This window comes from Amycolatopsis sp. NPDC052450, from assembly GCF_044547565.1.
GTDB lineage: Bacteria > Actinomycetota > Actinomycetes > Mycobacteriales > Pseudonocardiaceae > Amycolatopsis.
On the sequence record NZ_JBIUAQ010000027.1, the window covers coordinates 57,540 to 114,458 of the forward strand.

Sequence of the window (56,919 nt, forward strand, 5' to 3'; positions counted from 1 at the left end):
GTGTACCGGTGGTGCCGGTCCCCCCGGACTCCGGTCCCGCGGAGCTGTCCCACATGATCCGCGACTCGGGTGCGACGGCCTGGTCGGGCGACCTCCCGCAGTGCGTCGATCTGCCGACGATCACTCCCGGCCGAACCCCGATCGCGCCGCGAGCCGTCGATCCGGAGCGAACGGCGATGCTCGTATACACCTCCGGGACGACAGGTGCGCCGAAGGGCGTCCAGCTGTCCGGCGCCGCGATCGCCGCCGGACTGGATGGCCTGTTCACCGCATGGGACTGGACTCCGGACGACACCGTCGTACACGGTCTGCCACTGTTCCACGTCCATGGCCTCGTTCTGGGTGTGCTCGGCTCGCTGCGGCGGGGATCCCGTGTCGTGCACACGGTGGCCCCGCGGCCCGAGCGGTACGCAGCTACCGGCGGCACCATGTACTTCGGCGTCCCGACCGTGTGGAACCGGATAGCGCAGGACCCTCGGTCGGCGCATGCCCTGCGCAAGGCCCGGCTGCTGGTATCCGGGAGCGCGCCCTTGCCGTCCCCCTTGTTCGAAGCCATCGCGGAACTGACCGGGCAGTCGCCGGTCGAGCGTTACGGCATGACCGAAACCATGATCACGGTGAGCGCGCGGGCGTCCGGCGAACGGCGCGCCGGCTGGGTCGGACTACCGATTCCCGGTGCCGAGACTCGTTTGATGTCACCTTCGGAGGACGACGCGGGTCCGGTCCCGGACGACGGCCGAACCGTCGGCGCGCTCCAGGTCCGCGGCCCGATGCTGTTCAGCGGCTACCTCGGCCGACCGGACGCCACCGCGGAAGCCTGGACCGATGACGGCTGGTTCCGTACCGGCGACCTGGCCGTACGCGATCCCGGTGGCTTCCACCGGATCGTCGGACGCGAGTCCACCGACCTGATCAAGTCCGGCGGGTACCGCATCGGGGCGGGCGAGATCGAGGCAGCACTGATGGACCACCCCTCGGTCGTCGACGTCGCGGTGGTCGGAGTCCCGGACCCCGACCTCGGCCAGAAGATCATCGCCTTCGTGATCAGTCCCGATCGTGACGGCCAAGCCCTCATCGATCACGTCGCCCACCGCCTGTCCCGGCATAAACGGCCACGCGAGGTCGTGTTCCTCGACGAACTACCGCGCAACCAGATGGGCAAAGTGGTGAAACAGCGGCTGAGCCTGCCAGTATCGCGACGCCGTAGGCAATGAGCAATCGGGCCGGCTGACCGGACTTCCGGGTGATCTGACGGACGTCTTCGCAAATGCTGTGGTGTATGTGCAGCGGTCCGGTCCGTGCGAACCCGGTGAGCCGGCCTCAGCCGCCGCGGTGTGTCGCCGCCGCTTCCCGCGCGATGTCGGCGTAGCGGGGAAAGATGGTTGGCATGGCCTCGCCGTGGTCCTGTTCGTACAGCGCCGCCCAGCATCGGGCGACGAGCTCGCGGGCCTGGGCTCCAGCCCAGGGCCGGGGCAGGAATTGAGGTGGCAGCAGCGGGTCGGGTTCCATAGCGCGGGTGAGTTCGGCCGCCAGTTCGACGGCCGTCGTGACGAGCTCGGCAGAGGAGAGCTCGACGGGACCGGTGAGTCGTCCGAGGCGGGACTCGGCTATGCGGCCGAGGCGGTGATACCGGTCCGCGATTTCTCGCTGAGGCCAAAGACGACGGGCGAGTTCGACCGGGTCTCGGGTATCGCCCTTGCGCAGATCCGTTGTGCTCAGAAGGGAAAGCGTGTCCAGGACGCCGAGCCTGCCCGCTGCCTCTTCGACGTAGGGCTCCCAGGCATTGGCGCTGACGTACAGTCCATTTTGGAGGGAAGCGCCGCCGAGGTGTACAAGAGTGTCGCGCAGGGCGTCCCGGGCCTTGCGCGCGGATTCGGGCACCGCGAAGGCGGCCAAATGCCAGACTCCGTCCCAGGGCTCGAGCCCGGCGTCCTGACGGAACGCGTGGCGCAGAAACTCCGCGGTGGGGCCGAACGCGTCCGTGGTGTCCGCGGTGGCGTGCAGCAGCGCCTTGCGGCCGCGGCCCTGGTGCGTGAAAGCGCCCTCGGCCACGAGACGTTTGATGCACAGCCGTACCTGCTGATCGCTCATACCGAGGGTCGCGGCGACGGTGTACAGCTCGTCCGCGTCGACCGTGCCGTCCTCCCGGACGAGCGCGTGCACGAGCATGCGAGTGGGAACCTCGACGTGATCGGTCACTGTGCCGGCAATCCTTTCGGCGCGACGCCGCGGCACATGGTCGTCACCGCACCGAATCCCAGCAGCCTACGCAGATAGGGCGTGCGTGTGGTTCTTACCGTCGCGAAGCCGAGCCGTTCATACAGGGCCTTGGCACGCGGGTTGGTGTCGATCACGTCCAGCCTGATCTCCCGGCAGCCCCGCTCGGCCGCGATGGCGGCCAATTCCTCGACGAGCAGACTGCCGATACCGTGGCCGCGAGAGCCTGGATCCACGGCGATGCCGGCCACCACAAGCCGCCCTCGTTTCGGGCGGTTTTCGAACAGGGCGAGTAGCGCAAGCCGGTACAGCCCGCGTATCCACCCATAGGTGCGCAGCACGGCGATGACCGCCCCCTTGGCGGGTTTCTGGCCGCCGAGCTGATACTCCGCGAAAGCGACCAGCTCTCCTCCGGCGAACGCGCACACCGCGCGATCGGTGTCAAGGCGGGCGGCGAGGAAGGGCACCGCCTTATCCGGCGGGTTCAGCGCCGGGCCGAGTTTGCGGCCGAAGGCGCCCCAGCACAGCTCGGCCGCCCGCCGCTCGGCTCCGGCGGGAACGCTCCGCCGCAGCGTCACCGGCCCGCTGCCGGTGTCCGTCTCCTCCGCCGCCATGCCATGGCCCCTTTCTCACCGCACCCGAAAACTATCACTTGATCACCGGTCGTACACGTATCGATAGGTTCATGCTACGGTGCGCTAGCTATCGCATACAAGTCGGTCGTTTCAATTTCGATAGATTGGTGAACGGGTGCGCAGGCGCAAGTGGCTCTGGGTGTCGTTGGTGTCGGTGATGCTGCTGATGGTCGGCGCCGGTGGCTGGATCATCTACCAGAACGATTACGACCTCGCCGAGGAGCGGGTGACGATCACCGGCGGAGCGCAACCATTGAATGGGGTCCTCGCCCGACCGGCCGAAGGAAAGGGCCCGCACGGTCTGGTCGTGTTCGTCCACGGGGACGGGCCGGCCAACGCCACCCACGACACCTTCTACCGGCCGATCTGGGAGGCAATGGCCAAGGCCGGCTACGCGACCCTGTCGTGGGACAAGCCCGGCATCGACAGTGCGCCCGGCAACTGGCTGAACCAGAGCATGCAGGACCGCGCCGACGAGACCCTCACCGCGATCGCCTGGGCCAAGACCCAGCCTGGCATCGACCCTCAGCGGATCGGCCTGTGGGGCGCCAGCCAGGCGGGCTGGGTCATGCCCAAAGCCGCCCGGCAGTCGCCCGACGTCCGCTTCATCATCGCCGTGGGGCCCGCGATCAACTGGCTCCGGCAAGGGCGCTACGACCTGCTCGCCGGAATGCGAGACCGCAACGCACCAGCCGAAGAGGTCGCCGCCGCGGTCGCCAAGAGCGACGCGAACCTGCGTGCCCTGCAAAACAGCGAGACCTTCGAGCAGTACCGGGCCGCGGGCGGCGATGTCACCGGCCTGTCCCCGGACCGCTGGGCCTTCAACCGCCGCAACCACACCTCCGACGCGTCCGAAGACCTGGCCGCCGTCCGAGTACCGGTGCTGCTGATCCTCGGCGGGCGCGACATCCACGTCGACAGCGACGACACCGAGGCCGGGTACCGGAAATTCGTCACCGGGCCGGGCCGGCTCGAGGTCAAGCGCTACGCGGACGCCACCCACAACATCGTCCCCAAGGACATCGAGGACTCGGAACTCAAGAGCACATTCCTCGCGATCGCCGCGCCGCGCTCACTGTTCGCCGCGGGCTACCTCGACGATCAGCAAAAGTTCCTGACATCGATCGGCAGGCCCTGACAACGCGATGAATCCACCGGAATCGCCGAGTGCGCGGATCAGATCGTGGTGACCACTTCCTTCAGGGACGATCGTTGACCCATGCCTTGACCTTGCCCGTCGACCGATACCGGATGACGAGGTGGCTGTAGTTGACGTAGTTCGGATCGGTCTTCGCGAGGTCCCATGGGCCCGGCCGGTCCGAGGCGATCCTTCCGCCGGCCTGGACGGTTTTCCCGTTGGAGCCGGCTCCGGCTGGGGTGTCGTCGACGAGACTGATGCCGTCGAGGGTGACAGTCCGGCCGAAGGCGGAGGAGATCCTCAGATAGCGGTGCCCGTTGACGGGGACGTGCAGTTCCCCCCACTCGTCCCCCGTGGCCTCACCGACGTCGCTGCTCATGTCTTCGTCCTCTCCGTTCGTGGGGATAGGTAAAGGGTTGGCCGCGTGATGGCGCATCCAGGCGCTGTCGATCCCGACAGGGTCGGGTTTCCTGCCGACGGGCACGCAGACGTCCTTGTGCCCGGCGTACCGGTCGGTGCCTCGGGACATGTAGCGCAAGACCGCACCGGTCAGCCTCGGGTAGCAGTCCAGCTGCGCCGGTGTCCAGACGCCCGTTCCGGCGCTTTCCGCTTCGATACCGAGGAATTCGTCGTTGAGGTCGATGAACCCGGCCCAGCGGGAAGCGCCGGCGTGGTACGCGCATCCGGCCGCGATCACGTAGATCGTGCCGTTGCGGCCGAGACCGTAGTTGGCGAGCGGGCCGGCAAGGTCGGAACGGCCGTTGGTGACGATGCCGAGGCTCGGGTAGTCGCCGGGCGCGGCCGCCGAAGTAGCGGTGTGGTGGCCCACGACGCCTTCGACGCGACGCATGCCGCCGTGGCCGCGGGCGCGCCAGCCCGCGATCTCGACGACGGGGTAGCCGGTGCTGCGTGCCGCATCAGCGAGCCAGGGAACGTACATCCGTCAGTCCTCCAGCTCGTCGTAAGCGCCGGCAACCGCTTCGGTGTCCGGCGCGTCCGGAGCTGCGATCCGTCTGACGAGCGCCGCCCGGGCTTCGGCCACCGTCTTCGGCGGCAGCCTGCCGGAATCCCACCCCTCGGCGTCCCATTCCTCCGGCGTCCGGATCGGAGGCGCGTCCGGGTCGCCGGGAAGGTGGAAGACCGCGCCCTCGAGGAGCTCGGCCGCGCGGCTCCACTCGGATTCCCGCGCGTCGGTGTACGCGAGCCGCTGCAGATCGTCTTGTGGCGATTTCATCTGCGGTTCCTTCTCCTGTCAGAGGGTCGGGAGAAAGCGGATGGTCGGCACCGGTGGCGGACAGCTCGCGACGACGTCCTCATCCGACGACACAACGCTCATCCTGTTTTCATTCAGCCATTCACGCAGGGCCGTTTCGCCGGAGGCGGTTTGCCGCACCGGTGTCAGCTCGTCGGCTTTTCCTTGACCGGTGCTTGACTTTCTCATTATCCAGAGAGGTGAGGCCGGTCGCAACGCCTCCTGACCAGCTCCCCCACGGCATTACTCACGTTCTTTTCGAAATCCAGTGTTCTCCAGGTGGATTTCTCGGAAATCGGATCCGGGCGGCTCCGCAGATCGCCGGAAACAACACCGTCGCCGCGATGACGAATTGATCGTGAGCGCAGCCTGAGTAGAACGGCTGCGGGCGCACCGCCGAGCAGAGTGCGGTAATTCCGAGCGGGATCACAACCTGGTCGCCGATCGCGTGGTGACGCCACGGTGACGGGTGGATCGCGCGGGGACAACGCGTCGAGTGCGATCGTTTTGGTGCGCTCCAGCCAGCCGACAAGAGAGGCCGCGTCGGATGCCTGTACCCGTGAAGACGCGCACAGTCGCGCCCGCGGCGCCGACGACCGCGTTGTCGCCTGAGGTGGATGTCGCACGCCCGCGGATCCCCTCGGGCGGCACGGCGATGGTCCCTGGTTCCGCGAGTGTTCTGGCAGCGCGGCTACAACTCGGGAACGCGGCCGCCTCCGCGCTGAAGAACGTGCCGCGCGGCGCGGAGCCAGGGCCGTGGGCGGGCCGGCTGTTGCTGGCAGGCCAGGAGCTGGTCGGCAACCAGGCGGTCGCTTCCCAGGCAGCCGCCACTCCCGCGAAAGCACCGCGAACACCGGTCAGGAAACCGAAGCCCACTCCTCCGAAAACGAAGGCACCACCCGCGCCGGCCCCTGACCCGAAGGCGCTGAAGGGCAAGGAGAAGGCGGAGCCAAGGGACAAGGAAGCGAAGAAGAACGAGACGGGTCCCCGGTCACCAGGAGCAGACCCGAAGTTCCAAGCGCTGAAACAGGACGTCCGCGCGAAGAAACGGCGGATCGGATCGAGTCACCCGCCTGCGGCGTCGGAGGCAGGCGCGGCACAGGACGCGTCGGTGCCGCCTGCCGACGACCGGGAAGCGCGTGGCAAGGCGGCGCACGCCGAGGACATGAACGCCGCGCAGCCCAAGGAGTTCGACAAGGCCGCGTTCGTGAAGGCGGTTCAGGACGCGATCGCGAAGCGGGCGCCCAAGAACCTCGACGAGGCGGACAAGTTCGGCGACTCCGGCAAGGCCGACGAGGTCAAGGCGGAAGTCAAGGGCGAGGTCGACACGGGCAAGGAGGACTCGGCACGGGACATCGCGGACACGACCGCGGCCACGCCCGAACCGGCACCGGACGCGAAGGCGGTCGTGCCCCTCGCGCCGGACAAGATGCCGGCCAAACCGGGTGCCCCGAACGCCGCGCAGGCGGCACCCGGCACGCTGCCGCCGTCGGTGACGGACATGTCGGCGGGGCCGGCGAAGATCGAGGGGCAACTGGACGCGGCGGGCGTGACCGAGCAGCAGCTGTCGTTCAAGAACGCACGCGAACCCGGATTCGACAAAGCGGTCAAGGACAAGAAGGCGATGGACGCCCATTCCGCCACCGCCCCCGGCGAGTTGCGTGCGGGCGAGGCGCGGGAGGTCAACAAGGTCAAAGCTTCGGCGGCGGTCAAGGGCGCGGCCGCCATGAACGCCATTCACACGCGGCGCAAGCGCACCGGCGACGACCTCACCACCGGCAAAACCGGCTACAAGGAGCAGGACCAGGACAAACGGACCCAGGTCACGGCGCTCCTGCAGAAAGTCTTCGACAAGACCAAGTGCGATGTCGAGAAGATCCTCTCCGAGCTGGACAAGACCGTCGACGAGCAGTTCGGCACCGAGGAGAAGCGTGCCAGGGACAGGTTCACCCAAGAGCACACCGACGGCATGCGCGAGTACAAACGCAAGCGCTACAGCGGACTTCTCGGGAAGGGCCGCTGGGTCAAGGATCTGTTCGCCGACCTCCCCGAAGAAGCGAACCAGATCTACATCCGTGCGAAGGACAACTACCTGACCGCGATGAACGGTGTCATCAACAACATCGCCGACACCGTCGAACGCGAACTGCGCAAGGCCAAGGACCGGATCGCCGACGGCCGCAAGGAACTCAAGGACGCCGTAGAGAAGCTCCCCAAGGACCTGCGGGCGATCGGCCGCGAGGCGGCGGGCGAGTTCGACGGCCAGTTCGACGAGCTCAAGGACTCGGTCAACGACAAGGGCACCGCGCTCGTCGACACTCTCGCCACGAAGTACACCGACGCGGTCAAGGCTGTCGACGAGGAGATCGCGGCGGAGAAGGAGAAGAACAAGGGCCTGGTGTCGAAGGCGGCCAGCGCGATCGCCGGCGCCATCAACACCATCAAGGAACTCGGACGGCTGTTGCTGGGCGTCCTGCGCAAGGCGGCGACCGCGATCGGCGCGATCCTCAAGGACCCGATCGGCTTCCTCGGCAACCTGGTCACCGGCGTGGGCGGCGGCCTGAAGCTGTTCATGAAGAACGCGGGACGGCACCTGCAGCAGGGTGTGCTGGCGTGGCTGCTCGGCACCGGTGTCGCCGCGGGTCTTCAGCTGCCGACCACGTTCGACGTGCTGGGCATCCTGGTGCTGATCGCCGGTCTGCTCGGGCTGTCGTGGCCCAACCTCCGCGAGCGACTGGCCCGCAAGGTCGATCCGCGCGCCATGACCGCGGCCGAAGCGGGCGCCGACGCGATCCCGATCGTCGTGGCGGCCAAGAAACGCGGCATCCCGGGGTTGTGGTCCGATCTGAAGTCCCGTGTCGGGGACCTGAAGAAGGACCTGATCGGCAAGCTGGTGTCCTACCTGCTGCCGACCATCATCATCGCCGGCATCACGTGGATCGTGTCGCTGTTCAATCCCGCGTCGGCGTTCATCCGCGCCTGCAAGATGATCATCGACATCATCCGGTTCATCGTCACCCAGGGCCGCCAGATCATCGAGTTCGTCAACACGGTCCTCGACGCGGTGATCGCGATCGCCCGCGGCGGCACCGGCGGCGTCCCCGCACTGGTGGAACGCGCGCTGGCCAAGTCGATCCCGGTCCTGATCGGCGCGCTGGCCGCGATCCTCGGCATCGGCGGCATCGCGGGCAAGGTCAAGCAGATCTTCCAGCAGCTCGCCCGTCCGGTGAACCGGGCCATCGACTGGGTGATCGACAAGATCACGGGCCTGCTGAAGAAGCTGTGGGCCAAGCTCAAGGCGAAGTCCGGCAAGCGGAAGAAGCCCAGGCCTGATCGGGACCGCGACCCGCGCAGGCCACGCCGCCACCCCGACCGGCGCGGGCCCGAACGACGGCCCGGCCGCCGTAAGACCCCGCGCCGCGACAAGCGTTCGGACAAGGCCAAGGCACGCGCGCTCGACGCCGCGATCCGCGACGCGACGCGCCTGTTGCGGGCGGAGGAGGCGACGCCGAAGTTCGTGCAGGCTGGGCTTCCTGACATCAAACGGCGGCACCGGCTCACCTCGATCAAGCTGAGGAAGCGCGGCGAGGACGACTACTCGATCCGGGTATCCATCAACCCGTCGGAGGAGACACCGCAGGTCGAACTGACGCTCGACGACTTCCCTTACGAGCTTATGAAGGCCGAGGGCGCGTTCACGATCAAGCGGCGCGAGGGCTCCTTTGTGCAGCTGAACCCGAACATCATCCCGATGGAAGGGCTCGACCAACGCACCGGCTTCGTCGTCACCATCGCGACGATCCCACCAGAGGTACAGAAGAAGCCGGACATGGCCGTGCGATACCTCACGAAGGCGTGGGCGGCAGGCACCGAGGACATGCCCTCGGCCCGGATCGCCGTCGTAATCGGCATCAACTCCCTCGAACGTCTCGACGCGAACAAGGGCAAGGGCGCCATCACCTCGGCCATCGCGGCCATCGACAAGAGGCCCGACCTCCTGATGGCGCTCTTCGGGTTCGTCTGGACCCCCAAGTGGTTCAACAAGAAGACGCAGAAGCCGGCCCGTTTCTCCGAGGTGCGCAGGAAGTACAACAAGCTGAAGAGAGAGAAGCCCGCGCTGGCACAGCAGGCGGAGAAGCAGGAAGCGGGAACGGAGCTGCGGGACAAGGAAGCCCTGCCGTACGGCCTGTTCCGCCAGGAAGTGCTCGCGTCCCCCTACGTCGAGCGGGCGGCCCGCGCCCTCGCGAAGGTCAACGAGGTCGTGCACATCATGGGACAGGACGCCGACACCGGTGTGGTCGCCAAGAACATGATGGGAGTGGCAGCCGCATACGCACAGATCCTCGAAGACGTGGAGCACCACCCGACGATGGTGATCGGCGGCTACCGCTTCGGCGGGTTCAAGTGGAAGCGGGGCGACGCCAGGCGCAAGCGGCAGCTCACTCTTTGGTCCAACGAGGTGGACCGCGCGATCCGGGTCGCGATCGGGCAGTTGCACCCCCGGATGCTCTACCCGACCGAACCGAACATGCTGATCAAGGCGCTGGACAGGAGCCACCTCGATGGCATCTTCGACGAAGCCCGAGTCAAGGGGCTGCTCAAGGTTCAGGGATCGCTGTACGGCATCGGCCACGCCGAGGGCCGGTTCCTGCGCAACAAGCTGATCGAGGTCTTCGGCGCCACGTTCACCATCGAGTTCTTTCCCGAGACGAGCACGGTGACGAGCGCGGCACCCGGGGACATCAGCCGCGGCCTCGAACGGACTCCGGCCGACGTCGAAGCGGCCTCACGGCGACGGATGCGTGACTACGTGGACGGCCAGGTGATCGAGCGCAAGGTCCGGGTCGCTCACCGCGCCTACGCGCTGATAGTCCAATCGCAGACCATGGCCAGCGCCATGAACCTCGCGCGGGAGCTAACCCTGGCCAACCCCGTACTTCGGGCACTGGACAAACGTGCCAGAAACGAATTCCAGAGCAAGTTACGAAAGGCCATCTTCAACCACGTCGAGGACGCCGTCCTGCTCATGACCGACAAGCCACGCCTCACGGCCGGCAGCCCGGAGGTCCAGCGGATTCTGAACAAGCTCCACGCGGAAGCGGATAGGATCGCGGGCACCGCGGTCGAGGAGGGAAGTCCGCGGGAGATGACCGACACGATCCGGCTGGCGGAGGAGATCGCAGACCGGATCATCAACGCGATGACCGCCAACGAGCTCAAGAGCCTGTGGGACCGGCTGCATCGCCTGCTCGACCGGATCACGGGCGAGCAGAACCAGGGCGGAGGCGGTGGGTCATAACCGAAGAACAGCTCGACAAGCTCCGCGTGGACGCGGCTCGCGGCGACTATCCCTCGATGGCTCGCCTGGCCCTTGCTCTCTACGAGGCCGGACACAGCCCGCGCGAGGTCATTCGCGAATGTTACGGCGTCGGGTTCCCGAGCGAGTTCTTCATCGTCGCCGACGCGGCGCCGAAGCTGATGTTTCAGTACACCGTGCGGCCATGGATGCTTGCCCGGCCACTTGACCGTGGCGGGCCACTCCAGACCGACGCTCCGATGGACAGTCTCGACGGGAAGGTCCTGGCCCGCGATCCGGACCTCGTGCCACTGGGCTGGTGCCTCGGCGAGGACGAAGGCACAGACGACGAGCAAGGTCTCGCCAACCAAATCCTCTGCTATCGGCGCAGCGAACTCGAGGTCGGCCGGTCGACCATCTTCGGCATCGACTTCTCGGCTGATCAGGAGGATCCGATCACGCCCCGCGGTGACTCGCTTCTGGCCGCACTCCTCAAGCACCACGTGGCGAACGCAGACTGGGTGAGATGGGAAAGGCGCCGGACAGCCGGCCACAGCGGTGGCGGACTGGACGACGAGGATGTCCAGGTTGCGAACCAGTACGTCACGATCATCGAGGAACTGCTGCGCCAGGTCGCCTGACCGGGCGCCTCATCGCCCCGGAGTGCTTTCCTTCTTCGGTACAGCCATCGGGATGGTCCGGATCGCCGCCCCGGCGACCGCTGCGTTCCCCACCCGGTCCTGGCCAGCGGCGAACGTCGATGCCACGTGGGAAGGGACCGTCTTCGACTGTGAGTCCATCGCGGTCTTCGCGGCCTGGGCGTTGCCCACCACCGCCGGCACGAGCACCAGCGGCTTCTTGCCGCGGTCCGACGCGGCGGCGATGCGGAGTTCCCGCGCGGTCACCGGGACGGCCGGTTGGTGTTGCGGGGGTAGCAGTTCGGTCATCGGCGATCACCCCGTGCCCCGTTGTCGGCGAGTAGTTCGGCATACGACCCCAGCTCCGATGGGCGGAAGAGTCTCGCCTCGCGCTGGAACTGGCGGGAGATGCCCTTCACGACGTGACGCATGCTGATCTCCGGGCTGTCGCTGTCGGCGGCGGTCAGTGCGGCCGCTCGTGCCACCGAAGTGATGCCCGCGCCCGTCATGTCGAGGCGGCAGAGCGCTTCCAGGTTGATGTCGGCCGACAGCGGGGCCTCCGGCGGGAACGCCTGCTGCCAGAGGCGGCGGCGTTCGGCGACGCCGGGCCTCGGGAAGTGGACGACGAACTGGAAGCGGCGGGTGAACGCGGAATCGATGTTCTCCTTGAGGTTGCTGGTCAGTATCACCAGACCGTCGCTCGCTTCCAGGCGTTGCAGCAGGTAGCCGACTTCCAGGTTGGCGTAGCGGTCGGTGCCGTGCTTCACGTCGCCGCGTTTGCCGAACAGGGCGTCCGCCTCGTCGAACAGCAGTACCGCGTGGCTGTCCTCGGCCTGTCGGAACACCGCCTCCATGTTCTTTTCCGTCTCCCCCACCCATTTCGACACCACCTGCGCCAGATCCACCTTCAACAGCTCCAGCCCCAGCATGCCGGTGATCACCTCGGCCGTCATCGTCTTCCCGGTGCCGGGTTCGCCGGTGAACAGCGCCTTGATGCCGCCGTGCGTGGTGCGGCGGGCGAAGCCCCACGACTCGGCGATCCGTGGCCACGCGCGCGCCGCCGACGCGATCTCGGTGATCTGGTGTGTCTGCACCGCCGGGAGGACCAGGTCCTCGCGGGTGCGGCGCGGGATCACCGACTGGACGGCGCTGCTGGTGCGGCCGCGGGTGACGGTGGCGATCGCCGGTTCGACGTGCGCCGCGATCCGGTCGTCGCCGGTGAGCTGGGCGTCGACGTCGGCGACCGCCGCGACGGCGCGGAGTTCACCGGCGGTCATGCGGTAGCGCGCCGCGTAGTCGGCGACGGTGTCCGGGTCGAGCAACGGGAACGCGTTTCGCCACATCTCCTGCCGTTCCGGAAAGCCTGGGGCCGGGATGGTCAGTTCGGCATACGTGCGCGCGGCCAGCAACGCCGGCGGCCGCCACGGGTTGACGCCGGTCAGGCACACCGGCACGCGAGACCTCAGCAGGGCGTCCTCCTGGTGGACGGGATCGTCGGTTCCGAGCCACAGGATCGCGTTCAGTGCCGCCGCCGTACGAAGGTCGGCGGCCGGGTCGGAGGTCATGCGCCGCAACGGCCTTCCCGCCGCGCGCGCCAGCGCCTGTGCGGCGTCGAGCTGACTGTCCGGTGGGCAGCCCCACAGGCCGACCAGGTCGACGTCGCCCGCGCCCAGCGCCTCACCAAGCCGCATCAGGCGGTCCGACGACAGGTACGGGGGTGGTACCCGCGAGTCCGGTCGCGGCACCTCGCCCGGGTCGTGGCCCAGTAGTCCGACGTCGCCGCCCCAGCCCATCAGGAACTCGAAGACGCCCTCCCCCAGCGCCAGTTCCTGCGGCTCGCCCCGCAGCAGACCGGACCGGCGCAGCGTTCCCGACGCGCCGAGTCTCCGGCGCAGCGCCAGCCGGGACGCCGGCGTCCTGGCGCCAACGGTGACCAGCAGTTCCACGCTCGGGGCGCGGCGGTTCAGGTTGTCGACGATGTAGGCGTAGATCCGCTCGTACGCCACGTCCAGTTCCGGGATCGCCACCAGCAGCAGCGCGTCCTGGTCCTGCCGGGTCAGGCCGAACCGCGTGGCGAGCGCGTCCAGCGGCAGGGTGGCCCCGCGCGCCGCGGCGAGACGGCGCAGGTGCTGCTCGGACTCCGAGTCCCCGTCAAGCGCCTCCGGCGGCTCGGTCATCGCCTCGGTGAACGCGTCGACCCGGCCCAGCAGCGCGCCGACCTGGTCGTCGGTGACGCAGAACGGGGTCAGGTCGGGACGGGTGAGCGCGGCGGCCTCGCGCGTCTGGCCGTCGACGGCCGCCCGCAGCGCCTGGTGCAGATCCGCCAAGCGGACGCGAAGGTGTTCGATCGCCAGTCCCCCCATGTCAGCCCCCGGAAAAGGTCAGGGTCCGGCCATCGAGCCAGACCACGTCGTGGACGTCGGTGAGCGCGCCATGCCGCAGCAGGTCCGCGTGACGGCGGCCCAGCGGGAGCCGGACCTGCACCGCGCCGGCGCCGTATCGGACGGTCGCCTCGAGGTCGGCGAAGCGCGTGAGCGCCGCCACCGGATCGGTCGTTTCCCTGTCCCGCCACAGCATCCAGCCGATCATGCCCAAAGCGACGGACGCGGCCAGCGCCACGCCGCGGTCCAGTGTGTCACCGTTGTCACGGAGCACTGCCCGGCGCGCGGTGAACAGCTCGCCCGCCAGTTCGGCGACGCGATCGGCGTACGCGGGCAGTGCGGCGGCGAGCCCCGGGCCCGCGCCACCCGATGTCCATAGTGGACTCCGCCAGGGCAGACGGGTCACCGGGTCACCGCGCAGCGGGCGCACGTCGGTCACGAACGCCACGCCGGCCGACACGAGGTCCCGCAGGCAGTCCACCGGCAGCGGGCTGTCGCATACGGCCACCGCCGGACGGCCGCAAGCCACCCAGTGCGGCAGCAGGCCCGCGACGTCCCGCGTCCACGCGATCGGGAACATGCCCCGCGCGTCGACCAGCAGCAGGCCGCCGTCCACTCCCGCGATCACGAGCGGCTCGGCCGGGTCGTGACCGCGGCACACACTCAGCGCCAGCACACCGTCCAGTACCGGCAGCGCCTGACGCACCCGCCGGGCGAAGACCCCCAGATCGGGTACGGACTCGAGTCCCGCGAACGCGGCGGCGGTGGCGTGGTCCGCCGGCGTCCGGCGCCAGCCGCGTTCCGGGGTGCCGAGCACTTTGTAGGCCAGTGCCGCGGCGAACAGCGGCGCCTCGCCGAGCAGGTCCGCCCCGGCGAGCGCGGGCCCGAGCGCGTCGAGGTAACCGGTCCGGGCCAGCGGGCCGGCGAGCAGGAACGGCAGCGCGCCGCACACCCGCGTCTCCCCCGCCGTCACCGAGCCGGGAAGTGCGACGGCGACGGTCGTGGGCAAGTCGGTGTCCGAGCGGTCGGCCGTCGTCCCCGGATCCGGCTCGGCCGGCGAACGCAGGAGTCGCCGGAGCTCGGCCCGCGTCGGCTCCAGTGCCTCCGGTGGCTCCGGCGCGACCGCTGTTCGTCGCGCCAGCTCCGCGACGATCGCCTCGAAGACCGTGCCGTCCGTCTCTCGCTGCCCGTCCTCCAGCAGGGCGGCGGCCGCGTAGGCGACGAACACCGGATCCGGAAGCAAGGCCAGCAAAGGCGCCAGTTCCTCGCGTTCGGCGAGTTCGGCGAACAGTGCCGCCACGTCGCGGACCGGAACCGTTGCCACGGCGGGCTCATCCTCCAGTCCCGTGGACCCGGCGGGCTCGATCACGGCAGGCTGGACGGCGACGCCGGTGCGTGCGGAGACGAAAGCCGGTCTGTCGTGGCTCCGCCCGCCCAGCCGGACGGTGACGCGGACGGGCTCGGTGATCTCCACGTCCGGACCGTCTTCGGCCAGGTGCTCCGCGAACTGCTCGGCCAGCAGCTCCGGCAACGCCTCCATCGCCTGCCGCACGAGGCTCCGCGGGTCGGGTCCCCAGCTCCACCCACCGCGCCGGACCACGTGCACCACACACCGGTGCACGATGATGCCGTCCGCGATGGGGGTGGTCACGGTTTCGTCACCGCCTCCAGCCGTCCCGCCCAGCCGGCGACCAGCACCAGCACGCCGTGCGGTCCACTGTCGACGGACACCGGCAGCGTGACGGACTTCTGGCCCTCGGCGATCGCCCCCGCCAGCACCCTGGTCTCCGCTCCGTCCGACACCAGCGCCATCACCGGAGTGTCGCGCGTGTTGTCGGCGGACGGCACCGTGACGGTGAGCCCGACGGCGTCGAAGGCGAACTTGTCGATCCACGGCCTGAGCTGCCGCAGGGCCGGCTTCGCCACCATCACCGAGCCAGGGCCCTCGACTTGCTCTACTCCGAAGGCCAACGGGTCGGTGAACGCGCCGGGTTCGTCGTCGGCCGCGAGAGCCGTGAGTTGCCGGTCGCGGAGCGTGAGAACCGCCGTCTTCCCGGCGCCGAGCGTCACGCGCAGCGGCAGCGCCGGGCCGATGAGCGCGCTCACCTCGACAGGCGCCGGCGTACCGGTCACGCCGACCGCGCCGACGACGTGGCCGGTGTCGGGCACGTACACCACGGAAAGCGTCATGTCAGCCACCTCCGTTCGTGGCCGCGACCGTCGCCAGTACGAGGAAGTCGACCGCGCCGGGCTGGTCGAACACCTCGGGCGGGCTCGCCGTGGGGTCGAAGAGACGCATCCTGCACCGCACCCGGCGCTCTATGTCCACTGTGGACTCCGCCGGGACCTGCAGTGCGGTTTCGGTCGCCGAGGGCGGAATCCTCGGGGTCACGTACACGTGCACGAGCACGCGGCCGTCGGCGACTTCCTCCGGGCTCACCCCCGACGGCAACGGCAGCAGCATCCCGTCGGTGGCCGTGCCGGAGGTGGCGAGTACGCTCCCGGCCGAGATACGACCGGAGAAGCTGCCCTCGACGGTCAGGTTCCCGTTCGCGGCGACCGTCATCAGCGGGCTGACCGCACCGTTTCCCTGGTACAGCCCGAAGACCAGGCTCGGCGGGTCTTCACCGGAGAGCACCAGCGCGGGTTGTCCTTCTTGGACGGACGGCCGGGTCCGCAAGGTGAGTTCGCCGGACCGGGCGGATACGGTGTCCGCCTGGACGCCCGCGTACCGCACCTCGACACCGCGTGCGGCCGGCCGCACGTCGGTGAAATGACCGTCGGTCCACTGGACGAAGCCGAGGAGGACCAGCCATCGGGACGGCGGGTCGGCAGGCGGGTCGTCCACCGCCGGTGGACGCTGCTCGGCGACAAGCAGCTCGTCACCCAGTCTGCCGAAGAGGATCTGGTGGGACTCCTCCACCCTGGTCGGCTCGCCGTTCACGCCGCACGACGCGAGCCCCCCGGTGCGCGGTGTCCGTTCCGCCGCGGTGAGGAACACCGGATAAGGCTCGGTGGTGGGCTGATCGGCACCGTTCACGGCGGCGAAGTCGGCTTCGGCCAGCACGACCGGTGCCGGGACGACGATCTCCCTGCCGGTCCCGTCGATCGCCATCCCGGCACCGACGGTCACCTCGACGAAGCGCGCGCCGCCTGCCGGATCGGTCCGGTTCTCCTCGGTCAGGCCGAGTCCGTCGGCGATGCCCCAGTCGTGCAGGAGGCGGGCGTGCCGCGCGGCGGCGGCACGCGCGTGTTCCACTGTCGCCGCGAGGTCCGCGGCGCCGAGCACCTGGCCTTCGTGGAACGCGGGGCGCACGGGGACGGTCATGCCGAATCACCCGGCTTGGGCTTCTGCGTCCGGCTCGACGACGACCGCGGCCGCCGGGCCGCAGGCTTCGTTGTCTCCGTCTGCTCCGCTGTCTCTTCATCGGGTGTGCTTTCCAGTTCCTCCAGGCGTTCGCCGAGCCGTTCCGGCAGCCGCTCGCGCACCTCGCCGACCTGGTCGCGCGCGGTGTCCAGCTGCGCGTGCAGGGTCTCGACGACGTCGCTCAGTTCCCGGACCTGCGCCCGCAGCGCGCTCAGCTCGTGCAGGCTGTCGGTGACCTCGCTCGGCACCGTGTAGACCTGTTCGTGCAACTCCTTCGGCGGGGTCTCACCCGGCGCGGGCCGGAGCAGGATCTTCCACATCTCCTCGAGATCGCCGGTTCGCCGCCACTCGTCGAGCAACCCCGGCACGTAGGGTCGCGGCACCGGGTCACCGGTCGGCAACTCCGGTGGCCGGTAGACGGCGACGGGCGCGCAGCACAGGCGATCGGCGAGTTCGCGCAGCGGATAGAGCTTCGGCAGCCATTCCCCGTACGCCGAGCCGCCCGGCAGCACCTGTTCGCGGGTCGCGGAGCACACCCGCACGACATCGCAGTCGTCCAGTTCCAAGTGGGCGAGCAGCACGTCGGTGTCGGTGCAGTCGGTGCAGGGCGGGTTGAGCGACGCGCACGCCGCGTCGGTGACGAACCTGGTCAGCGCGGCGGTCAGCTTCGCCGCGGCCTCCTCGATCTGCGCCAGCTCGGTACTGGTGAGCCGCCGGTCGCTGTCCGGTCCCGGCGCGGGCAGCAGTTGCGGGAGCGGGGTGGCACGCACCAGATCGCGCAGCGTGCAGTCCGCGACCCCCGGTGCCCGTTCCAACCGGCCAAGGAGCCACTCGCGGATCCGGACGAGGTCCTCGCGGAACTCGACCTGCAACGCGTCGCTGATGGGGGTGCCCTGCGCGATCAGGCGGATCTCCAGCGGCGCGTCCGTGCCGGGCGGGTCCGGGACGACGTGGGCGTTGGTCTCGGTGATCACGGCGACCCCGATGGAGCGCCGCATCTCGTCGCGCCACACCTGCGCCGGATCGGCGCCTGCCAGTCGTGTGCAGACGGTGCCGAGCACCTTGCGGGCCGCGGCGATGTCGCCGAGTTGCTCGCCGAATTCCCGCAGGATCTTCTCCCGGCCTGCGGCGTCGTGAGTGTCGAACCGGGCGATGGCGCTCGCCAGCGCCCGGACCTGCTCGGTCATCGCGGCCGCGGCGTCGGGCGCCGGGACGCCTTCCCCGCTCTGCCGCAGCAGGTCGAGACTGGTCCGGTACCGCTGCGCGTCGGCGGGGCCGAACCGGATCGGCCGCGTGCCGAGCGCCCGCGCGGTGACCATCGCGTCCAGGTACAGCTCGAACCTCGTGCTCCTGGCCCGGACCGGCTGGTATTTCGGGAGCGGGCCGATGCTCGCGAGCAGCCGCGTTCCCGGGTTGTAGCGGTGATCCCCGGTGTCGTCGCCTTTGACGACGAACCGGAGTCCCTCCCGGATGCGGGACGGCAGGCAACCGGGACTCGGGCACGGTTCCTCGGTGGCGTAGGGAGCGACCGGATCGACCGGCGTCTCCTCGTACCGGACGTAGAGCCCGTAGCGGCGCTCCCCGTCGTCGCAGCCGTCCCCGCAGTCGACGCCGAGAGAACTGACCCGCTGTTCCCGCACGAGCGCGGCCACGTCGACCTTCTCCTTGCAGGACAACACGATGTCGTTGCCGCAGCAGTCGAGCGCGTGGCCGGCGTGGACGGTGACGGTGCCGCCGCCACAGGGGTCGCAGCCGACCTCGAAGCCGCAGACGACCCCCGGCCCGTACACCGTCCTGTTGTGCAACCGCGTTTTCCCGGTCGTGTACTCGACCAGCAGGCCCAGGTCGTCCTCGGTGAGCAGCTGGCCCGCGAAGAACCGCGGGCGCACGAACGCGGATGGCCGCCGGGACGCGCCGCCGCACCCGCAGCCACAGTCGGCCTTCGTCGATGTTGTCATGAACGCTCCTCCGTGACGAAGAACCAGCTCTCGAAGACGTCGCCGCCCGCGCCGGTGCCCGAGGTCCACGGGCCGATGCCGGACGGCGGCAGGACACAGCCGCCGCGCGTCTCGGTTTCGGCCTCGTCGTCCGCTTCCTCGCGCCCCCGTCCGAGGTACGGGACCTTGCCGCCGACGTTGGTCCCGTCGACGGGACGGCAGCAGCGGTCGAGGATGAACGCCGCGCGGACGGTGACCATCACGCGGTCGCCGTCCTGCAGTGTCTCGCGGGTGGTCTGGCGGAAGCGGAGCTGCTGGGTGTACTCCTCGGCGGTCTCGCCGGGTTCCTCGAACTTCCCGCCCATGAACCAGGTGTCGGCGTTGCGGCCCGCGCCGCCCTCGATCACCTGGATGTCCATTACCCCGGGTTTCAGGGTGTCGACCCGGATGTCGCCGGAGAACCGGACGACCAGCCCGCCGGTGTCCTTCTGCGTGCCGAGCAGTTCCTTGGCTTCGTCGATCGTGTAGGTGTGGCCGTGGATCCAGTTGACGCCGGTGATCACGGTCGGCACCCGCGTGCCGAACGGGCGGCGGATGTTCTGGTGGATCTGACGAGGGCGGAGCGGCTCGTGCCGGCGGAGACCGTCGATCCTGGCCAGCCACAACACCTTGTACGTACAGCGGGAACAGCAGGTCTCGCAGCGCTCGTCCTTCGGCGGCCGTTTGCTCGTGACCCGCACGACGTGGCTCTCGTCCGTCCAGCCGAACTCGCAGTCGGAACTGTCCGCGCAGCTGCTGTTGTAGACGGTCCTGGTCGGCTCGACGGCCCGCTCGTGGTACTCGACGCCGATCCACACGGTGTCGGTGTCGCGTTCGTCCTCGGGCAGCGCCTCCCACAGGTCGATCACGCAGCCGCCGCGGACGACCACCTCGTTACCGTCGCAGTCGACGCCGAGCCCTGGCGTGATGCGGACCTTCGCCTTGCGGTGCTGGGAATCCGCTCCGTCCGCTGCGTCCGCTGCGTCTTCTTCGGACTCCGGTGGCCCATCGGCCTCGGTCGCGGGTTCGTCGTGACGGGTCACCGGTTCCACGTACAGCCCGCACACCACGCCGTAGCCGAGCAGGCATCGCATGCGCAGCTTCAGCTTTTCGCGGAAGTACGCCTGTTCCCGCTGGAAGTCCCGCGCGGACAGCAGCTGCCCGTGGAAGTACCGCAGCCGCCGCAGTGGCGGGACGTCGAACTCCGTCGTTTCGGTCGCTACTTCGGTCATGCCCGTGTCCTCTCAGTGTCCATTGGTGAACCCGCGTCCGCGATCGACGTCGGCAGGACGCTGCCTGGTCTTCCACGCCCGCGTTGGCGGGTAAGGCGTCCTGCCACCGCGATAGCGGGGCCTTCGGCCGGGGCGGTTCACGCGTCTGCTCCTGTACGCGGGTCCATCTCAGCTCCGCCTGCCTCTCAGGAAACCTGTGTGTGGATGCCGACAGCGGAGGCAAGGCCCACGGTCACCCCGTGCCGGGCGCCTCGCGGGCCCGGTCGCAGCACGCCGTCGTGGTTGAGCCGCGTACCGCCCAGAACGGGCGCGGGCAGCGGGACGAACGCCGTGTCGACCCCGACCGCCGAGCGGGTGCCGACCACGAACCCCGTACCGCCGGTGCGGACCGACGCGCTGGTGTGCGCCGGTGCCTGGCGGGTCACGACGCGCCGCACCGCGTCTTCGTCGGCCCGGCCCGACGGCAGCAGCACGCGGAAGCGGTGCGCGTGTTCGGTGAGCGGATCGGTGTCCGGATCGCCGAACGCCCGCAGCGGCGCCGCGCCGAGTGCGGAGCCACCGATCCGGAACCGGCTCGCGGACCGGCCGAACAGCCGCACCGAACCGAGTCCCGGCGCTCCCTCGGGAGTGGCGGTCGCGCGGACGTGCGCCCAGCGGCGGTCGTCGGCGAGTTCGTCGAGCACCGGTTCGACGCCGAACACGATCCGCACGGCCTCGGCGATCGCCCACGGCGTGCCGCGGCGGCGGTACAACTCGGGTGCCGCGGTGATCAGCTCGCGCCGGACGGCGGCGTCCCAGCCGGATTCGAAGGTCAGCCCGAGCAACCCGGCCAGCCAGGGCAGCGCGCGGTCCGGGACTCCTGCCGGGTCGAGCAGCGCGGGATAACGCTCGATGGCCTCGTCGATCTCGGCGAGCGTCGCGTCGAACAACGACAGGAACCGCTCGGTGAAGTCGTCCGCGGCCGGGTCCTGCCGGAACGCGGCAGGCAACAGGTCCGCGCTGGTCGTCCTCGGGAAGTCGAGCCGGATCCGGTGCAGGACCGGGGTCGCGGAACCGTCACCGGACAGTCGGACGCGGGCGGTGAGGAACCGGCCGGGTGGCTGGTCGACGAGGAAGTCGGTGACGCCCGCCGGAGCGCTCTGCCAGTCACTTTCCGCGAACCGGCCGTCCTCGGAGACCACGATCGCGACGGTGACCGCCGTGCCCGCGGGGACGTCCGCGGTCACCCGGATCCGGTGCCACCGGCAGCGGGAGAGGCCGCTGTCGATCAGGTCGGTGACGAACTCGCCGTCCCGGGCGTACCGGCCGGTCGAAGGCGGTGGTTCCGGGCGAGGTACGCCGAGCCAGGTGTAACAGGTGGTGACGGCGCCGTCCGGTCCGTTCTCACGCAGGCAGAACCCGTCGTCGTCCGCGGCCACCAGATCGCTCGGCGGCAGCGCGGCCGCGAGTTCATCCAATGTGGACTCATCGCGGTTTCGGTAAATCCTGAGCTGCCCGCCGTCGTCGGTGAGCAGCCAGATCGTCCGTCCCGGTCCGGTGCGCAGGCCGATGATCGTGCCGCGGACCCGGGTCCGGAGGACGCCGCGCGGCGTGCCGTCGGAACCGAAGCGCCACAAGCGGGTACTGCCTTCCCGTACCACCAGCACCTCGTCACCCGGCGCAGGCGCGGCGAGACGCGCGCCATCGAGGTGGATCACGCCGGCGAGATGGTCGCCTTCGTTGCGCCACACGTACACCCGGCCGGAGTCGACGACGACCAGCCGGTGCCCGCGCGTGGCGACGGCGACCGGTTCCCGTAGCAGCCGGGGGTCGCACCACGGTTCCCACACCGGCCGCCAGCCGCCGGTGCACGTGTCGCGGCGCAGCAGCCGCCGGCCCGCGATCAGGAACCACGAGCACGGCAGGCAACCGGGCGCGAGGCGGGGGTCGGGAAACCACGGCAGGAGCTCGGCCCTGGTCGGCCCGTCCGGATCCGCGCCGCTGTTGGCGAGCCGGACCCCGTTCTCGTCGGTGAACCCGATCAGGTCCCGTACCTCGTGCTGGTCCCACCCGACGATGTCGTCGAGGAGCCGGAACGTCGCGGCGGCCGGTGCGCAGGTCATGGCAGGCTCCCTTCCTCGACCGGGATGAGCAGCGGACGCTCCGGCCAGACGAGCGCGGTCGGCGGGATCGCAACGTCCGCGCAGGGCGGGTACCGCAGCCCGTCCCTGGCGAGGGAAAGCCCGGAGACGGCCTGTACGCCGTCGACGGCCAGGATCCGTCGCACGAGCGCGGTGTGCCGCACCGCGCCGCCGAACGGCCAGCCCGCGCCGTTCTCCCCGCCCCGCAAGGGATCCAGATACGTGATGACCGCGTCCGAAGCGCGGGCGAGGATGGCCGCGCGTTCCTGGTCCGGGTCCAGCACGAGCCGGGCCGCGACGGCGATCCGCCGGTATCGCGCGGGTGCGGCGACGACCGTGATCCCGGCGGGCGCGACCGCGCGGGTGAGGAAGACGGCGACCGCACGCAGGGTCTCGGCGGTCGGCTCGGGCGGGGTGTCCCCCGCCTCGGCGGCCGGTGGCACGACCAGCACGCCGACCACGCCGGGGATCGGTTTGCCCGCGAAGTCCGGGTGCAGCCCCGGAACCCCGTGCGCGCGGCCGACCGACGCGCCGGGCGCACGGGCGGCGAGCAGGCCGTAGTCGGCGGGTGCGACGGCCCGGCCGCGCGCACGCAGTTCCCCGGCGCCGCGCCGGATCGCGTCCGCGTCGGTCTCGGCGTCCGTGCCGCCGGTGGCGGGGAACGGGTTGGTGACGCGGGTGACGAACGGCAAGGCGGTGACGACGCTGTTCACCGCGCCCGCGGGAACGGAGCCCACCTCACCACCGCCGACGCGGTACCGGACGGCGCGGACGTTGCGGAACCCCGGTGGTACCGCCGCGCCGATGACGCCGTCGCCGAAGGTGACCTCACCGGTCGCGTAGTCCACGACGAACACCCGGTCGTCCGGGCCGAAACCGGCGAGGCTCGGCACTTCCCGCCAGACGGTCGCGGACGCCCCGGCCGTGGCGCCGAAGACGTCGGTACCCCTGTCGCCGGTACTGCTGTCTTCGTCGACCTCGATCACCATGCTGCCCGCGAGGATCGGCACCTGGCTGAGCCGCATCCGCCGCCGCACGGGGGTGGCCGGGTCCTGGATCGGTTCGAGGGGTTCGTTCCGGAACGTACCGGCGGCGGTGGCGCCGACGACGTTGAGGCGCAGCCCGGACAGCACCGGAGCGGGCGACGGGAAGGCGCCGTGCGCGATCCGCAGCCGCAGCCACCGCAGCGGCAGTCCAAGCCGGGCCGTGGGCGGGTTGCCGGGCGCCCAGGTTCGAGGCACCCGCAGCCGGACGGTCCCGCTCGACCGCAGCCCGCCGGTCTCGTCGCGGTCCACTTCGGCGGGGACGAAACGCCCGCCGTCGAGCACATCCCACCGCAACAGGGGTGCGGGCGGGAGGGGCAGTGGCACGAGGCCGCCCGCCGCGATCGGGGTGGCGGGCACGGCGGCGACCACGAACCCGAGCGAAAGCGACGGGAACGGGGCGGTGGTCCCGGTCAGCCCAAGCCACAACGCGTTGCCGGGGGCGGGATCCCGGCCGAACGGCTCGAACGCGCGGCTCGGCCCCGCCGGTCCGAGCGGGATCGGTTCGAGGGTTCCGCCCCGCTGCACGGCGATCGCGCCGAGAGTGGCGGGAGTGGCGTACAGATCCTGGCCGGTCTCGTAGACCACCCGGCCGCCGGGCCGGGAAGCGGCGGCCTGGAACCCGGCCGGGACGAGCACGGACGCGCCGTCGGGCGGGGTGACGGTGAACTCCAGCAGGGTGGCCGCCACGGTCGCGGGCGCGCGCCGTACCCCGGCGGTGTTCAACTCCTCGACGAGCACCTTCTCCGGCAGGCGGTTGACGCGGGCCAGCGCGGGTTCGGCCTGGATGCCGAACAGGCGGACGAGCGCGACGCCGGCGTCCTGCCGGTCGGGGTCTGTCCAGTCCGGTGTGTAGCCGGGGAGTCGGTCACGCACGGCGGCGCGGACGGCTTCCCTGGTGGCGTCGACGAGTTCGGGCCGCCCACCGGCGGGGCCTGGCACGATCCGTGCCTCGTCCGCCGGATCGCCGGTGGCTTCCCGGTCCCACCACACGACGTCGGTCATGTGAGCCCCTCCCCCGGTTCGGTCCGGAACACGACGCGGATCCGGATCTCCCGCGGAACGGGGAGTTCACCGGGCTCGAGCGGTACATCGAGGCACACCTCGGCGGGCTCCTCGCCGTCGAGGGCGATGGCGACGCCCGCCACGTCCGCGAGGTCGCCGAGCGCCTCCTGCACGGTCCGCGTCAGCGCGGAGGGCCGCAGCGCCTCGCCGAACGGCCATCCCGTGCCGTCGTCACCGCCGGTGAGCGGGTCGAGGTACCCGCGCAGGGCTTCACCGGCCACAGTGGACACCCGCGCGCGGACGGCCGGCTCGCCGGAGAGATCGACGCGGAGCCGGACCTCGCGGTACGCGGGCGCGCGCACGAACACTTCGGAGGTGATGAGCCTGGCACGATCGAGCCGGTCGGCGACCTCGCAGAGCATGCCGGGATCCGGCCGGGGAGCGACGGTGCCCCGCGGCACCGACGGGACAATGTGGACGGTCGTAGCGCCGGGGACGCGCACGCAGGGGAAGCCGGGATGCTCGCCGATCGACGCGTACGCCCGGCCGACCGCGACACCGGGAGTCGTCGTGGCGAGGGTGACGTAGTCGTCGGCGGTGACCGCGCGCGTCACTTCGCCCAGCACGCTCGCCGCGCGTTCCCGTGCCTGTACCACGGTTTCCGGATCGGCGCCGTCCGCCGCCCGCACCAGGTTGGCTCCGGCGAGGGCGCCGTCGAATTCGTCGACCGGCAGCCAGTTCCCGGTGAGACCGCCGTTGCCGGCGCGCCCGCCGCCCACGGTGTACTCGACAGACACGGCCTCCACGGACACGTCTTCCGGCGCGGTGACCGGGATACGGCCGGTGAGCCCGTCACCGAACACGAGCGCGCCCGCCGGGCGGTCGACGACGTAGACCTCGTCGCGGGAGGAGCCGAACACGAAGTCCCGCACGGGCCGCCAGTCCTCTCCCCCGATCCGCAGTTTCGCGGCGAGGAGGCTCTCGGCCGCGCCGGGCAGCACGAGCCGCTGACCGGGCAGTTTGAGCCACGCCCGGATCTGGCCGTCGAGATCGGTGCCGCTCACGGAGCGCCGTTCGAGGTGACGTGCGGCGGACACGTTGACCGCGAGCCCGAGCAGCAGCGGTGCCGAGGAGTAGGTCGCGGCGCGGGTGGACACGGTGACGCCGCGGTCCGCGGTGGTCCATCCGGCCGGTGGTTCGAGCCGGACCACGCCGGACCGCCGCAGCCCGCCGGTACCGTCCACAACGGACTCGAAGGAGCCGGTGACGCCGGTGCCGGGGTTGAACCACAACCACGTCAGAGCGGCGGGCGGGCGCACGTCGGCCACCGCGTGCGGCGACCACGACGGCGCGGCGGGCGCGTCCAGTTCGACCAGCAGCGTCAGCGGGCCGGGCGCCGGACGCGTACCGGTGAGCGGCAGCGTGAACCGGACGGAGGCGGCGGCGCCATCGGTGCCGAGCAACGGCACGCCGCGACGGGCGCGCAGGTCGGCGGTGCGGTCGCGGTCGGTTTCCACTCGTACGTCGTCACCGCTGACGCCGAACACGGCGACGTCGTCGTCGAGAGTGAACACGATCTGCCCGGCCGGATCGCGCGACATCCTGGTGCCGGCGGGCACGACGGGTACCGGAGTACCCGGCCGCCCGGCGGTCAGCCGCAGCACGGTGGCGGCGGACCGCGCGGGGTGCGGCTGGTCGACGCCGAGCAGGCCGAGGATCGCGACGACAAGTTCGTCCGGCACCTGGTCGAGCCAGTAGAGGCGTTGTTCCAACAGGTACGCGAACAGTTCGAGCAGGGTGACACCCGGATCGACGGGTGCGTGCAGCGTCCAGGCGCCATCCGATTCGGCGGGAATGCGACGGCGGATGGCCGTCATCATCTCGGCCCAGGTCAGATCGTCGAGTTTCGGCGCGGGCAAGGTCATGGGGTGCTCCCGGTGAGACCGGGATAGAACGGGAACACGAGGTTCTGTTTGGTGTTGGTGCGCCGGATCCGGTATTCCACCGAGACGGTGACGCGGGCTTCGTCGGCCGGGTCCGCCTCGGCGCGGACGCTGTCGAGTTCGACCCTCGGCTCGAAGGTGCGGACCGCGGTCGAGATCGAGTTCTCCAGCTCGCGCAGGTTCTGCACGCTGCCCGGCGCGAACACGGATTCCTGCGCCCGGGTCCCGAAGTCCGGCCGCATCACGCGCTCGCCGGTGGCGGTGAGCAGGAGTGCGCGCAGGCAGTGCTCGATGCTCTCCTCGCCGACGGCGTAGGACAGCCGCCCGGCTTCGTCGGGCAGGATCGGGAACCGCCATCCGGTACCGAGGAAGGGTTCGGTCATTCCACTGTCACCTTCGAGGAGAGGACGGCAGGCGAGAGCGGCAGCACCGGCGGTGTGGTCGGCGCGGTGGGCCCGGTCGCGGTGTGGGTGTGAGTGTCGAACGCGGTTTTGAACGCGTCGCCGAGGACCGCCCGCTGGGTGGCGCCGCCGCCGAGGTCGACGCTGTCCGCCTCGATGACCACTTTCTTGGCGGACAGCTTGATCTCGCCGGTCGCGGTGACCGTGACGCTCCCGCCCTCGGCGGTGGTGATCCGGATTTCCTTGGCGCCGTCGTCGAACAGGACCTCGTGCCCCGCCTTGGTGCGGATCGTCTTCTGGTCGCGTCCCCCGTCGCGGGCGGCCGGCGGTTTGTCGACGCCGTTGTAGAGGCCGCCGAGGACGATCGGGAACCGCATGTCGCCGTGCACGAACGCGACGAGCACCTCGTCGTCCTTCTCCGGCACGAACACCGACCCGTACCCGCCACCCGCGTAGAGCTGGCTGACCCGGCACCACTCCGAGATGGTGGCGCCGCCGTCGAACCACGGGAACTTCACCTTCACCCGGCCTTCGTCATCGCCGTCGTTCTCCACGACGATCGCCTCGACGAGGCCGTAGTAGCGGCGGTCGGTGCTGCGTGCGCGCGGCACGGTCCTCGTCATGGGGCGTCTCCCTGGAAGATCCGGCGGCCGGTGAAGGTGGTGAAGAACCCGCTGGTGCCCAGCGTGTGCTCGACCCGTTTGACGAAGTAGGTGCCGGAGAACCGCTGCCCGAGGCCGAAGATCTCCAGGTTGTCGCCGGGCCGCAGTTCCGGCAGGCCCGCCACCCTGCCGGTGGCGGTGATGAATTCGTAGGACCGTTCGCGCAGCAGGCTGATCGCGAGTTCGCGGGCCTCGTCCTCACTGGTGATCGGGGCGTCGACGACCACTTCCTGCCTTCCGCCCGCCGCGCTGTCGGCCGCCTGCGGCCCGCTCTCGCCGTCGGCGGACGCCTGGCCGGCAGGCAGGTTCTCGACCGTGGCGGTGAACGCGATCTGTTGTTTGGTGCGGGGATCCCAGCCGCGCACGGTGAGCTTGCTGACCTGTTTCGACACCGTGAGGGTCGGGGTGAAATCGAGCAGGTTGGGCACGAGGCCCTCGGGCAGCGCGGTCGGCCCGGTGGACAGGCCCGGCTGATAGGCGAGGCGGAACAGCCGGATGGGCCTGCCGTCGCGGCCGTCGGTGGGCCTGATGAAGTACAGGATCTCCTCGCCGGTCGCGGGATCAGGCAGGATGAAGCAGTCGAAGTCGACCCGTTTCGCCCGCTCCATCAGGAATTCGGCGTCGGACTGGTTCTTCTGCACCACGCGGTCGTGGACCGGCCCCTCCTCGGTGGTGACGATCCGCAGTTTGTTGCGCCGCGCCACGGCGGTGGCGATCTGCCAGTCGGCCTGGCCGCGGTAGATCTTGTCGACCGACGCGTCCGGCTTGCTCTCCTTGAGCCGCAGCATGCCGTCCACGCCGCTGACCGACACCGTCGGCGACGCGCCGTCCGGGAACTTCGGGGCGAGCGTGCTGATGGTGCCGGTCGCGACGGTCATCAGCTTGTCCGCGTAGCCGAGCCGCACGGCGACGCGGGAACCGAGCTTGAACTCGCGCGAGTCGCTGTGCTTGAACCGCAGGTTGACGTCGTCCCAGTTGTTCAGCTCGAGGTCGAAGCCGGACATCTCCTCGATGTCGCGGTGCACCTTGATGTCGAGGACGTCGTTCTTGGTGGACGGGTCGGCCTCGACCCCTTCGATGACCACCACGAATTCGGGGGCGTAACGGTCTGGGTCGGCGATCTCGGGCTCGGTGGCCGTCGGCACGGTCATGGCCAGCCCCTCACATCAGCCGGGGCACGGTCAGCACGCGCCCCGGCCGCAGGTCGCGGGGATCGGTGATCCCGTTGGCGCGGGCGAGGGCCCGCCATTCGTCCGGCCGCCGGTAGACGGCCGCGGAGATACTCGTGAGCGTGTCGCCCGCCCGCACGACGTAGCTCTTCTCGACGGTCGGCGAGGAGCGCGGGTTGTCCGCGACCTGTTGCGCGGCCGGCCGGAACTCCTTGAGCATGAGGTCGAGCTGAGCGCGCAGGGGCACGCCGTCGGAGCCGAAGAGGACGTAGTTCACGTCGAGTTTCTCGACCACGCCGGTGAACACGGCCTCGTCCCAGACGAACTGGACGACCGGCGGCGCGTGTTCCCTGCTGTCGGGCCGCAGCAGATTCCGGATTGCGTCCACATAGGACGTACGAACGTTGTCGAGCGTGTCGGACGTGTCGACAAGGGCCTGCACGGTGAGGGTTTCGCTGCCGCCACGGACGTATTGCAGTGGCGGGGTTTCCAGGCCGGGGATGGTGATCTCGGCGAACGTGTTGCTCTTGCTGAGCTTGTAGTCGGTCGGACTGAACCTGAGCGGGATGCGGCGCTGCCGTTCGTCGGTGATCACCGGACGGATGATCTCGAGCCGGGCCCGCGCGCCCAGCCCCGCGAACGAAACCGGCGTGATGCTCATGACTCCCCTTGATCGCCGAGTTTGCGATCGTTCGCGGCGCGGTCGGCCCGTGCGCGTTCCTGCTCGTACAACCGTGACCACGCCTGGATGTGCTTGTTGAACAGGCGGGTGAACACGGCCCCGTCGTCACCGTCTACTTGGAACCGGACTTCGAGGTTGTGGATGACCAGGTTCTTCGGCACGTTCACTCCTACAGGATGTTCGTGAGGCCCTCGTGGGCGATCTCCAGTGACTCGATGGCGACCGCGTTCTGCTCGCCGTGCAGGTCCGGACCGCTCCACTTGGCGGCGAGCCCACCGTGGAACGCCCACGCCATCGCGGGTGCGCCGTCGGCGCCGAGCAGGATCACCGCGCCGTCCCGGCGGGCGCCGAGCGAGTCCGCCAGCCCGGTCTGGTACCAGGTCCACAGCACGCGGTCGCGGACGACACCGCGTTTCAAGGTGATCCGGTTCCAGGTGTTGCGCAGCGGCAGCTGGCGCACCGAGTCGTTGCGGCCACCCTCGGCGTAGCTGACCACTTCCAGCGTCCCGCCGAGCCCGGTGACCTCCTGGAACCCGCCCGCCGCGACGAGTGGCAGCAGCAACGCCTGCGCCGGCGGCAGGTAGGCGTCGCCGGGGTCGAGGGTGACGACGAACCGGTACTTCACCAGCGGCTCGGTCGCCGCCCGCACGACGTCGACGGGGGTGGTCATGCCTCGACCACCTCCAGCCCGCGATCCTGGCCGAGCACGAGGCGCAGCCGAATGAACTCCATGGGCACGGCGGGCGCGACCTCGATCTCGCAGACGACCTGGCCTGGATCCTGCTCCGGCGGGTTGTTCGTCTCGTCGCACACGACCCGGAACGCCTGCTCGGGCCGAGCACCCGCCAGTGCGCCGGAGCGGAAGGTCTCCAGCAGTACCGAAGTGAGCGAGCGGACCAAGGTCAGGCGCAGTTCCGGCGAGTTCACGTCGAACACGAGCGGGCTCGCGACCCGCCGGATCGCCCGCACCAGCAGGTGCAGGACGCGGCGGTGCGCGATGTACCGGCGTCGCGGGTCGCCGGACAGCGTGCGCCCGCCCCACACCACGAGACCGCGGCCACGCAGGCACCGCACCAGGTCGACGTTCGCCTCGAACAGCCGGACCAGCTGCGGCTCCGGGTGGACGGCGGCTAGGTCGACGGCGTCGAGCACGACGGCGTTGGCCGGGGTGTGGTGCGGACCCCGTTCGGCGTCGAGCCTGGCGACGACCCCGAGGACGTGCCCGGAGGCCGGAACGACCCGCAATCCGGTGCCCGCGAGGTCCGGTGCGCGCAGCGGCGGGTGGTAGACCGCGGCGGTGGCCAGCAGCGCCTCGTCCCCTAGGCCGGTCAACCCGGTCACCCATGCCAGCACGTCGTCCACAGTGGACAGAGCAGGTGGCACGTCGAGCAGCACGAGCCGATCGAGCAGCGGCTGGACCGTGCGCAGCAGTTCCAGTATCAGTTCGGCGTGGTCAGGGCCGGTCAGGTCGGTGCCGAGGTCCGGGAGCGCCACCAGCGCGGGTTCGGGCAGATCGGCCTGATCCCGCACGGCGGCCCCGTATTCGTCGCGGCCCGGTTCAGCGTCCGTGCCACCCGCGAGGACCAGGTCCCACGTGGCCGAAATGGCGTCACCGGGATCCGGTGGAGCGCCGCCGGGAACAAACCGGACGAGCCGCGACGCGGTCAGCCGGTCCGCGACCTCGCTGGGTGGCATCCCGGCGAAGATCTCCGTCGGTTCTCCCGGCACCATCACCCGCACGGTGACGGTCGGCGGCCCCGCCACCGAACTGCCCTGGTGCCGGATCACCACCCGGCCGCCGTTCGCCCACGTACCAGGACTCGTCGCCACGACACGCCATCCGTCCGTCCACTCCGCGCTCGCGGTCTCCACCGGCCCCGAGACGCGCAGCACCCAGGCCGTGCGGCCACCGTTCTCGAAGAACCCGCGCAACGCGTACGGCGTGGCGGCCGAGCCGTCCGGTGGCCCGAACGCGCCGACGACGTCGTTCCAGCTCTCGACCCGGACCGGCGTGTCCACCGGTCCGCGCCGGGTCCGGCCGAGGAACGCCGCGACGTCCGTGCGCAGCGGCTCGGTGTCCGAGCCGCTCGGCACGAAAGTGAGGGAGACGCCGGGAAGCGCCGCGCTGGTCATCGTCGTCTCACGCGTCGATCAGGAGGCTCTCGACCGCCAGGACGAGCGTCTCCATGGCGATCTCGTTCTTGGTGGCGTTGAACGACGGGCCGGTGTACTTCGTCGGCCACGCGCGGTCGAAGTTCCAGCGCATCGCCTCCTGCCGGTTCTCGTCGAGCAGCACGATCGAACCGGAGGTGCGGCGGATCTGGCCGTCGAGCGCCTCCCGTACCCAGTTCCAGAACCCGATGTGGCCGGTCACCCCCCGTTTACAGGTGAGCGCGCTCGGGAACTTCTTCAGCCCCACGAGCTTGCGGACCGTGATGTCCTCGCTGCCGGTGCGGTATTCGATCACCGGCAACTCCACGTCCAGCCCGCTGACTTCGGTGAAGGATCCGCTCACCGCCACGCCGTCGTCGCTGACATTGGTCAGGATGACGAGGAAGTTATAGGCGGCATACGGATCGTCCCGTGTCACTGGTGGCATTTTCGTTGCCTCTCAATCAGTTCTGTCGCGCCTAGGCGAGCTGGGGCTCGCGGGTCTTCTGCTGGATCCGGAAGATGACGAACTCGGCCGGGAAGACCGGCGCGACACCGATCTCGCAGATGAGCCGCCCGTTCGCGAGGTCGTCCTCGGTCATCGTGGAGCGGTCACAGGTGACGAAGAACGCCTCGCCGGCGGTGGTGCCCGCGAGCGCGCCGCTGCGCCACACCGTGGTGAGGAAGTTCGACACCGTCTGGCGCACCAGTGCCCACAGCGACTCGTCGTTGGGCTCGAACACGACCCACTGCGTGCCCTCGTCGATCGACTCCTCGATGAACAGGAAGAGCCTGCGCACGTTGATGTACTTCCACACCGTGTCCGAGGACAGCGTCCGCGCGCCCCACACCCGCTGCCCGAGCCCCGGGAAGAACCGGATCGCGTTGATCCCCTTGGGGTTCAACAAGTCCTGGTGGCGTTTGGTGACGTCCTGGGCGATCCCGTCGGTGCGGCGGATGCCGCGGATCACCACGTTCGCGGGCGCCTTGTGCACCCCGCGCTCCGTGTCGGTACGGGCGTAGATACCCGCCAGGTGCCCGGAAGGCGGCACTTCGACGAACTGGTTCGTCGAAGGGTCGCTCGCGACCAGCCACGGGTAGTAGAGCGCGGCGTAACGGGTGTCGAAGGATTCCCGGAACGTCTGGATGCCCTCGATGTCGAGCCCGTCCTGCGGGTCGAGGATCGCGAACCGGTCCTTGAGCAGCTCGCAGTGCGTGACGAGCGCCGACTCGACGGTGCCCGCCCACACACCTGGCACCGCGCACACCGAGATTTCGTCGATGTCCTCCAGCGCCACGATTCCGGTGCGTTTGCCGCTGCCGCCGTCGGTGCCGACGAAGTCTCCGACGGAGAGTTCCTCGAAGACGTCGGCGCCGTTGTCGGACAGCGGCAGGGACACCCCTGTCGCCGGGGTCGGGAACTGTGCGGGATCGGTGGACAGGCCCGGCAACGTGGTCGCGCTGACCAGCTTCGACTGGCTCGCCAGGACGGCGGAAAGACTCGCCGGGTCGGTGTCGGGGCCGAGTCTCAGGTTGCGGAAGGTCTCGCTCGCCGTACCACCGCCCTGGCCGGTGAACCGGGTGTCCACAGTGGCCTCGACGAGGTTGAGCTTCGCGGACTCGAACACCTGGGCCGGGGTGTCGGCGTCGAAGGTGACGAGGTCGTTCGCGATGGACACGACGCGGAGAGTGCGCAGCCCGCTGCCGACGTCGAGCTGGGTGACCGCGTTCTCGTACAGCCTGCTCGCACCGCCGATCCGCAACGTCCGGCCGGCGCCGGTGTTCGCGAGCCGGACCCGGCGCACGCCGAGACCGACCGGCCACCGGGGATGCGTGGTGTTCGCCGGGAGCGTCAGCGTGACCTTGCCGTCCGCCGGTTCGCCGACCTGGACCTGAAAACGCCGCTCGTTGATCAGGATCCACACATCGTCCGGCAGCGGGCCGGGCGCGAGCCCCGGCACGGCGGTCACGACGACCGTGTCACTGTTCTCGGGCGATTCCTCGGCGAACTGCGTGACGAACAGCGGACCCTGCGACGGCTCCGCCAGCACCGGCAGCGCGGCGCTCACCGACGGCTGGACCCGCACCTCGACCCCCGCGCCCCAAGAACCGGTGCTGGAGGCGGAAAACCGCACGCTGCTCGTCGCGACGCGGTCACCGACCTGCACATAGTCCCCTCGGCCCGCCTTCACCTCGGCGGCGAGCGGGCTGTCGAGCTGGATCCGGCCGTTGGCGGTGTAGGACGTGATGGTCCCACCGCCGATGTTGACGTTGTCCCCGCCGCGGAAGATCTTGATGGTGTCGGTGCCGGTGAAACCGACGAGGTGACGGAGCTCCAGCGAGGTGGCACCCGCCGCGGCGTCGCGGGCGATGGCGCTCACCAGCCCCTGGCCGAGCGTGCCCGACGCGGCCGTCGCACCGCCGCTCACGACTCGCTTCACATAGAGGCGCTGGCCGCCGTTGTCGAAGAACCCCTTGACCGCCAAGGGGAACAGCCACCAGCGGCCGCCTTCCGCGGGATCGCCGGCCCACCGATCGCGCACGGGTTGGTCCGGTTCGGGCAGGAATCCGCCGAAGGTGGTCTGGAATTCGAGGAAGTTCGTGACGAGCTTGGGTTTTCCGCCGGTCGGGCCGCGCTGGGTGACCCCGACCATGCCCGCCGTACTGGTGCTCACCCCCGCGATCGGCCGCGGCCCCGCGTCGATCTCCTCGACGTAGACGCCGGGGCTGAGATACTCGGGCATGGCTGGCTCCTTACTTTCTACTGCTGTTGCGAGACGATCTCGATGACGTGCCGCCGGTCGCGGTCCCGCGGCAGCAGGATCTCCAGCGAGCCTGCCCGGCCCAGCCGCTCGATGGCCTCCAGGCGGAAGGTTTCCCTTTCGTCCGGCGGGTCGTGGCGTCCGCCTTCCCACCGCAACGCCAGCCGGAAGACACCGCGTGCGTCGGTCAGCGTGCGTTCCCGCCAGCCCACGCCGTCGACACTGGTCGTACCCTCGGCTTTCACCAGCGCGTTCGGCACCGGTGCCCGCGTGACCTCGTCGACGACGACGCCGTACACGGTGCGTACGCCGGGCCCATAGGGAAAAGCCGCGCCCGGCAGCAGCCGGACGAGCCGCGGTACGGCGGGCGTGGCGGGTGGCCGCGTCTCGTCGTACGGATGGACCCGGAACTCGACACCGAGCGCGTCGGCGGTGAACGGCTCACCGTCGGCCGGGTACAGCGGCGCGTACCCGGGGGCGCCGAACCTGGCCCGGTACCGGCCGGGGCCGGGGCCGCCGCGTCTGCCGAGCCCCGGGTAGGCGAGCGCGGCGCTCGGTGTCCGGACCACTGGGGTTTCCTGCGGCGCCCACTCGTTTTCGCTGTCCTCGAAGCGATCCAGTTCGACGGTCACATCCACGGCCCGCGGGCGGCCGGCGAACTCGTCGAACGGCACGAACCACGCCGGGCTGTACAGCACGGACGTCTCGATGCGGCGTGCGCCGGTCATGGCCGCTGCGCCCCGTTGATGGTGCGGCTCGTGACCAGCCGTAGCGCGGCGACATCCAGGGAATCCAGGTTGACCACACGGATTTCGTAGTTCAGCGACAGCCGATACGGCTTTTGGATCGCGTACCAGACCCAGGACTTCTGATCGAGGGTCAGCGGGGTCAAGGTGACGTGGAGCGCGTCGGTGCTCGCCGCGAGACTGCCGGCGAGTTCTTCGCCGTCGAGGATCGCGTCGTCGTAGAACGCCTGCAGCGCGCGGCCGATCATGCGATGCTGGGTCAGCTGATCCCCGCCCCACGGGGTGACGAGATACCGCAGCAGCAACGCCATCGGTGGTTTGCGGGTGGTGGGCGGATCCGGTGGCAGTGACCGGACCGGCGGCCGGTTGCGGGAAGTCGGGTCTTCGGCGATCTCGTACAGGAACACCGTGAGTTTCGGGACATCGGCCTGTACCGGCTCGGAAAGGTCGTGCAGTTCCGCGAACAACCGCTCGGAACTCAGCCCTTCGAGCGCCCGCGTGAGCCGGTCCACGACGATGGCCGAAACGTCGGCCACGACACCGAAGTCCCCCATGCGCTCCCCTCCCGACGGCGCCGCCGAGGCTTGATCGACGGTGCTCCGGCAGGATTTCAGGAACGCGTGTCAGCTCCGCGATCAAACCGTCGCGGCGGCGTCACCACCCCGTTCCTGGCGCCTGCGTTGACGCGGCGACGACGCGGCGGTGACATCCGCAGTGCATCCTTCCGTCCCGTGGAACCAGTGGACGCCCCGGAGGAGCACAGCGGCAGCATGGTCTTGCGCGCCTGGCTGGAGGGCGGACACCCGGATCGCCTGCGTGTCCGGATCTTCTCCGCGATCGACACGGAACAGGCGGCGCCGATCGCGGCGAGTTCGGCGCGGGAGGTGCATGCGGCGGTCGACGACTGGCTGACAAGGCTGCGGAACAGGCCCGATGACGTTCCGGTGACGCAGCATTGACGGCAACGGACGACAATCGGCGTAACACGTGGGGGAACGTCGGCGAATAGCCAGTGTATGAAAACGTTTCCCGTGTGCTAGCAGCGGCGTCGCCGGGGGGACCGATGCGTAGTGATGTTCAGCCGACCGTGTCGTTGCGTCTGCTCAAGGGTTTCACGCTGCTCGTTGGAGAGAAGCGGATCATGCTGTCGTCCAGCGCGCAGCAGTTGCTCGCTCTCCTTGCGCTCCAAGACAGACCGAGGAGCCGCACCTACGTGGCGCGCACCCTGTGGCCGGAAGCCACGACGTCGCGCGCCAACGCCAACCTGAGATCCTCGTTGTGGCGTGCGCTGCGCACGGAACCGGGGATCATCAACGCTTCGGCACAGGAAATGGCATTGGCGACGGAGATCCACGTCGATATCCACGACGCGATCACCTGCGCGCACCGGCTGCTCGAGAAGTCGCCGATGTGCGAGGACATTCTCACGCGCCAGACGCGGGAACACCTGTCCGCGGACCTGTTGCCGGAATGGTCGGACAACGAATGGGTCCTGCTGGAGCAGGAGCAGTATCACCAGCTCCGGCTGTACGCGCTGGAGGCGATGGCGCATCGGCTGACCGAAGCGGGCAGGCACGGCGAGGCCGTCGCCGCCGGCCTCGCCGCCGTCCAGGCCGAGCCGCTGCGGGAAAGCGCGCACCGCGTGCTGATCGACGCCCATCTGGCGGCGGGAAACCGGGCGGAGGCGCAGCACCAGTACGAGCAATGCCGCCGCGTGCTGCTGGACGAACTGGGCCTGGAACCACCGGACACCTTGCGGGACCTGCTGACCCAGACGATCACCCGCTAGGCCGCCTTCACAACGGGTTCCAGGCCTTGACGTCGAAGTCCCGCACTTCACGCGATCTTCGGGGCATCAAGCATTGCTGGCAGGTCCGATTCAGTTCCTCGCGTCTCCGGTGGCGAACTCGTCACCGTCACCGTCACCGTCACCGTCGCCGGCCCGGCCGCCGTCACCCGACGGCGTCGTCGACAGTGAGGTTGTGCACTCCGGCTGACGCACAGTTCACCGCACTGCTCACAGGAAGTGCGGCCACACGATCCGGGCTTGCTACCCGCTCGGTGCCCGAAGCTGCAATGGAGACTTTGCTGAAAGCGTTCGGGAAGTGAACAATCTGGAGTCACCGAGCAGGACTTGAAAACCGGCCAGACCACAGTCGACGTCAGCTTCGTGCCTGAACTGCGATCTCCCCTGCGAAGGCGCGTGCCCGGCCGCTGTCCTCCGCGTGCCAGACCACTCCGAGCACTGACTCGGGCAGCCCGGTGAGCGGCACGAAAACGACCGAGTCCCGCCGGCCCTGGTGTTCGGCCGTCGAGCGGCACAGCACCATGCCGCCCTGGCCCGCCGCGGCGAGACCCATGCCTTCCTGCAGTGTGCCGGCGGTGGGTCCGCGCGGTATCCGGCGACCTTCTGGGGTGATTTCGGGGGCTTGGGCGTGGCGCCAGTATTCCGGGGCCGGGCCGCGGATTCCGATCAGCGGGCATTCCGCCAGTTCGTCGGCGGTGACGGACTCCCTGCGGGCGAACGGATGCCGAGGCGAGACGGCGAGCACCTGCGGCTGCCGGGAGAAAACCGGACCGAGTACGAGATCCGGTTCAGCCACCGGAAGCAGCACCACCGCGGCGTCGATCTCCCGACGGCGGAGCGAGCCGAAGGGATCGGCCAGCGGGATCTCGGTGAGCTCCACCGCGCAGTCCGGGTGGCGCTTCTCGAATCCGCCGATGGCGCTCGCGAGATGGTCGTCGATGATGCCCTGAAAACCGATGCGCAACACGCCACCGGTCCCTCGCGCGGTGGCGCGCGTGTGATCGACGGCGGCCCGCAGAGCCTCGTAGGCCGGGCGCAGCTCGGCGAGGAACTTCTCCCCCAGCGGAGTCAGCTCCGCCCGACGGCTCGTGCGTTCGACGAGCGTCGCGCCGATCCGCCCCTCCAGTGAGCGAAGCAACTGACTGACCCGGCTCTGAGAGACGTACAGGCGTTCGCCCGCCCGGCCGAAATGCAGCTCCTCGGCGAGGATCAGGAACGCCTCCAGCTCACGGATCTCCACGCCGCTCATCGGTTTCCTCCACCTGTGGATCCAGTAGTCCCGCTCATAGAAGGATGAGACATCAGCCGTTGTTCCCGGGCGCGCACGACGGTTGCCTGGAACACATGGCGCTAAGGGAAACCAGACAGAAGAAGAACGGCTGGCCGGCGGTGAGTGCGCTCGCCGGGGCGACCTTCACCGTGGTCACGTCGGAAATGCTGCCGGTGGGTCTGCTGACCCCGATCAGCCGCGATCTGCGGGTCACCGAAGGCACGGCGGGCCTGACGCTCACGGTCACCGGCCTGGTCGCGGCCGTCTCCGCGCCTCTGCTGATCCCGGCGCTCAGGAAGTTCGACCGGCGGGCCGTGCTGTGCGCGTTGATGGCGCTGCTGACGGTCGGGAACCTGCTGGCGGCGTGGTCGCCCGGGTTCGGCGTCATGCTGGCCGCGCGGGTGCTGGTCGGCATCGGCATGGGCGGAGTGTGGGCGATCGCGGCGAGCCTGGCCGTGCGACTTGTCCCGTCGAAGTCGATCGGGTCCGCGACCTCGCTGATCTTCAGCGGAATCGCCGTGGCGTCCGTCCTGGGTGTACCGGCAGGCACCTACCTCGGGGATCTGCTCGGCTGGCGGGCCGCTTTCGTCGGTGCCGGTGGTCTTTCACTGGTGGTACTGGCCGCGCTGGCCATGTCACTGCCCTCGTTACCGGCGGAACGGGACGTCCGCCTGGGCGCGATGCTGCGGCTGGCAGGTGTGCCGCGGGTGCGCCTCGGACTGATCGTGGTGGCGCTGGTCGTCATCGGGCATTTCGCCGCCTACACCTATATCCGGCCGGTGCTGGAAGAGGTGTCCGGGGTGAGCGCGGGGCAGATCGGGACGCTCCTCCTGGTCTACGGGCTCTTCGGGGTCGCGGGAAATTTCGCCTCCGGCGCCGGAGCGGCACGATCGCCACGGGCGACCCTCCTGGTGCTCGGCGGGACTTTGTCGGCGACGATGGCACTGGTTCCGATCCTGGGACTGACCACCCTGGCGGCAACGGTGTTGCTGGTGGTCTGGGGCCTGGCGTACGGCGGTGTCTCGGTGGCCTCGCAATCATGGATGCTGACGGCCGCGCCGGAGGCCCGAGAAGCGACGTCGGCGCTGTTCGCCGGAGTGTTCAACGCGGCGATCGCGGCCGGGGCACTGGTCGGCGGGCTGGCCACGGACGCGGCCGGAACCACCGCGGTGATGTGGCTCGGCGGGATATTCGCGGCCGCGGCGGTGCTGACCCTCGCCACCACCGGAGGCCGGGCGACGATGGCCACGCCCTCCAGAACGTGACCACCGACGTCCGACTGGGTGAGGACGCCGCCACGATGATCGGGGTCAGGTGGCCAGGTCCCGGCGGCCGTAGCCGGCCAGGCCCGCGAGCACGAGAAGTCCCGCTGTCACGAGAAGGATGATGATGGCACTCCAGTTCGGCGGCTCGGCCGGGGCCGAGGCGAGATGGCCGAAGGGCGTCAGGTAAGTCAGCCATGACGGAGCTTCGACGCTTTGCAGGACGACGTTGAGCAGGAAGCCGCCGACGACCGGGACCGCGCCGAGCACGGCGACCGCACGCGGCGCCCAGCCGAGGGCGAACACCGCGGCGCCGAGCGAGAGCAACGCGACCGGTGCCGCGTTCCACGCACCGGTCAGGGCGGCGATCAAGCCGAGTGGCGCGTCCGCGATGGTGGCGCCGGTCCAGAGCGACAGCCCTGCCGCGGTGAGAAGCGCGAGCGACGCGACCACCGACACGGTGATCTCCGCGAGGGCGAATCGGTGGCGTGGAACGGGCAGGGCGAGCAAGGGTGTCCACCTGCGGTCGGCCTCGTCCGCGGCGAAAGCCGCGATCCGCGTGGCGCCGTAGAGACCTGCCGGGATGGCAAGGAGACCGAACATGGCGGCGGCGAACCCTTCGGCGGTTCCGAGGCCGGCGAAACCGGCCGCGCCCGCGAGCTCCGCGAATCGCTGGTTCTCCTGCAGGAAACGGAGAACGGACGAGATCAGAACCCCGACGAGGAAGAAGTACGCGACGATTCCGAAGGCCCATCCCGCCGTGGCACGCAACGTGCGCCGCACGGCGAAGCCGATGATGGAACCGAGCAGCCGTGTCCGCGGCCGGCGACGGCCGGACGGGTTGAGCAGGCCCCGACCGACGTCTCGATGAACGGCGGCCACGCTCGCGGCGACGGTGAGCACGACCGGGAACGCGAAAAGCACAAGCAGCGGCGCCACCCTGTTGCCCGCGTACGGAGACGCTTCGCCTGTCAAGCCGAACGGGGTGAGCCACGCGACCCACGAGAGCGTCTCGGCGCCGTCGGCGAGCATGCGCAGGAGCAGTCCCGCGCCGAGAACGGCGACGGCAAGGCCCGTCGCCGCCGAACGGGTAGGCAGGATCTGAGCCGCGAGCACTCCCGCGGCGGCGAACGTCAGGATCACGCCGAGCAGACCGGCGGCGTGGATGAGCGCACCGGCGGGCCCGGTCCCGGTGAGCAGCAGGGCCAGCGCCACGGCCGAGGCGATGACGACCGCCGCGGCACCCAAGGCGATCAGGCACCGGATCACCAGGTCCAGCGGCCGGAGCCGACCGGCGAGCAGCAGGTCGGCTCGGCCGGCGTCTTCGTCACCACGGGTCAGCCGGGTCGCGGTCAGAAGCGCCCACACGGCGACCAGGACCTGTACCGGCGTCCCCGTTCGCCATACGGTGAACCCACCGGGATCGTCGAGTGCGACCGGTGGCCCGAACAGGATCCGGATGGCCGGATTCTCCGCCAGCGCCCGGAGCGCCGATCCGTCGAGTGCCCCGGCGAAGGTGCTCTGGTACTGGCCCGCCACGAGAGCGGACATCCCGGCCGCGGCGAAGGCGACGATCAGGGCGCCGCGGCGCGTCCTGCGGGCGAAGTGACGGGTGACGGCCAGGTTCGCGCTCTCCTGCCCGGCAGATTCTGTCGTGGTCGCAAGGGTTTCCGCAGACGCTGTGGTCATCGCGCGTTCTCCCCGTAGTAGTCGAGGAAGATCTCCTCGAGCCGCGGTTCGCGCATCGATATCGTGGTGACGTCGGCCGCGGCGAGCGCCCGCAACGCCGGCCCCGGGGGCCCGGACAGGGTGAACCGGACGCGATCGCCGTCCAGTCGTTCGACCTCGATGACACCAGGTATGTCCACTAAGGACGGCTCCTGCCCGCGGAAGGCCACCTCGGCGGTGGTGCGGCGCAATTTGCGCAGCTCCGCGATCCCGGCGATCTCGACGAGCCGTCCGGCGCGCAGGATCCCGACCCGGTCGCAGACGGCCTCGACCTCGGCGAGCTGATGCGAGCTGAGGAAGACCGTCTGACCACGCTCCCGTGCTTCGCCCACACAGCGCTGGAATTCCTGCTCCATCAACGGATCCAGACCGCTGGTCGGCTCGTCGAGGACGAGCAGGTCCGCCCGGGCCGAGAACGCGGCGACCAACGCGATCTTCTGCCGATTGCCGGTCGAATAGGTCTTCGCCCGCTTGTCCAGGTCGAGCGCGAACCGGCTCACGAGTTCCGCGCGATAGCGGGTATCGACGTCCGGGCCGACCCGGCCCAGCAGCTCGAGGATTTCGGCGCCGGTGAGCTCCGGCCACAGCGCGACGTCGCCAGGAACATAACCCAGCAGCCGGTGTGCCCGGCGAACATCCGACGCCGGAACACCGAATACGGTGGCCGTCCCCGCCGACGGCCGGATCAGGCCGAGCAGCAGCCGGATCGTCGTGGACTTACCCGCGCCGTTCGGGCCGAGGAAGCCGAACACCTCGCCGGCGGGAACGGACAAAGTGAGGTCGTCGACCGCGACGGTACGACCGAACCGCTTGGTCAATCCATCGACGTGGACGGCAGGAGGGCGGGTCTCGGCTACGGATGACATGGGAGCCCTTTCGCGGTCGGCGAATTCTGTTGCCGACCAGGCTTCCCGGCGCTCCTGCGGGCAATGTACTCCCCCGGCGACGCGAGGCACCAGACCGGCGACATCACCGAAGAGGTTCGAGAGTGGCTTTCCCGCGATTCGCGGCCTCTCTTTCGGAATCGGCCGTCGACGACATCGTGCGGTCGGCCCATGCGGACCTGGACGGTCAGATCCGGCCCGACGCGATGGGGAAATGTTGCACCGCCTGGCGCGATTCCGGGTGCTCCGGACTCGAAACCGGTAGCTCACGGTCGTGAGATCACTGTCCGCGTCCTCGCAGAGCCGTTTCGATTTCCGCGTCGGTAAGGCGCCGAGGGCTGACGTAGTAGAGCACCGAGCCTGCCGGGAGATCGGCGTCCCACGGAGGATTGACCACGAGGTCGTCGTCGGTCCGTGCGGCCAGCACCGTGGCGCCGAAAGCACGGCCCAGAGCCAACCGGCATTTCTCGGTGCTCAGCCGCCCCAGCGACTCGGGCAAGGTCGCGGAGTACGTTCCGGCCCCGCCTGCCGTCATCAGCTCGGAGTAGACCTCGGCGATGCCCGGGGAGGTCAGTTCTTCCGTGACCATCCGGGGCGTGTGCCACTGCACGCACTTGATCCGGGGATCCACGTAGCGGACCAGCTCGGACTTCTCCATGTCCCGCAACGTCACCACGACATGCGCCGACCGGTTCGCGTGGTCGACGGTCACCGCGACGGCCAACGCCTCGTTGTCGTCGCCCATGTCGACCAGGATGGTGCCCGCCTCCGCGACGGCGGCCCTGGCGAGCACGTCGGCCGCGGTCGGCTCGCCGCGAACGAAGTCCACCGGCTGCGACGGCATGGGGTGCACCTGCACTTCGTCACTCGCGCACAGGACGAGTCCGGTCACGCCGTCGGCGACGAGTTGCGCGACGATGCGCTCGGTGCGGCCTGCCGTGTAGCCGATCAGGAGCGTGTGCCCGTTGGCCCGTACGGCCTCCATGCCCTGCATACGCCGTCCCTTCGCTTGTTCGAGCTTCGAAGCGAGCTTGGTGAACACGGTGGTGAGTGTCGCGATCCCGCCGATGATGACGTAGGCCCCCACGACATGCCCTGCCGTGGTCTCCGGCGAGAAGTCGCCGTAGCCGACCGTCGCGGCCGTGACCACGAAGTACCACCAATAGTTCCCCGCCTTGACGAGCTCACTTCCCGCAGGTTCGGCCAGCACCATCAGCGGCCAGCTCGTCGCGAAGACGAAGAGGACGACTACGACCGGAAGCATCCACCCCTGCCGCAACACCCAACGCGCCAGCAGCCTCGACAAGACGAATGGCACTCGTCTCTCCTCACCGTCCGCTATCGACGCCTCACCTGAAGCCGCTCCACCTGACTGCGGAACACCGTATCCGCGAACTGTCCGAAATGGAACTCGCACTGTCCACTGGCGACTACCATCGTCGGGTGTGCCGTCCTGGGTGGCGACCATGCCGTAGCTGACGAACCCGGCAGCAGGACTGATCCGTGTCGCGCTCATGCCGTCAAGTCGACAGGCATCCCACCTGTCACCGCACAGTAAAACGAGCGTGCAGCAGCCGGATGGGCCGTGAGTGCCAGCTCAGTCAACACGTCCATGGCCAGTGCCGCATCACTCTCACCGGCGGTGACCAACGCGAGAAGCCACTTTCGCTTCCCGCGAGGCCCGGTGTCGACGACGCAAGCCACAGCCTGGCCAGGAAAACCATGCCGTTGACCGCAACTTCACGGTCCATGTCGGGACTCCACTGGTCCATGCGGCAACGAAAGCCATGGTGGCCAACCGGCAGCAAGGCGACACTAGTCCATTGTGGACCTTTGGATGATCACACCCGGCTCGACCGGGCCAAGACCGGGATGGAATACATCGGCGAGCCCGTGGATGACGCCCCTCCGCTGGAACAGCAACGTGGCCGGCTGATGCGGGACCGTGGCGCCCGGGACGTCGATCGCACGACGACATTTGTCCAAGACCGGGTGGCCGGTGACCGTGCACCCTCCTCGTATGAGAGAGAACGGTGTTGAGCATTCGCAGGGGATACACGTGGTACACGACGGTCCACGGCAGGCGCCGCCGCTGTTGCTCATCCACGGATCGGGGGCTTCGGGTGCCTTGTGGAGCCCGGTGGTCCCGGCCCTTGCCTGCCACCACCACGTCATCCGGGTCGATCTCCCGGGCTGTGGCCAGTCCCCGCCTTCGCCGTCCTACGACGTGCCCGCGCAGGCGAGCCGAGTGGCGGCGGTGCTCGACGACCTCGGCCGGGGTCCTGTCACCGTTGTCGGGCACTCCAGTGGGGGTTACGTCGCCACGGCCCTCGCCGAGCAGCGCCCCGACCTGGTGCGCTCGGTCGCGCTGATCAGCTGCGGCCCGCATCCCGGCGCGTTGCTTTCCCAGCCCTTGATCATTCGGCTCCTGCTCGGCCCGCCGTTCGGCCCGCTGATCTGGCCGAGGCGTTCGGACGCGATCATCCGCAAGGGAATCCAGGCCATGGCCGCTCGCCCAGTGGACGTACCCGACGACGCGGTCGCCGATCTCAAAAACATCTCCTACGACACATTCAGGACGATATTGCGCCGCAACACCGAGTACATCGCCGAGCGCGGCGTGCCCCAACGTCTCGCCGCCCTCGCCGTTCCGGTGCTGGCGGTCTTCGGTACCGACGACCCACGCTGGGACCCGTCGTCGGTGCGCCAGTACGAGGTGGTGCCCGACGCCCGGATCGAACCGCTGTCCGGCGTCGGACACCTCCCCACGTTCGAGGCGCCTGAGGCGATCAGCGAACTACTGCTGAGCTGGACCTCGCGGGAACGCGACCGTTGACACTCCGCCCATGGTCCCCGATCCCTAGACTGGCCATGTGCTGTCGACTGGAACACCGCCGGACTGGAAAGCGGTGGACATCGCGGTCCCGCGCCGGTCCGATCGGCTGCCGGGGATCAGCATGGCCGGGTTCCGCCAGAGTCTCCCCGTCCCCGCGGACATCGCCATGGTCGCGCACCCATCCGTCACCCTTCTCATCGACCTGAGCGAGGAAGACGGCATCGTCTGCGACAGCGGCGGCCGGCGCGAACGCGGCAGTGTCGTGATCGGACTCATGCCCGGCGATCTGCGGGCAGGTGGCCGCGTGGGCGAATGTCTCCAGATCCGGCTCGAGCCGGACGTGGCGGCCGCGGTGCTCGACGCATCACCCGACCTCAGCGGGACGATGGCACCGCTGGCAGACATCTGGGGTCGCGACGCCGAGCGGATCGAAGACCGGTTGCGTGCCGCCGCGTCATGGAACGAACGGTTCAGGATCGCGGCGGAGGTCGTGGGCCAACGAGTACGCGCCCGCACGCCGGTCGACCCGGAAGTCGCCCACACCTGGCGGCGGACGCTCACGACCCGAGGGCGGATACAGGTCGACAGCCTGGCAGGCGAGGTCGGCTGGGACCGCAAGCGCCTCTGGTCCCGCTTCCGGTCCCAGCTCGGGATCAGCCCCAAACGCGCCATCAGACTGGTGCGGTTCGACCACGCCGCCCACCTCCTCGCGACCGGTCACACCGCCGCCGGCGTCGCCGCCGAGTGCGGCTACGCCGACCAATCCCACCTCCACCGCGAGGTCAAGGCGTTCACCGGGCTCACCCCCACGGCCGTCGCTGTCGCGCCGTGGCTCGCCATCGACGACGTCGCGTGGCCCACATCGTCACCGACCCGCCACCCCGCAACAGCCGGCGGCGTTGTCCGCCGGTGACCGTCCCCGCACCGCCGTGAAAGGTCAGTGCGACGGATCCGGCTTCGCTGCGCGTGGGCATCGCAGTGTTCTCCTTCGAGTCAAAAGCCGTGTCCGAGCACTTCGTCGACGGCGCGGCGGGGACTCGTGGGTACCGCACCGGACGGATAGCCGAACCGCATGAGCGCCTGAGGGAACCCGGGCAGCTCAAGGTCTTCACACAGCGCGGAACGCACCTCCGGCAGATGCAGGGGCTGGGTCAGAATCGAGCCGGCCATGCCTCCGTCGACCGCGTCCAGCCACGTCGTCTGCAAGGCGTGGCCCGCTCGGAGGTGGTCGTGCCGGGTGTCGTCACGCGTCAGGAACACCAGCAAGGTCTCCTCGGCCAGCCTCCGCCGCAGCACCGCGCTGTCCGGCAGCGCCGTCGAGGCCCGGACGAGCCCGGCCCACGGCAGGGAGCCCGGAGGAAGCGCGGTGGCGGCGAGGCCGACGCCGTGCCGGTGGGACACTTCGTCACGGATCGTCCAGAGCGCGAGTTCGCGCTGATATCCGTGATCGTGCTGGAACGACTCCGCCGCGAATTCGAGCAGCTCGGCGACCCGCGACAGTTCCAGCTCGTCCTGGATCGGCCGGGCCTCGACCCCTGCCGAGGCGGCGGTCGCCACCAGCTCACGGATCCGTTGACGCGTCACCGGACGCCCGGAGAACCGCTTGCGGTAGCTGCGGCGCCGCTCGATGGCGGAGTACCGGTGCAGGTCGTCGGCCGAGGGAAGGGTGCGCTCCCCCGGCTCCACCGACGCCACCACCTCAGGGCGGCCGGCGTCGGGGAACGTGTCCGTCCGGGGCTCGAAACCGAGTACCCGGACCGCGAGTTCCAGATTCGCGAGAGCGGCCCCACAGGACATCGTCCGATCCCGGCCCAGCGGGTCGTGTACCGGCAGAGCCAGGTCCCGGCGCTCGATCAGCAGCAGCCGGTCGCGCTCGAACTCGAGAAGCCAAGGCTGGATGTTGTGCACCGACGGCGCCCGCAACAGGGTTCGCGCCAGCACCTCCGTCTCCGCCGTCGACCATTGCCGCGTTCGCTTCGCCATGTTCCATCCCTCCACACCGGCCGTGTCGGTTTCCACGGTGCGTCAGGAAGGGGTGCCGCGCGCAGGTCCGGACGACTCCGATCGCCGGGACCTAAGCCCCGCCTCGTCCGATTAGGGTCCAAAGTCCCTCCTTGCCGGGACGTCCAGGCCGCTGCTTTCCCCGGGAACGCCCAGTACGGTCACCAGGACGGCCAGGACCCGGCTCAGCAGGAGGACGCACAGATGATCAAGGTGTTCCTGGTCGACGACCACGAAATCGTCCGCAGAGGACTCTCCGATCTCCTCGGCAGCGAGCCGGACATCGAGATCTCGGGCGAAGCCGCCTCCGTGTCCGAAGCTCTCACCCGGATTCCCGCGAGTGACGCCGACATCGCGGTGCTGGACGTCCGGCTTCCGGACGGCAACGGCATCGAACTGTGCCGGGACCTGCTGTCCACCCAGACGAATCTGCGCTGCCTGATGCTCACGTCCTACGCCGACGACGAAGCGCTCTTAACCGCGATCATGGCCGGTGCGTCCGGCTTCGTCCTCAAGCAGGTACTCGGCAACGACCTGGTGTCCGCGATCAGGACGATCGCCTCCGGCGGCTCACTGCTCGACAGCCGGACCACCGCCGCGCTGATGAACCGCATCCGCCGGGAGAGTGATCACAACGATCCCACCGCCGGACTGTCGGACCAGGAACGCACGGTCTTCGAGCTGATCGGCGAAGGCCTGACCAACCGCGAGATCGGGGAACGCATGTTCCTCGCCGAGAAGACCATCAAGAACTACGTCTCCCGGATCCTCGCCAAACTCGGCATCCAGCGCCGGACCCAGGCCGCGGTCCTCGCGACCGAGTTGAAGAAACAGGACCGCGGCCAGCTGTTCGGCGACTGGTGAAACTCTCCTTCGCCGTGGCCCGGGATCGTGTCACGGCAAGGGGACCCGCCACACGACCTGTGTTCCCCCGCCTGCCCGCCCGATGAACTCGGCCCGGCCACCACAACGCTCCGCTCGCTGCGAGAGGTTCTCCAAACCGCTCCGCCTCCCCGTCTCGGGAAGGCCGACGCCGTTGTCGGTCACTTCGATGATCAGCTCACCGTCGGCCTCGACGGACACGGCGATCTCGTCGGCACCGGAATGACGGATGGCGTTGCTCAGCGCCTCACGCACGACGGCTTCGGCGTGTTCGTGCAGCTTCACCGGGACAAGGGTGTCGACGGCTCCGCTGATCCGCACCGAGGGCGTCACGGACGGATCCGACGACAGCTCCGTGACCACGTCGAGCAGCCGGCGTCGCAGGCTGACCGACTGGTCCGCTCCCGAGGTGTGCAGATCGAAGATCGACGTCCTGATCTCACGGACGGTCCGGTCCAGCTGCTCGACCGCCTGTGTCACCCGGTTACGGGCGAACTCGTCCGGCACGCGCGGCACGATGCTCTGCAGGCTCATGCCCGTGGCGAACAGCCGCTGGATGACGTGGTCGTGCAGGTCCTGCGCGATCCGGTCCCGGTCGGCGAGCACGTCCAGCAGCCGCTGGTTCCGTTGCTTCTCGGCGAACTCGAGGGCGACCGCCGCTTGGTCGGCGAACGACGACAACATCGGGATCAGATCCGCCTTGAACTGCGGGGAGCCTTTCTCCCGGCTGATGACCAAGACCCCGCCGACTCCGCCGGCGCTGGTCAGGGGCACCAGCACGCCCGGCCCACCGAGCGTGGTGTCCTCCGCCGAGGGGAAGACCGTGCCGAGATCGGCGATCAGGCTCGCTTGCCCCGTACTGAAGACCTCGTCGACGACAGGATGGTCCCCCGGAATCGTCTTGGTGAACGAGCCTGCCCGGTCGGTCGACAAGGCGGTCACGGTCAATGACCGCGAGGCGCTCTCGTCCTCGTTTCCCGCCAGCAGGATCGTCACCTCGCCGGCCTCGGCCAGATCTCGCACGCTCTTGACGATCAGGCTCAGCGTGTCGGTCACGGAGGCACCGCCGAGAAGCTCGCCGTTGACCTTCGCGACCGCCTCCAGCCAGCGTTCCCGGGAGCGGGACCGCTCGAACAGCCGAGCGTTGTCGATGGCCACACCGGCCGCCGCGGCCAACGCCTGAAGCACGACCTCGTCGTCGGCCGTGAACTCCGCGGCGCCCCGCTTCTCCGTCATGTAGAGGTTGCCGAACACCTCGTCCCGGACGCGGACCGGGACGCCGAGAAAACTGTGCATGGGCGGATGGTTCGGCGGGAAGCCCACCGACGCCGGATGCTCCGCCAGATCCGGCAGCCGAACCGGATGCGGCTCCTCGATCAGCAGCCCGAGCAGGCCCCGGCCCTCGGGCAGATGCCCCATTTTCGCCCGGGTCTCCGGGTCGATCCCCACGTAGACGAACTCCGAGAGCCCGTCCTCGTCACCGAGGACGCCGAGGGCGCCGTACTGAGCGTCGACCAGCTCGACCGCCGCCTGCACGATGCGCTGCAGCGTCGAATCGAGCTCCAGCCCGGTGCCCACCGCCAGCACCGCGTCGAGCAGCCCTTGAAGCCTGTCCCTGGTCTTGACGATCTCCGACAACCGCTCCTGGACCTCGTGCAGCAGTTCGTCCAACCGCAACCCGGTGAGGACCGCCGCGCTCGGTGGCAGCGCGCTCCCGGCCGCTGTCGGCTCTACCGGCATCTCAGGCTCCCTCTCGGCGGACCGCGGCAAATGTCCATCGTACGGTCGCCCTCAGCGTTTCAGCCGGCAGCCTCGATGCCAAGGCAGGACCCATCGACGGTGTCCCACGATCCCCCGATCAGTGCGCCATTCGACGGGCGCGAACGGTATCGCCAGCAACCCGGGTACGCATTGAAGTCTCCCCTGTGGCGAAGAAGGGGAATGGTCGTCACAAGGTCTTCTGCCTGACGACCGTCTCGAGTGGACGACGTGGGGTCGGGACACCGGGAAAGCCGTACCCCAGCCGGAAAACCGTCTGCGGATAGCCGCTTCCGCCGAGCAGCGCGCGAAGTTCGTCCCGGGTGGACGGGATTTCCATGGGCTGGGAATAGAACGAGGCGCTCAGCCCCGCGGTGGTCGCGGTGAGCAGCACGCGTTGCATGGCCCGTCCCGCGCGAAGCCGCGCCGACGGACCCTCCGCGGTGGTCGTCAGTACCGCGACGACCGGATCCTGCTCGAACGCCCGGGGCGCGTCACTGTCATGGAAGTGCCGTACCGGCAGGAGCCCGCCCGACGAACGCGGCCCCCCGGCGAACGCGGGCACGCCGTCGTCCCGGCCATGCCCACGAGTCCAGGCATGGAGCTCTTCGTGGAAGGCCTCGTCCTGGGTCTGCAGGTGATCCGCGCGCCGGATCAGCGCCGCGGTCGCCTCCAGCTTGCCCACCTCGTCGACCAGGACCAGCTCCGCCCCGGCTTGCAGGGCGGCTCGCCGTACCGCCGTCCGCGTGCCTTCCGGCACGGCCTGATCGGCGAACGGCCGGCGATTGCTGTAGCGGCGCGGGATCGCGGCGGCGAGGCGCAGTACCTCGGTGCCTGGCCGTCGACGGCCGCCGATCTCGACCCTGGCCAGTAGCGAAGGACGGCCGCAGTCCGGCAGCAGCTCCGTCTCCACGAGCCGTCCGGCGGCCGCGATCGTGAGCTCGATGTTCAGCAAGGCCGCACCGCAGGCCAGCCGCGCCTCCCTGCCGTCGGGGTCGCACACCCGGAGCAACCGGTCCTCGTCGAGATGCACCTCGATCGCGCCCGGCTCCAGCTCGAAGAACCAGGGCTGGGTGTTGTGCGGCGACGGCGCCCTCACCGCGGCCCCCAACGCGGTGAGTACCGGGAGATCGGTGGGGATCATGCTGTGGCTCCTAGCCGGTCGGTGGACGCTTCCAGCCTGTCGCGGGACGGCGCCGGGCGGCAGAGCCGTGAGCCCCGGCCAGCCGGGGCTTGGCGCGAACGCCAAGTGCCCTCGACCGGCTTGCCGTCCACAAAGGACGGTTCGGTCCAGCCTTTGGGGCTGCGCAGCACGATCATCGGCCAGCGTGGCCGTTCCAGCGCCCGGCCGGAGGCTCGCGCCCGGACCTGGATACCCTCGATCTCGTCGAGCGCCTCGTCCAGCGCTGCGGCCAACGGGCCGGTTTCCACCTCGCCGTCGCCGACCACGCAGGCGACGACGAGATGCGGATTGTCGAACGCCGCGCCGTACGCGTGCGCGAGGGAGTAGCCCAGCTCGCCGCCTTCGTGGATGGATCCGGGCACTTCCGGCGCGACGTGGCTGGGAACGCCGCCGGGAAAGGAGAACTGCCGGAACAGCTTGCGGAGACCGGCCTTGTCGTAGGTGACCGACGGCCACGCCTCCGAATAACTGCCTTCCAGCCACGTGTGCGCGTACAGGAAGTTCAGCCCTGGCGAAGTCCCCCAGTGGCCGAGAAGCCGGGGCTTCACGTGCTCCGGCTTCAACGGTTCGGTCAGCAGGGGGTTGTCCATCAGGTAGATCTGGCGGGCGGCGAGGTAGTTCGCCGCCCGCCACTGGGCGTCCACTTGGGACAGTTCCGCCGGGCTCAGCACGGACGGGGTGGCCGGGGCGCCGAGCACGGTCATCGGGTCTTCCTCGGCCGGACCACCATCACCGGACATTCGGCGTGGCGGGTGAGCGCCTGGCTGACCGAGCCGAGCACTTGCCCGGTGAAACCGCCCCGGCCGCGGCTGCCGACGACCACGAGCTGCGCCTTGGCACTCCACTCCAGCAAGGTGTGGCGGGGCTGATCACGGACGAGGACCCGCTCCACGGTGACGTTCGGGTACTTCTCCTGCCGGCCCGCCAGCCGTTCCGCGAGCAGACGGCGTTCGTCGTCCTCGATGTCCTCCCACTGCGTGAGCAGCCGCGCCATGCCGTACACGTCGTCGTAGGTGACGTCCGACCACGCGTGCACGGCCACCAGCGGCGCTCCACGCCGCGACGCCTCGTCGAACGCTGTCTCCAGTGCCTGCTCGCTCAACGGGCTGCCGTCGACCCCGGCGATCACCGGTCCGCTGCCGGGATGGTTCGTGGTGCCCTTCCTCCCCCGCAGAACCACCGCCGGACAATGGGAGTGGGCGACGACTGCCGACGCCGTGGAACCGATCATCATGCCGGCGAAGAAGCCCTTCCCCGAAGCGCCGACCACCACCATCGCCGCCGACTTCGACGCGTCGATCAAGTACGGCGTCGGCGAGTCGGTGGGCATGGCGGTGTCCACCGGGACACCGGGAGCGACCGTTTCGGCGTCCGCCACGGCCTCGTCCAGCACCCTGCGGCCCGCGGCGGCGAGATCGTCCAGCCAGGGAACGGGTCCGGCGAGTCCGGCGCCGCAGGCCAGTTGCTCACTGTGGAGGGCGTGGACTATCAGCAGCCCCAAGCCGCGCTCGGCGGCGAGGGAGGCGGCCCACCGGACGGCCGCCCGTCCGGGCTCGGCGCCGTCGGTTCCGACCACGATCTTCTGTGCGGCGGTGTTCATCGGTCTTCCTCCTGATAAGTCACTTCGGCTTCGACGACGCCTGGTACCGCTTCGGCGATGACCTTGGCCACGTGCCGGTCGGTGTCGTCGTCATAGGCGTCACGGATGTGGCAGACGCCGTCGGTCACTTCGACGGTCCAGCGGCCCGAGCCGCCGTAGACGGAGAGGTGGTGCCGGACGTCCGCGGCGATCGCCGTGTCGTCGCGGGCGAAGGCGCGGACGAAGTCGCCGCGGGTGAGGATGCCGATCACCCGTGCACCGTCCACGATCGGCATCGCGCGGATCTTCCCGTCGAGCAGTGCTTTGCCCACTTCGGCGAGATCGGCGCGGGCACCCATTCCGGTCGCGGGTGAGGTCATCACCTCGCGCACGGTGGTGCCCGGTGTGGCCCGGATGCCGGAGTCATCGCCGGACCGGATGTCATGGGGGAACCGGTCGCGGATCAAATCCGCCTCGGTCACGATGCCGATCAGGCGGTCGTCGTCGTCCACCACCGGCAAGGCGGTGAAACCGTGCTCGGCCAGTACTCCGGCAGCGTGTTTGGCGGTCGTCTCCGGGGTGACGGTGACGACCGGCCTCGTCATCAGGTCTCGTGCTCGCATCTCGTCTCCTGAACAGGGGTACGTGGTCATTCCGCCGGGGCCGCGGGCCGGATGACGGCGACCGGGCACTCCGAATGCGCCACCAGCGCCTGGCTGGTCGAACCGAGCAGCATGCCTTGGAAACCGCCGCGTCCCCGGCTGCCGACCACGAGCAGACTCGCCTTCGCGCCGAACTCGAGCAGGGTCCGCACCGGTCGCCCCTTGCGCACGACGAGTTCCACCGCGACGTCCGGGTACTTCTCCCGCCAAAGAGCGATCTGCGCTTCGGCTTCCGTGCGCTCGGCGGCCTCGATGCCGGCCGGATCGACGTCGAGGAAATGCGGTCGGACGCTCCCGTGGTCGAACATCTCCGACCAGGTGCGGACGACGACGAGCGCCGCTTTCCGCTGCTGTGCCTCGTCGAACGCGAACGCGAGCGCCGCCGCGCTGGACGGCGACCCGTCCGTGCCGACGACGACCGGTCCGTCCTCCGGGACCACGCCGTCCGGCCGGTTCCCCCTGGCGACGACGATCGGGCAGTGCCCGTGGTGTGCGAGGGCGACGGCGGTCGAACCGACCAGCATCCCGGTGAACCCGCCGAGGCCACGCGAACCCAGCACCACCATCGTCGCGCTCAGGGATTCCTGGACCAGCGCGGGCACTGCACTCCACTCGCGGACCGCTGTCTCGACGACGAGCTCCGGATAGCGGTCGAGCACGTCTTTCCGTGCTTCGGCTAGCCACTCGAGGCCGCGGCTCTCGAACCCCGCACGAACCGCTTCACGGGGGACCGCCACACCGGGGGTGTTCACCGAGGGAACCGAGTACACCTGCACGAGCCGCAACGGCAATCCGCGCCGGCGGGCTTCACCCGCGGCCCACATCGCCGCCGTCCGGGCCGACCCCGAGCCGTCGATCCCGGCCACGATGGCTCCTTCAGCGGGCAGCTGCATGATCACTCCTCGAGTTCGCACGGCCGACCTCGTCGGCGGTTCGGTTCTGCTCCAGCTTCGCCCGGTCCGGGGCCCGGATCGCAGAGCCCGAGGTCCCGAGGACCCGTGCCCTCGGTCCCGCACGCAGGACCGAAGGTCCCTGGTCGATCAAACGCCCCTCCCCTGGCCGTCTGGCCGGGCCGCGGGTCCGGTATGCAGGATTCATGCGCATCCTGTCCGAGTCACGGCTGTCCGCCGTCCTGTCCGCCGCCGTCACCTGTCCGAGGGTCGTGGTCAGCGGCAACTTCGCCACCCCGCATCGCACGCTCGAACTGCTGGACAAGGCGGTGTCCGAATACCGGCTGTTCGCGCTCAACGCCCAGCCCGGTATCCCCGACCGCGACGGGGTGACGCTGGAGACGCCCTTCGTCGGGGCCGGCATGCGCGGCAAAAAGACGCTGCGGTACTTCCCGTCCCGGCTGTCGCTGGTTCCGCGCCTGCTCCAGCAGGCCCTGCCGCCCGACATCGTGCTGATCCACACGTCCACCCCCGTGGACGGCTGCGTATCGCTGGGCACGGAAGTGAACATCCTGCCCGCGGCGATCGAGGCGGCCCGCGCCCGCGGCGGTCTCGTGATCGCCCAGCTCAACCCGCGGATGCCCTACACCTACGGCGACGGAGTGCTCGCCTGTGACGAGGTGGACTACGCGATCGAGGTCGACGAGCCGCTGGCCTCCCCCGCGCCCCGCCCGATCAGCGAGGTCTCCCAGGAGATCGGCGCCCGTGTCGCCGACCTGGTCCCGGCCGGCGCGACGCTGCAACTGGGTATCGGCGCCGTCCCGGACGCGGTGCTCGCGGCGCTGACGTCGCGCCGCGGCCTCGCCGTGTGGTCGGAGATGTTCAGCGACGGCGTGCTGGGCCTGGAGCGAGCGGGCGCACTCGACCCGGACTCGCAGGTGACCGCTTCGTTCGTGTTCGGCGGCGCCGAACTGTACGACTGGGTGGACCGCAATCCCCGCGTCCGGCTTCTTCGCACCGAGAAGACCAACGACCCCGGACTGATCGCCCGGCAGCCACGGCTGGTCTCGATCAACAGCGCGCTGCAGATCGACCTGTACGCGCAGGCGAACGCCAGCCGCGTGCACGACGTCATCTACTCCGGATTCGGCGGGCAGACCGACTTCGTGGTCGGGGCACTGCACTCCCCCGGTGGCCGGGCGATCATCGCCCTGCCCTCCTGGCATCCCAAAGCCGACGTGTCGACCGTAGTGCCTCGGCTGGCCGGTCCCGTCACCTCCTTCCAGCACAGCTACTTCGTCAGCGAACAAGGAGCGGCCGCCATCTGGGGCCACGACGCCGGCGAACAGGCCGAGCAGATCATCGAACACGTCGCCCACCCCCGCGCCCGAGACGAACTCCGGGAAGCCGGCCGCCTCCTCGGATTCGCACTACGCGGCGTGAATTGACCTGGACACGATCAGAGCACCGAAGCGGCGAAGTGCCTTCCCAACGCGGCGCCCCACGTCCGCTCCCGCTCACCGTCCTTCAAGACCGTGCGCGGCCCGTCCGTCTCGACGAGGAAGCTCTCCGGCGGCACGGCCGGGACGAAGCCGCGAGCCCGGAGCCGGTGAGCCGGGCCTAGGGAAACGCCACCGAGCGGAACGTGACCCGATCCGAGCCCTGTCCGCCGGGGCTCATGGTGAAGGAAACCGCCCCCTCGCACCCGCTCTCGTCGTACAAATGCGCGTAACTGTCGGTCCAGTTCTGCGGCAGGAACGCGGACGCGGTGCCTGACGCGTTTTCCGGGATCTCGATGCACTCGGCAGCGGGCGGATCGATCAGAGAACCTGCCCGGAGTTCTTGCTCTTCGTCGTAGTAGCGGTAAGAGAACTCACTGTCGGCCGCAGAAGCTGTACCGCACACCACAAAAGCCGAGACAGAAGCGCTGACGAGAGTCAGGAAAAGCGCGCGAGCACGCATGGGTACGCCTTTCTTGCAGTGACACTGACGTTGTGACGATTGCTCGCTTTCCGGCTCGAGTGAGTCGATCTCCCCCATTCGCGTACCGTTGGCCACCGGTTCGAGTGGAGTCGCTCAAGCCCGTGACGCGATCCCGGTCTTTACCGCGTCAGCGGGATGCTTGCCGGTTGCCGGGTTGTGGAGTCCACTGGAGAGCCGAAGGGAGCAGGTGACTATGTCGGTCGATGGTTTCTCTCTGTTTTCCCATGATGGCGGGATGCCAGACGGTCCTGCTCTCGCCGAGCTGCCTTTGCCGTTCGCTCGATGCGACGACAACCTGGGCGAGACCGGCTGGCTGGAGACCGATCTGAACGAATGGATCACCGCCTCCGGTCTGGCTCAGGCGCTGCCGTCGCTGAGACGTGCCCGGGCCAGCGGGTATGCACTGTTGTCCTGTCTGAACTACCCCGCTGCCTCACCGGACCATTTACGGCTGATCTCCCGCTATTTCGCCTTTTACTTCGAGTGCGACACCTCCTGCGTCGAGCGTCCGGCGACGGAGGGCAGGCTGACCGAGGTAGCGAGTGAAATTCTTCGCTGGTCGACGCAGATCCAGTATTCCCAACGGCCTCCACCGTCCTCCACCGGCCGGCATCTCGAAGTCCTTCACTCGATCGGCGAGCAGTTGCACCGGCTCGCGATAGCAGCGCAAGCCGAACGTGTCCACCGCGGCGAGCGGGACTACTTGCTCGGCGCCGCGTGTGAAGCCGCGTATCTCGCCCAGGGCACGCTACCCACCTTCGCGGAATATCGAGATCTGCGTGAACACACCGCCACCGTGGGCTGGCATCTGGCTTTGGTCGAGATCACCGGCGGATTCGAGGTACCCGGCCGTGTCAGGCGACGTTCCGATGTCCTGGCGGCCACCCGGACCATGGGTCTTCTGCTGGGACTGATCAACGACATGGCCTCCTGGCGAAAGGAATCCCGGACGTCCCCTCGGGCGTTGAACTTCCCGAACGTGATCGCCCGAGAACGGGGCTGCACCCTGCTCGAGGCCGCCCACGAGACCGCGGGAATGACCGCGGTCGAGTCGCAGCGGTTCTACGACCAGACAGAGCAGCTGATCCGTGAAGGCGGCGCTCTCGGCCGCTGGGCGGGCGGAGCACGCCACTGCGTCGCCGGATGGCACCGCTGGCACACCCTCAGCGAACGCTTCGCCATCGACTCGGCAACCGATCGCGACCAGTGATCACTGAGGCAGCAGGAACCTGACCACGCTGCCGTGCTCAAAGCGCGGCGTTCTCGCCGGCCTTACCGCGGTTCTGCCGGCCGACAGCCGTGGGTCTGAAGTGTGCGCAGTGTGGTGATGAGATGGTCGATGTCGTCGTGGGTGTTGTAGAGGGAGACGCTGACGCGG

49 protein-coding genes and 1 pseudogene (2 of these 50 running past the window's edge) are annotated in these 56,919 nt (G+C 69.6%); 12 read left to right on the forward strand and 38 right to left on the reverse strand.

The window, feature by feature from the left end:
- Positions 1-1,214 carry the 3' portion of an acyl-CoA synthetase gene (locus ACIHAO_RS32815; protein ID WP_396564434.1) on the forward strand. Its footprint begins 196 nt before the window's first position, so only the last 1,214 of its 1,410 coding nucleotides appear in the window; the start codon falls outside the window, past its left edge; its stop codon occupies positions 1,212-1,214.
- A gap of 106 nt (positions 1,215-1,320) precedes the next feature.
- On the opposite strand, the gene ACIHAO_RS32820 is transcribed toward ACIHAO_RS32815, so the two are convergent.
- On the reverse strand, positions 1,321-2,199 hold the full coding sequence (locus ACIHAO_RS32820) for a PaaX family transcriptional regulator C-terminal domain-containing protein (RefSeq protein ID WP_396564436.1): 879 nt from the start codon (positions 2,197-2,199) through the stop codon (positions 1,321-1,323).
- Positions 2,196-2,831 (reverse strand): GNAT family N-acetyltransferase, encoded by a 636-nt coding sequence (locus ACIHAO_RS32825; RefSeq protein WP_396564438.1) that lies wholly within the window; start codon positions 2,829-2,831, stop codon positions 2,196-2,198. Before ACIHAO_RS32825 ends, ACIHAO_RS32820 begins: the two co-directional genes overlap by 4 nt.
- A gap of 136 nt (positions 2,832-2,967) precedes the next feature.
- On the opposite strand from ACIHAO_RS32825, the gene ACIHAO_RS32830 reads away from it, so the two are divergent.
- Positions 2,968-3,990, forward strand: a complete 1,023-nt coding sequence (locus tag ACIHAO_RS32830; RefSeq protein WP_396564440.1) for an alpha/beta hydrolase family protein — start codon at positions 2,968-2,970, stop codon at positions 3,988-3,990.
- Positions 3,991-4,051: 61 nt separating this feature from the next.
- Here the strand turns inward: ACIHAO_RS32830 and ACIHAO_RS32835 are convergent, their stop codons facing one another.
- Positions 4,052-4,930, reverse strand: coding sequence for an N-acetylmuramoyl-L-alanine amidase (locus tag ACIHAO_RS32835; RefSeq protein ID WP_396564442.1), 879 nt, complete (start codon positions 4,928-4,930; stop codon positions 4,052-4,054).
- A 3-nt stretch (positions 4,931-4,933) separates the two neighbouring features.
- A complete protein-coding gene (locus ACIHAO_RS32840) occupies positions 4,934-5,224 on the reverse strand; it encodes a hypothetical protein (RefSeq protein ID WP_396564444.1) in 291 nt (96 codons plus the stop codon).
- A gap of 577 nt (positions 5,225-5,801) precedes the next feature.
- On the opposite strand from ACIHAO_RS32840, the gene ACIHAO_RS32845 reads away from it, so the two are divergent.
- On the forward strand, positions 5,802-10,541 hold the full coding sequence (locus ACIHAO_RS32845) for a hypothetical protein (RefSeq protein WP_396564446.1): 4,740 nt from the start codon (positions 5,802-5,804) through the stop codon (positions 10,539-10,541).
- 26 nt (positions 10,542-10,567) lie between these two features.
- A complete protein-coding gene (locus ACIHAO_RS32850) occupies positions 10,568-11,179 on the forward strand; it encodes a hypothetical protein (protein WP_396564448.1) in 612 nt (203 codons plus the stop codon).
- 9 nt (positions 11,180-11,188) lie between these two features.
- Here the strand turns inward: ACIHAO_RS32850 and ACIHAO_RS32855 are convergent, their stop codons facing one another.
- From ACIHAO_RS32855 to ACIHAO_RS32955, 21 genes are all read right to left on the reverse strand, one after another.
- Positions 11,189-11,485: a hypothetical protein gene (locus ACIHAO_RS32855; RefSeq protein ID WP_396564450.1), complete on the reverse strand. Its 297-nt coding sequence runs from the start codon at positions 11,483-11,485 to the stop codon at positions 11,189-11,191.
- Positions 11,482-13,539, reverse strand: coding sequence for an ATP-binding protein (locus ACIHAO_RS32860; RefSeq protein ID WP_396564452.1), 2,058 nt, complete (start codon positions 13,537-13,539; stop codon positions 11,482-11,484). The genes ACIHAO_RS32855 and ACIHAO_RS32860 overlap by 4 nt, the downstream gene beginning before the upstream one ends.
- Before the next feature lies 1 nt (position 13,540).
- Positions 13,541-15,208 (reverse strand): hypothetical protein, encoded by a 1,668-nt coding sequence (locus tag ACIHAO_RS32865; RefSeq protein ID WP_396564454.1) that lies wholly within the window; start codon positions 15,206-15,208, stop codon positions 13,541-13,543.
- Positions 15,205-15,747 (reverse strand): hypothetical protein, encoded by a 543-nt coding sequence (locus ACIHAO_RS32870; RefSeq protein ID WP_396564456.1) that lies wholly within the window; start codon positions 15,745-15,747, stop codon positions 15,205-15,207. Before ACIHAO_RS32870 ends, ACIHAO_RS32865 begins: the two co-directional genes overlap by 4 nt.
- 1 nt (position 15,748) lies before the next feature.
- Entirely contained in the window at positions 15,749-16,885 is a 1,137-nt protein-coding gene (locus ACIHAO_RS32875) for a hypothetical protein (RefSeq protein WP_396564458.1), read from the reverse strand.
- Positions 16,882-18,882, reverse strand: a complete 2,001-nt coding sequence (locus ACIHAO_RS32880; RefSeq protein WP_396564460.1) for a hypothetical protein — start codon at positions 18,880-18,882, stop codon at positions 16,882-16,884. The genes ACIHAO_RS32875 and ACIHAO_RS32880 overlap by 4 nt, the downstream gene beginning before the upstream one ends.
- Complete coding sequence (locus ACIHAO_RS32885; RefSeq protein ID WP_396564462.1) at positions 18,879-20,132, reverse strand: hypothetical protein; 1,254 nt, start codon at positions 20,130-20,132, stop codon at positions 18,879-18,881. Before ACIHAO_RS32885 ends, ACIHAO_RS32880 begins: the two co-directional genes overlap by 4 nt.
- Positions 20,133-20,317: 185 nt before the next feature.
- On the reverse strand, positions 20,318-22,234 hold the full coding sequence (locus ACIHAO_RS32890; protein WP_396564464.1) for a phage tail protein: 1,917 nt from the start codon (positions 22,232-22,234) through the stop codon (positions 20,318-20,320).
- Positions 22,231-24,300: a putative baseplate assembly protein gene (locus ACIHAO_RS32895; RefSeq protein ID WP_396564466.1), complete on the reverse strand. Its 2,070-nt coding sequence runs from the start codon at positions 24,298-24,300 to the stop codon at positions 22,231-22,233. Before ACIHAO_RS32895 ends, ACIHAO_RS32890 begins: the two co-directional genes overlap by 4 nt.
- Positions 24,297-26,225, reverse strand: coding sequence for a baseplate J/gp47 family protein (locus ACIHAO_RS32900; protein WP_396564468.1), 1,929 nt, complete (start codon positions 26,223-26,225; stop codon positions 24,297-24,299). The genes ACIHAO_RS32895 and ACIHAO_RS32900 overlap by 4 nt, the downstream gene beginning before the upstream one ends.
- The gene (locus tag ACIHAO_RS32905; RefSeq protein WP_396564470.1) at positions 26,222-26,626 is read right to left on the reverse strand and encodes a GPW/gp25 family protein; all 405 of its coding nucleotides are present in this window, start codon (positions 26,624-26,626) and stop codon (positions 26,222-26,224) included. The genes ACIHAO_RS32900 and ACIHAO_RS32905 overlap by 4 nt, the downstream gene beginning before the upstream one ends.
- Complete coding sequence (locus ACIHAO_RS32910) at positions 26,623-27,267, reverse strand: phage baseplate assembly protein V (RefSeq protein ID WP_396564472.1); 645 nt, start codon at positions 27,265-27,267, stop codon at positions 26,623-26,625. Before ACIHAO_RS32910 ends, ACIHAO_RS32905 begins: the two co-directional genes overlap by 4 nt.
- Positions 27,264-28,457, reverse strand: coding sequence for a phage late control D family protein (locus ACIHAO_RS32915; RefSeq protein ID WP_396564474.1), 1,194 nt, complete (start codon positions 28,455-28,457; stop codon positions 27,264-27,266). The genes ACIHAO_RS32910 and ACIHAO_RS32915 overlap by 4 nt, the downstream gene beginning before the upstream one ends.
- A gap of 10 nt (positions 28,458-28,467) precedes the next feature.
- Entirely contained in the window at positions 28,468-29,136 is a 669-nt protein-coding gene (locus ACIHAO_RS32920; protein WP_396564476.1) for a LysM peptidoglycan-binding domain-containing protein, read from the reverse strand.
- Positions 29,133-29,318 (reverse strand): putative phage tail protein, encoded by a 186-nt coding sequence (locus ACIHAO_RS32925; RefSeq protein ID WP_396564478.1) that lies wholly within the window; start codon positions 29,316-29,318, stop codon positions 29,133-29,135. The genes ACIHAO_RS32920 and ACIHAO_RS32925 overlap by 4 nt, the downstream gene beginning before the upstream one ends.
- An 8-nt stretch (positions 29,319-29,326) precedes the next feature.
- Entirely contained in the window at positions 29,327-29,827 is a 501-nt protein-coding gene (locus tag ACIHAO_RS32930; RefSeq protein WP_396564480.1) for a phage tail protein, read from the reverse strand.
- Positions 29,824-31,290 carry a phage tail sheath C-terminal domain-containing protein gene (locus ACIHAO_RS32935; protein WP_396564482.1) on the reverse strand — a complete coding sequence of 489 codons (1,467 nt, stop codon included), beginning with the start codon at positions 31,288-31,290 and terminating at the stop codon, positions 29,824-29,826. Before ACIHAO_RS32935 ends, ACIHAO_RS32930 begins: the two co-directional genes overlap by 4 nt.
- Positions 31,291-31,297: 7 nt before the next feature.
- Positions 31,298-31,756: a phage tail protein gene (locus tag ACIHAO_RS32940; RefSeq protein ID WP_396564484.1), complete on the reverse strand. Its 459-nt coding sequence runs from the start codon at positions 31,754-31,756 to the stop codon at positions 31,298-31,300.
- A gap of 31 nt (positions 31,757-31,787) precedes the next feature.
- The gene (locus ACIHAO_RS32945) at positions 31,788-34,052 is read right to left on the reverse strand and encodes a phage tail sheath family protein (protein WP_396564486.1); all 2,265 of its coding nucleotides are present in this window, start codon (positions 34,050-34,052) and stop codon (positions 31,788-31,790) included.
- A gap of 17 nt (positions 34,053-34,069) precedes the next feature.
- A complete protein-coding gene (locus ACIHAO_RS32950; RefSeq protein WP_396564488.1) occupies positions 34,070-34,798 on the reverse strand; it encodes a carboxypeptidase regulatory-like domain-containing protein in 729 nt (242 codons plus the stop codon).
- Positions 34,795-35,370, reverse strand: coding sequence for a DUF4255 domain-containing protein (locus ACIHAO_RS32955; protein ID WP_396564490.1), 576 nt, complete (start codon positions 35,368-35,370; stop codon positions 34,795-34,797). Before ACIHAO_RS32955 ends, ACIHAO_RS32950 begins: the two co-directional genes overlap by 4 nt.
- Before the next feature lie 177 nt (positions 35,371-35,547).
- Here ACIHAO_RS32955 and ACIHAO_RS32960 point away from each other — a divergent pair, with 177 nt between their 5' ends.
- On the forward strand, positions 35,548-35,775 hold the full coding sequence (locus tag ACIHAO_RS32960; RefSeq protein ID WP_396564492.1) for a hypothetical protein: 228 nt from the start codon (positions 35,548-35,550) through the stop codon (positions 35,773-35,775).
- 104 nt (positions 35,776-35,879) lie between these two features.
- On the forward strand, positions 35,880-36,605 hold the full coding sequence (locus ACIHAO_RS32965) for a BTAD domain-containing putative transcriptional regulator (protein WP_396564494.1): 726 nt from the start codon (positions 35,880-35,882) through the stop codon (positions 36,603-36,605).
- A gap of 373 nt (positions 36,606-36,978) precedes the next feature.
- Here ACIHAO_RS32965 and ACIHAO_RS32970 read toward each other — a convergent pair whose 3' ends face one another.
- On the reverse strand, positions 36,979-37,872 hold the full coding sequence (locus ACIHAO_RS32970) for a LysR family transcriptional regulator (RefSeq protein WP_396564496.1): 894 nt from the start codon (positions 37,870-37,872) through the stop codon (positions 36,979-36,981).
- 95 nt (positions 37,873-37,967) lie between these two features.
- On the opposite strand from ACIHAO_RS32970, the gene ACIHAO_RS32975 reads away from it, so the two are divergent.
- Positions 37,968-39,158 carry an MFS transporter gene (locus ACIHAO_RS32975; protein WP_396564498.1) on the forward strand — a complete coding sequence of 397 codons (1,191 nt, stop codon included), beginning with the start codon at positions 37,968-37,970 and terminating at the stop codon, positions 39,156-39,158.
- A gap of 45 nt (positions 39,159-39,203) precedes the next feature.
- On the opposite strand, the gene ACIHAO_RS32980 is transcribed toward ACIHAO_RS32975, so the two are convergent.
- The 3 genes from ACIHAO_RS32980 to ACIHAO_RS32990 all read right to left on the reverse strand — a co-directional run bounded on the left by ACIHAO_RS32980 (position 39,204) and on the right by ACIHAO_RS32990 (position 43,085).
- Positions 39,204-40,844 (reverse strand): ABC transporter permease, encoded by a 1,641-nt coding sequence (locus tag ACIHAO_RS32980; RefSeq protein ID WP_396564500.1) that lies wholly within the window; start codon positions 40,842-40,844, stop codon positions 39,204-39,206.
- Complete coding sequence (locus ACIHAO_RS32985; protein WP_396564502.1) at positions 40,841-41,749, reverse strand: ATP-binding cassette domain-containing protein; 909 nt, start codon at positions 41,747-41,749, stop codon at positions 40,841-40,843. Before ACIHAO_RS32985 ends, ACIHAO_RS32980 begins: the two co-directional genes overlap by 4 nt.
- A gap of 298 nt (positions 41,750-42,047) precedes the next feature.
- Positions 42,048-43,085, reverse strand: coding sequence for an ion channel (locus tag ACIHAO_RS32990; RefSeq protein ID WP_396564504.1), 1,038 nt, complete (start codon positions 43,083-43,085; stop codon positions 42,048-42,050).
- A 702-nt stretch (positions 43,086-43,787) separates the two neighbouring features.
- Between ACIHAO_RS32990 and ACIHAO_RS32995 the strand changes: the two genes are divergently transcribed.
- The gene (locus ACIHAO_RS32995; protein ID WP_396564506.1) at positions 43,788-44,603 is read left to right on the forward strand and encodes an alpha/beta fold hydrolase; all 816 of its coding nucleotides are present in this window, start codon (positions 43,788-43,790) and stop codon (positions 44,601-44,603) included.
- Positions 44,604-44,640: 37 nt separating this feature from the next.
- Positions 44,641-45,516: a helix-turn-helix domain-containing protein gene (locus tag ACIHAO_RS33000; protein ID WP_396564508.1), complete on the forward strand. Its 876-nt coding sequence runs from the start codon at positions 44,641-44,643 to the stop codon at positions 45,514-45,516.
- An 80-nt stretch (positions 45,517-45,596) separates the two neighbouring features.
- Here the strand turns inward: ACIHAO_RS33000 and ACIHAO_RS33005 are convergent, their stop codons facing one another.
- Positions 45,597-46,586, reverse strand: coding sequence for an Acg family FMN-binding oxidoreductase (locus ACIHAO_RS33005; protein WP_396564510.1), 990 nt, complete (start codon positions 46,584-46,586; stop codon positions 45,597-45,599).
- Between the two features lie 222 nt (positions 46,587-46,808).
- Between ACIHAO_RS33005 and ACIHAO_RS33010 the strand changes: the two genes are divergently transcribed.
- Complete coding sequence (locus tag ACIHAO_RS33010) at positions 46,809-47,468, forward strand: response regulator (protein WP_396564512.1); 660 nt, start codon at positions 46,809-46,811, stop codon at positions 47,466-47,468.
- A 30-nt stretch (positions 47,469-47,498) separates the two neighbouring features.
- On the opposite strand, the gene ACIHAO_RS33015 is transcribed toward ACIHAO_RS33010, so the two are convergent.
- The 6 genes and pseudogenes from ACIHAO_RS33015 to ACIHAO_RS33040 all read right to left on the reverse strand — a co-directional run bounded on the left by ACIHAO_RS33015 (position 47,499) and on the right by ACIHAO_RS33040 (position 53,561).
- Positions 47,499-49,226 carry a GAF domain-containing protein gene (locus ACIHAO_RS33015; protein WP_396564514.1) on the reverse strand — a complete coding sequence of 576 codons (1,728 nt, stop codon included), beginning with the start codon at positions 49,224-49,226 and terminating at the stop codon, positions 47,499-47,501.
- A gap of 208 nt (positions 49,227-49,434) precedes the next feature.
- Entirely contained in the window at positions 49,435-50,388 is a 954-nt protein-coding gene (locus tag ACIHAO_RS33020) for an Acg family FMN-binding oxidoreductase (RefSeq protein WP_396564516.1), read from the reverse strand.
- 83 nt (positions 50,389-50,471) lie between these two features.
- Positions 50,472-51,131: pseudogene (locus ACIHAO_RS33025) on the reverse strand (phosphoketolase); the annotation flags it as partial.
- The gene (locus ACIHAO_RS33030; RefSeq protein ID WP_396564518.1) at positions 51,128-52,027 is read right to left on the reverse strand and encodes a universal stress protein; all 900 of its coding nucleotides are present in this window, start codon (positions 52,025-52,027) and stop codon (positions 51,128-51,130) included. The gene ACIHAO_RS33030 and the pseudogene ACIHAO_RS33025, both read right to left, overlap by 4 nt.
- Complete coding sequence (locus ACIHAO_RS33035) at positions 52,024-52,629, reverse strand: HPP family protein (RefSeq protein WP_396564520.1); 606 nt, start codon at positions 52,627-52,629, stop codon at positions 52,024-52,026. The genes ACIHAO_RS33030 and ACIHAO_RS33035 overlap by 4 nt, the downstream gene beginning before the upstream one ends.
- 26 nt (positions 52,630-52,655) lie before the next feature.
- Entirely contained in the window at positions 52,656-53,561 is a 906-nt protein-coding gene (locus ACIHAO_RS33040; protein WP_396564522.1) for a universal stress protein, read from the reverse strand.
- A 203-nt stretch (positions 53,562-53,764) separates the two neighbouring features.
- Here ACIHAO_RS33040 and ACIHAO_RS33045 point away from each other — a divergent pair, with 203 nt between their 5' ends.
- On the forward strand, positions 53,765-55,006 hold the full coding sequence (locus ACIHAO_RS33045) for an acetyl-CoA hydrolase/transferase family protein (RefSeq protein ID WP_396564524.1): 1,242 nt from the start codon (positions 53,765-53,767) through the stop codon (positions 55,004-55,006).
- Positions 55,007-55,178: 172 nt separating this feature from the next.
- Here the strand turns inward: ACIHAO_RS33045 and ACIHAO_RS33050 are convergent, their stop codons facing one another.
- Complete coding sequence (locus tag ACIHAO_RS33050; RefSeq protein ID WP_396564526.1) at positions 55,179-55,598, reverse strand: hypothetical protein; 420 nt, start codon at positions 55,596-55,598, stop codon at positions 55,179-55,181.
- A 136-nt stretch (positions 55,599-55,734) separates the two neighbouring features.
- On the opposite strand from ACIHAO_RS33050, the gene ACIHAO_RS33055 reads away from it, so the two are divergent.
- Complete coding sequence (locus ACIHAO_RS33055) at positions 55,735-56,751, forward strand: hypothetical protein (protein ID WP_396564528.1); 1,017 nt, start codon at positions 55,735-55,737, stop codon at positions 56,749-56,751.
- Between the two features lie 62 nt (positions 56,752-56,813).
- Here the strand turns inward: ACIHAO_RS33055 and ACIHAO_RS33060 are convergent, their stop codons facing one another.
- A protein-coding gene (locus ACIHAO_RS33060; protein WP_396564530.1) for an aminotransferase class V-fold PLP-dependent enzyme crosses the window boundary here: on the reverse strand, positions 56,814-56,919 show its final stretch. Its footprint extends 1,151 nt past the window's final position; the window shows 106 of its 1,257 coding nt (coding positions 1,152-1,257); its start codon lies off the right edge, out of view; it ends in the stop codon at positions 56,814-56,816.

Bases quoted from the DNA above. Each gene is read 5' to 3' on its own strand.
- ACIHAO_RS32965 (WP_396564494.1), top strand. From the start codon at position 35,880: ATGCGTAGTGATGTTCAGCCGACCGTGTCGTTGCGTCTGCTCAAGGGT.
- ACIHAO_RS32940 (WP_396564484.1), bottom strand. From the start codon at position 31,756: ATGCCACCAGTGACACGGGACGATCCGTATGCCGCCTATAACTTCCTC.
- ACIHAO_RS32920 (WP_396564476.1), bottom strand. From the start codon at position 29,136: ATGAGCATCACGCCGGTTTCGTTCGCGGGGCTGGGCGCGCGGGCCCGG.
- ACIHAO_RS32840 (WP_396564444.1), bottom strand. From the start codon at position 5,224: ATGAAATCGCCACAAGACGATCTGCAGCGGCTCGCGTACACCGACGCG.
- ACIHAO_RS32905 (WP_396564470.1), bottom strand. From the start codon at position 26,626: ATGACCGAACCCTTCCTCGGTACCGGATGGCGGTTCCCGATCCTGCCC.
- ACIHAO_RS32985 (WP_396564502.1), bottom strand. From the start codon at position 41,749: ATGTCATCCGTAGCCGAGACCCGCCCTCCTGCCGTCCACGTCGATGGA.
- ACIHAO_RS32950 (WP_396564488.1), bottom strand. From the start codon at position 34,798: ATGACCGGCGCACGCCGCATCGAGACGTCCGTGCTGTACAGCCCGGCG.
- ACIHAO_RS33035 (WP_396564520.1), bottom strand. From the start codon at position 52,629: ATGCGAGCACGAGACCTGATGACGAGGCCGGTCGTCACCGTCACCCCG.
- ACIHAO_RS32945 (WP_396564486.1), bottom strand. From the start codon at position 34,052: ATGCCCGAGTATCTCAGCCCCGGCGTCTACGTCGAGGAGATCGACGCG.
- ACIHAO_RS33050 (WP_396564526.1), bottom strand. From the start codon at position 55,598: ATGGGGGAGATCGACTCACTCGAGCCGGAAAGCGAGCAATCGTCACAA.
- ACIHAO_RS32900 (WP_396564468.1), bottom strand. From the start codon at position 26,225: ATGACCTTGCCCGCGCCGAAACTCGACGATCTGACCTGGGCCGAGATG.
- ACIHAO_RS32860 (WP_396564452.1), bottom strand. From the start codon at position 13,539: ATGGGGGGACTGGCGATCGAACACCTTCGCGTCCGCTTGGCGGATCTG.
- ACIHAO_RS32915 (WP_396564474.1), bottom strand. From the start codon at position 28,457: ATGACCGTGCCGACGGCCACCGAGCCCGAGATCGCCGACCCAGACCGT.
- ACIHAO_RS32835 (WP_396564442.1), bottom strand. From the start codon at position 4,930: ATGTACGTTCCCTGGCTCGCTGATGCGGCACGCAGCACCGGCTACCCC.
- ACIHAO_RS33055 (WP_396564528.1), top strand. From the start codon at position 55,735: ATGTCGGTCGATGGTTTCTCTCTGTTTTCCCATGATGGCGGGATGCCA.
- ACIHAO_RS32870 (WP_396564456.1), bottom strand. From the start codon at position 15,747: ATGACGCTTTCCGTGGTGTACGTGCCCGACACCGGCCACGTCGTCGGC.
- ACIHAO_RS33040 (WP_396564522.1), bottom strand. From the start codon at position 53,561: ATGCAGCTGCCCGCTGAAGGAGCCATCGTGGCCGGGATCGACGGCTCG.
- ACIHAO_RS32975 (WP_396564498.1), top strand. From the start codon at position 37,968: ATGGCGCTAAGGGAAACCAGACAGAAGAAGAACGGCTGGCCGGCGGTG.
- ACIHAO_RS32980 (WP_396564500.1), bottom strand. From the start codon at position 40,844: ATGACCACAGCGTCTGCGGAAACCCTTGCGACCACGACAGAATCTGCC.
- ACIHAO_RS33015 (WP_396564514.1), bottom strand. From the start codon at position 49,226: ATGCCGGTAGAGCCGACAGCGGCCGGGAGCGCGCTGCCACCGAGCGCG.
- ACIHAO_RS33010 (WP_396564512.1), top strand. From the start codon at position 46,809: ATGATCAAGGTGTTCCTGGTCGACGACCACGAAATCGTCCGCAGAGGA.
- ACIHAO_RS32955 (WP_396564490.1), bottom strand. From the start codon at position 35,370: ATGGGGGACTTCGGTGTCGTGGCCGACGTTTCGGCCATCGTCGTGGAC.
- ACIHAO_RS33005 (WP_396564510.1), bottom strand. From the start codon at position 46,586: ATGGCGAAGCGAACGCGGCAATGGTCGACGGCGGAGACGGAGGTGCTG.
- ACIHAO_RS33020 (WP_396564516.1), bottom strand. From the start codon at position 50,388: ATGATCCCCACCGATCTCCCGGTACTCACCGCGTTGGGGGCCGCGGTG.
- ACIHAO_RS32995 (WP_396564506.1), top strand. From the start codon at position 43,788: ATGAGAGAGAACGGTGTTGAGCATTCGCAGGGGATACACGTGGTACAC.
- ACIHAO_RS32930 (WP_396564480.1), bottom strand. From the start codon at position 29,827: ATGACCACCCCCGTCGACGTCGTGCGGGCGGCGACCGAGCCGCTGGTG.
- ACIHAO_RS32825 (WP_396564438.1), bottom strand. From the start codon at position 2,831: ATGGCGGCGGAGGAGACGGACACCGGCAGCGGGCCGGTGACGCTGCGG.
- ACIHAO_RS32910 (WP_396564472.1), bottom strand. From the start codon at position 27,267: ATGACGAGGACCGTGCCGCGCGCACGCAGCACCGACCGCCGCTACTAC.
- ACIHAO_RS32970 (WP_396564496.1), bottom strand. From the start codon at position 37,872: ATGAGCGGCGTGGAGATCCGTGAGCTGGAGGCGTTCCTGATCCTCGCC.
- ACIHAO_RS33030 (WP_396564518.1), bottom strand. From the start codon at position 52,027: ATGAACACCGCCGCACAGAAGATCGTGGTCGGAACCGACGGCGCCGAG.
- ACIHAO_RS32935 (WP_396564482.1), bottom strand. From the start codon at position 31,290: ATGACCAGCGCGGCGCTTCCCGGCGTCTCCCTCACTTTCGTGCCGAGC.
- ACIHAO_RS32880 (WP_396564460.1), bottom strand. From the start codon at position 18,882: ATGACAACATCGACGAAGGCCGACTGTGGCTGCGGGTGCGGCGGCGCG.
- ACIHAO_RS33045 (WP_396564524.1), top strand. From the start codon at position 53,765: ATGCGCATCCTGTCCGAGTCACGGCTGTCCGCCGTCCTGTCCGCCGCC.
- ACIHAO_RS32855 (WP_396564450.1), bottom strand. From the start codon at position 11,485: ATGACCGAACTGCTACCCCCGCAACACCAACCGGCCGTCCCGGTGACC.
- ACIHAO_RS32890 (WP_396564464.1), bottom strand. From the start codon at position 22,234: ATGACCTGCGCACCGGCCGCCGCGACGTTCCGGCTCCTCGACGACATC.
- ACIHAO_RS32875 (WP_396564458.1), bottom strand. From the start codon at position 16,885: ATGACCGTCCCCGTGCGCCCCGCGTTCCACGAAGGCCAGGTGCTCGGC.
- ACIHAO_RS32885 (WP_396564462.1), bottom strand. From the start codon at position 20,132: ATGACCGAAGTAGCGACCGAAACGACGGAGTTCGACGTCCCGCCACTG.
- ACIHAO_RS32895 (WP_396564466.1), bottom strand. From the start codon at position 24,300: ATGACCGACGTCGTGTGGTGGGACCGGGAAGCCACCGGCGATCCGGCG.